The organism is Microbacterium sp. ZOR0019, from assembly GCF_000800925.1.
Lineage (GTDB): Bacteria > Actinomycetota > Actinomycetes > Actinomycetales > Microbacteriaceae > Microbacterium > Microbacterium aurugineum.
Genome location: NZ_JRKC01000100.1, coordinates 1 through 49,797, shown reverse-complemented (window position 1 = coordinate 49,797; position 49,797 = coordinate 1). Strand labels below are relative to the sequence as shown.

The following is a 49,797-nucleotide window of genomic DNA, read 5'->3' as shown; positions in this document are numbered from 1 at the left end:
GCCCCCCCGCCCCCCGCCCGCGCTGTTGCGGGATCGAAAACGCGCCTCAGTGCGGGTCCGGAGGCGCGTTTTCGCACTTCGACGCGGCCCGGAAGCTCACACGCTTGACTTTTGGATCCAGTATCCATTCAATGGAGACAGAGAGGCGAGGAGGCCGACATGCATATCGGATACGCCGCGATGCTCGAGCAGGTCGAGCCGACCGCCGCGATCGAGAACTGCGTCCTCGCCGAGGCGCACGGGTTCCGCGGGATCATGGCGACCGACCACTTCCAGCCCTGGTTGCCTCGCCATCGCAACGCCGCGCACGTGTGGACGATGCTCGGTGCGATCGGCGCCCACACCACCGGCGACCTCGGTCCCGGTGTCACGACCCCCGGTTTCCGCACGCACCCCGCGGTCGTCGCGCAGGCCGCAGCGACCCTTGCCGCGCTCTACCCCGGTCGTGCCTGGATCGGCGTCGGTTCGGGGGAGGCGCTGAACGAGCACATCGTCGGTGGCTACTGGCCGGAGCCCGCCGAGCGGATCGACCGCATGTTCGAGGCCGTCGACCTGATCCGCAAGCTCTTCACCGCCTCCCTCGCCGGGCGGGACGCGCGCCATCGGGGTGAGCACTTCCGGATGGAGACCACTCGGCTGTGGACGATGCCGCCCACCGCGCCGCCGGTCTACATCGCCACCGCGGGGCCCGCCACTGCACGTCGTGCCGGCCGCAATGCCGATGGGCTGATCACGACTTCCGCCGAGGTCGAACGTCTCGACCCCCTGCTCGTGCGGTTCGCAGAGGGTGCACGGGAGGCGGGCCACGATCCCGACGGTCTCCCGAAGGTGCTCCAGCTCCGCCTCTCCTGGGCGCCGACCGAGGAGCAGGCGCTCGCGAACGCGCTGTCGGAGTGGCCGATCGCGGGTCTCCGGATGCGCCGGGGCGACGTGCGCTCGCCGTATGACTTCGAACAGCTGGTGCGCGGGGTGACGGCGGAGGATCTGCGCGCGTCGATGCTGATCTCCGCGGACCCCGACGTGCATCGGGCGCAGATCCAGCGCTATGCCGACCTCGGTTTCACGCGCATCTACCTGCACAACGTCGGCCCCGACCAGAGGTCGTTCCTCGAGGTGTTCGGTCGAGACGTCCTTCCGAAGGTGCACGCATGAGCGCCCCCGCGATCACCGTCTTCGCCCTCACCGACATGGGCGAGGTGCAGCCCGGTGACGACCTCGTGGCCTTGATCCTCGACACCGGCGTCGAGCTCGCGCACGGCGACATCCTCGTGGTCACCTCCAAGATCGTGTCCAAGGCCGAGGGCCGCTACGTGCAGGCCGCCGACCGCGAGGAGGCGATCACCGCCGAGACCGTGCGCCTCGTCGCCTCCCGCACCGCCGACGGCCACACCATGCGCATCGTCGAGAACCGCCTGGGGATGGTCGCCGCGGCTGCCGGTGTCGATGCCAGCAACACTCCCGGCGGATGGGTACTGCTGCTCCCCGAAGACCCCGACCGTTCGGCGCGGACGCTCGCTGCGGGCCTGCGTGCGGCCACGGGGGCGGAGGTGGGGGTGATCCTGAGCGACACCCTCGGGCGTCCCTGGCGAGAGGGACAGACCGACGTCGCGATCGGTGGCGGAGGCGTGCGGATGATCGCTGACCTCCGCGGCACGACCGATCAGGCGGGCAAGGTGCTCAGTGTCACGACCCCGTGCCTCGCCGACGAGCTGGCTGCGGCTTCCGACCTCGTCAAGGGCAAGGCGAGCGGCAACCCGGTCGCCGTGGTGCGCGGACGCCCCGATCTCGTCGGTCCCCTCACCCTGCCCGGTGCGTCGAGCATCGTGCGCCCCTCGGAGCGCGACCTCTTCTGGCTGGGCACCGCCGAAGCACTCGACCAGGGGTACCGCGACGGCTATGCCGCCGCCTTGGCCGCCGTCCACGCACACGAACCGCACGAACACGAACCGCACGAACACGAACAGAAGGATGCGACATGACACTGACTCTCGGATACAAGGCCAGCGCGGAGCAGTTCGACCCCCGTGAACTCGTCGAGATCTCGGTGGCGGCGGAGGCGCACGGCATGCAGTCCGTGTTCGCCAGCGACCACTTCCAGCCCTGGAGACACACCGGCGGGCACGCCCCGTTCTCCCTGACCTGGATGGCGGCGGTCGGCGAGCGCACGTCGAGCATCCGCATCGGCACCTCGGTGCTGACTCCGACCTTCCGCTACAACCCGGCCGTGCTCGCGCAGGCGTTCGCGAGCCTGGGCTGCCTGTACCAGGACCGGATCATCCTCGGGGTCGGCTCCGGTGAGGCGCTGAACGAGATCGCGACGGGCTTCCGCGGCGCGGGGGAGCAGGAGTGGCCCGAGTTCAAGGAGCGCTATGCGCGACTGCGGGAGTCGGTGCGCCTGATGCGGGCGCTCTGGTCCGGGGACCGGGTGAACTTCGACGGCGAGTACTACTCGACGCACGACGCCTCGATCTACGACCGGCCCGAGGGCGGTATCCCGATCTACATCGCCGCGGGCGGGCCGATGGTCGCGCGCTACGCCGGGCGCGCGGGCGACGGCTTCATCTGCACCTCGGGCAAGGGACGCGAGCTCTACGTGGACCAGCTGCTCCCGGCGGTGGCGGAGGGGCTCGAGCAGGCCGAGCGCTCGAGCGACACGTATGACCGGATGATCGAGATCAAGCTGTCCTATGAGGAGACGCGCGACGCGGCACTGGAGAACACCCGCTTCTGGTCGCCGCTGTCGCTCTCGAAGGAGCAGAAGCACGACATCACCGATCCGGTCGAGATGGAGAAGGCCGCCGACGCGCTGCCGTTGGAGACGATCGCGAAGCGCTGGATCGTCGGGAACGACCCGGATGCGGTGGCCGCCGAGATCCAGCAGTACATCGACTGGGGCTTCAACCACCTGGTCTTCCATGCGCCGGGTCATGACCAGCGGCGTTTCCTGCAGCTCTTCGAGCGCGACATCGCGCCCCGACTGCGCGGCTGAGGACGCCGACATGCGCCGCGGTGGTGGTGTCGGGCCCTCGGTGCCGGGGGCACCCGTGCGTGAGTGGGTGGTCGTGATCCCGGTCAAGCGGGCCGAGATCGGGAAGTCGCGCCTGCGACTGCCGGGGGTCGAGCGCGAGCCGCTCGCTCGGGCGATAGCGCTGGACACCGTCGAGGCCGCCGCGGCCTGTGAGCGGGTCGCCGAGGTCATCGTCGTGACGAGCGACGAGATCACGGCGACCGCGCTCCGCGTGCTGCCCCGCGTGCGGGTCGTGCGGGACCGGGGAGAGGGGTTGGGCGCGGCGATCGCGCTCGGTGTGAGCGCGGCACCGGATGCTCGTCCGCGGGCCGTGATGCTCGGTGACCTCCCGGCGCTGCGCCCAGATGAACTGGCCAGGGCACTCGCCTTCGCGTCTTCGCATCCTCGGGCGTTCGTTCCGGATGCGGAGGGGACGGGCACCGTGCTCGCGACCGCACGGGCGGGCTTCGCGCTGCGCCCGTGTTTCGGCGATCGCTCGGCCGTCGCCCATCACGAGGCCGGCTTCGCGGAGGTCGGGTTCCCGGTGCTGAGCGGACTGAGGCGTGACCTCGATCATGCCGAGCACCTCCGTGCGGCGCGCCGCGCCGGTCTCGGGCCGCGGACCGCGGCGCTCGTGGATCGGCCCCTGATGCTGGCGTCATGACAGTCCCCGCGGTACCACGCGTCGTGGTCCTCGCCGGCGGTGTCGGCGGCTCGAAGTTCGTCGTCGGCGTGCGAGAGGCTGCGCGCCGACGCTGGCCCGACGGGGAAGGAGGCACCCGCGCCCGGATCACGGTGATCATCAACACCGGTGACGATCTGTGGCTCAGTGGCCTGCGCCTGCAGCCGGACGTCGACTCGATGATCTATGCCCTCGCCGGGGCGAACGATACCGGGCGGGGGTGGGGCCGAGCCGGAGAGAGCGAGCGAGTGGCGGCGGAACTGGGAGCCTGGGGGGCCGGCTGGCCGTGGTTCACGCTGGGGGATCTCGACCTCGGAGCGCATATCGCGCGCACGGGGTGGCTTCGTGACGGTGCGACGGTCACCGAGGTCGTGGGTCGCCTCGCCGGGCGCTGGCCGCTCGGTGTCCGGTTGCTCCCGATGACGGACTCCGAGGTCGACACGCACGTGACGACCGACCAGGGGCGCATGCACTTCCAGGAGTGGTGGACGCGGCATCGTGCGGGTCTCCCGGCGCAGGGCTTCGACTGGCCGGGCATCGAGCGGTCCGCGCCCGCGCCCGGAGTGCGGGAGGCTCTGGCGGAGGCGGACGCTGTGCTCTTCGCGCCCTCGAACCCCGTGGTCTCGCTCGGCCCGATCCTCGCCGTCCCCGGGATCGCCGAGGCTGTGCGTTCCTCTCCCGGAGCGGTCGTCGGGGTTTCTCCGATCATCGACGGCGCTCCGGTGCGGGGGATGGCCGACGCCTGTCTGGCCGCGGTCGGAATCCCCGCTGCCGCCGATGCGGTCGGGCGCCACTACGGTGCGCGGAGCTCCGGGGGGCTGCTCGATGCGTGGGTGATCGCCGAAGAGGATGCCGCGCTCGCCGGGGCGCTCGAAGCGGAGGGACTTGCCGCCCCGGTTCGTCCGCTCTGGATGCGCGACCGTGACACCGCCGCCGCGCTCGCCGGAACCGTGCTCGATCTGGTCGACGAGGCTTAGACGTTCGGCGAGAGATCTGGACGAAAGTCGCCAATATATCGGCGTAATGAGACGTGCCCTCGACCCGTCTCATCAGTGGGAGCAATGCTCGGCCGATCACGGTGCGAGCTCATCGGGCGGAGGGGCCTCATGAACGGACGAAACGGAGTGACTCAGCTCTTCGAGGAGCTGGAAGTCGAATGCGGCGCAAGTGTGGAGTGCATCACGGACCGGGTGTCGGTCCTGCAGGGGGTGGACATCGAGGTCGAGCTGCTGGGCGAGAGGGAGTGGGCGAGCATCGCGCCGTTCGTGCTCGTGAACGGTGATCGCGCGCGGATCCTCCTCCGGGAATCCGACCCGCGGTGGTACCGGCTGCACGTCGTGGTCCACCAACTGGCGCATCTGCTGTGCGGGCACACGCAGTGCGCGGCGCTGCCCATGTCGTTCGAGGGGTCGCCGGATCCGACGCCGGCCGACCGTCTCACCCACGAGCTCCTGCACCGGCAGGAAGCAGAGGCGGAAGAGATCTCCCGGCGGTTGAGCGCGTTCGTCCTCGCTGCGGACTCCGCGCCGTCGCGCGCCCTGCTCGTCTAGTCCAGGCGATCGTCACCGTCCCAGGACGGGAGCCGGCGCCTCGTCGAACACGATCAGGGGGCGATCGCTGTCCGGTCGGGAGAGGACCACGGCGTCCACGTTCCACACCCGGGCGATGAGCTCGCGGGTGAGGACCGCTTGTGGCGACCCGGCCGCCTGCACATGACCGTTCGCGACGACCACGATCCGATCGGCGAAGGCCGCCGCATGGTTCAGGTCGTGCAGTGCCGCGAAGACGGTCATCCCATCCCCGGCGAGTGAGCGCAGCAGCGTGAGGGCGTCGAGCTGGGCGCGGATGTCGAGATGGTTCGTCGGTTCGTCGCACAGCAGAAGTGCCGGACGCTGCGCCAGGGCCTTGGCGAGGTTCACGCGCTGGCGCTCGCCGCCGGAGAGGGTCGCCGCATCGCGGTCGGCGAACGCGAGGGCACCGGCACGGCGCAGTGCCGTCTCCGTGGCCGCGGCGTCCGTCGCCTCGCTCTCGAACGACAGCCAGCCCCGGTGCGGAAGAAGCCCGAGGCCGACGATGTCGCGTCCCGTCATTCCCTCGGCCGCCGACCACTCCTGCTCCACCAGGGCCACCCGCTGCGCGCGCTCCCGGCGCGTCATCGTCAGGAGCGGGTCGCCGTGCAGGCGGACCGACTCGACCTCGCCGCGCAGCGTGCCGGCGATCAGCCGCAACAGCGTGCTCTTGCCCGAACCGTTCGGGCCGAGCAGAGCGGTCACCGCCCCGCCCGGTGCGGTGAGATGCATCCCGTCGAGGATGAGCCGATCGCCGCGACGGAAGCGGATGCGCCGGGCGTCGAGCCCGTCTCGGTGATCGGTCATGTCCAGTTCCTCCGCATCCGCAGTATCAGCAGCGCGAACACCGGTCCGCCGATGAGCGCGGTCACGATCCCGACCGGGAGCTCGCGCGGTTCGAACACGGTGCGGGCGATGGTGTCGGCCCAGATGAGGAACACCGCCCCGGCGAGGAACGAGACCGGCAGCAGCGCGCGATGCCGGGCGCCGACGACCGCGCGCACCGCGTGCGGGAGGATCAGCCCGACGAATCCGATCGAGCCGCTGACCGCGACCAGCGCACCGGTCAACAGGGCCGTGCAGAGGAAGAGGAGCACCCGCATCCGGGTGACCGGCACGCCCAGGGCTTCGGCGGCGGTGTCCCCGAGCGCGAGGCTGTCGAGCGGACGGGCCGACGCCAGCAGGGGGATGGCGCAGACGAGCACGGCGACACCGGCCAAGGTCGCATCCGCCCAGTCTGCGCCGCCGAGGGAGCCGAGCAGCCAGCTGAGGATCTCGCGGTAGCTGTCGTTCGTCGCACTCCAGAAGATCACCAGGCTGGTCAATGCGGCGAGCACGGCCGACACCGCGAGACCTGCGAGCACGACGGCGGTCGGTCCCGCGGAGCCGGCGGCGCGGGCGAGGCCGAGCGTCAGCACGAGAGCGAGCACCGCGCCGGCGAAGGCCGCGAACGGCAGCGCCACCGCGGCGCCCAGGACGATCACGATCACCGCGCCCGTGGACGCGCCCGACGACAGCCCGAGCAGATACGGATCGGCGAGCGGGTTGCGGGTGAGTGCCTGCATCACGGCACCGCAGAGGGCCAGACCACCGCCGACGGCGGCCGCCGTGAGCACGCGGGGCACGCGTCCCTCCCAGATGATCGCGTCGCGGATCGGGGTGAGGCCGCTGGCCGCCCCGGTCAGGTGCGACCACACGCTCGCCAGGAGCTCCCCGGGGGTGATGTCGGCCGGTCCGATCGCGACGGCCGCGATCACGGTGGCGGCGAGGGCGGGCAGCAGCACGGCGACGGCAGAGACCGCGCGCCGCCGTCTCGGGTGGGCGGTCGATGCCGCCGCGACCGGGACCGCCGCCCGCAACGGGACAGTGACGCTCACTGTTCTCCGAGCTGGGTCGCGATCGACTCCACGGCGTCGACGTTGCGGATACCCGCCTCGGTGGCGGGGAAGTCGACGATCACGAACCGCTGGTTCTGCACGGCGTCGAGCTCGGATGTGACCGGGTTCGACGTGAGCAGCGCGATCTTGGACTCCGCGGTGTTCCACGCGGCATCCACCAGCACGATCACGTCGGGGTCGGCCTCGGCGATCAGCTCCCAGGAGCTCGACGTCCAGGTGTCGTGCACGTCGGCGAACACGTTGTCGAGGCCGGCCGCCGACATGATCATCTGCGGTGCCCCGATGCCCGCACCGACGAAGGGCTGGTCCGTGCCTGAGGAGTACCAGAGCGCCGTGAGTCCGCGGTCGTCCGGGGCGATCGCGTCGAGGGCGGCGCGCTGCTCCGCGATCAGCGCGGACGCGGCATCCTGTTCGCCGAGCAGTTCGCCGGCCTCGGCGAAACCGTCGAAGACGGCGTCGAAGGTGAGCGGGTCGGGCATGTAGCCCGGCGCCTTGCAGGCGGCGGGCGCGACGTAGGTGGTGATGCCGAGCTTCTGCAGGTCGGCGCGCTCGCCGGCACCGTCGACCGAGAAGTTCGACTCCCACCCGGCGAACACCAGGTCGGGCTCGAGCTCGAGCACGGCCTCCTTCGACGGCACCTTGTCGGAGACGACGTCGATGCCCTCCGCGCTCGCTGCGAGATCGTCCGGCAGGGGTCCGTCGGAGAAGGCGGAGCCGATGATGCGGTCGCCGGCACCGAGCGCCAGGGCGAGCTCGAGTGTCGAGGACTTGATGGTGAGGATCCGCTGCGGGGCGGCCTCCACCGACACCTCGGTGCCGCAGTTGTCGAGGACGAGGGGTTTCGGATCGGCGGCAGCGGCGGGGGCTGCGGGAGCGCCATTGCATCCGCTCAATCCGGCGGCGACGAGGAGGGCGAGGAGCGGGGTGGCGGCGAGGGCGCGGGTGGTGGCAGGCATGGTTCTCCGGAAGACGAGGAAGGGAAGGGCGCAAGCGAGAGCACGTTCGCAGTCCAAGTCGGGACCACCGGCGTCGGCCAATCGGGTCGACGCGATGCGGTCATGCTAGCGCGGATTCTGGATCCAAATCAATACTGGATTCTGGATCCAAAATGAGTGATGATGGGAATCGCCCCACCGCAGCGGCGCAGATCGCCGATCGCGACGCCGCGTTCAGCCGAGAGGAACCCATGCAGACCACACCCGTCTCGTACTTCAGCGAGGGTCAGCGCATCTCCGCCGTGTGGCGCACCCCCGATCACGCGGGCCCCTACCGTGCGCTCGTGCAGGGGCCGGGCTGGCTCGGGCTCAAAGATGCCAAGCTCTACGTCCGCTATCACGAAGCCCTCATCCAGGCGGGTTTCGCCGTGCTCGTGATCGACTACCGCGGTTTCGGTGACTCCGAGGGCGACCGCGGCTACCTGTCCCCGGCCTGGCAGCTCGAGGACCTCGTGAACGCCGTGACCTACCTCACCACGCGCGAGGACGTGATCGCCGACGCGATCGGGGTGTTCGGAACGGGCGGGACGGGAGGCGGCAACGCCGTGCTCCTGGCCGACGCCGACCCGCGCATCAAGGCCGCTGTGAGCCAGGTGCCCGTCGCCGACGGTGAGGACTGGCTGCACCGCATGCGCAGCGAGTATGAATGGCTCGACTTCCAGAAGTCCCTCGCCGAAGACCGCCGTCTGCGCGTCACCGAGGGGAAGGGGCGGATCGTGCACCCCCGCGAGGAGATCATGATCCCCACGGCCGAGCGTCGCGCCACGAAGATCAAGGCCGACGTCGACGACCGCATCCCGACCGCCGTCCCGCTTGCGTGCGCCGAGGGCATCCTCGCCTACCGGCCCATCGACGCGGCGTCCCGCCTGACCACGCCGCTGCTCGTGATCGGCGTCGAAGGCGATGCGACCACGCCGACCGACCACGCCGAAGCGCTGTACGAGGCTGCCCGTGGCCCGAAGCAGCTCATCATGCAGCGGCACACCACCCACTACGCCGCCTACGACGCCTACTGGGAGCAGACCACTCCGGTGATCGTCGAGTGGTTCGACCGGTACGTGCGGCCGGCGCATCTCATCCACCGGTCGTCGCCGTCGCCCGCGATCGGCGAATCCATCACCACAGAATCCGTCAGCAAAGAGGAGGTCGCGCGATGAGCGTGGATCTGAAGATCACCGGTGGCACCGTCGTCACCCCCGCAGGGCCGGTGCAGGCCGACCTGCTCGTCGCCGACGGCAAGGTCGCCGGCATCGTCGCGGGAGGCACCGAGATCCCGGCCGCGCGCACGATCGATGCCGCGGGAAAGCTCGTGCTCCCCGGAATGGTCGACGTGCATGTGCACACCCGCGAACCCGGTTACGAGCACAAGGACGACATCTACACGACGAGCCTGCAGGCTGCGGCCGGCGGCGTCACCACGATGTTCGGGATGCCGAACCTCAAGCCGCCGACGACCGACGTCGCGACGCTGACCGACGTGTTCCGCCGGTACGAGGAATCATCGATCGTCGACTGGAACCACAACCCCGCGCCGACGAAGTTCGACGAGATCGCCGGCATGAGCGAGATGGGGATCCGGGCGTACAAGATCTACATGGTCGTCGACACCGGCCGCGACTATCCGCACCCCTCCGGTACCGGCATCCACAACCACGGGCACCTGCTCGAGATCATGGATCACATCGCCCAGACCGGCAAGCGCTTCATCGTGCACCCGCACGACCAGGCGCTCATGGACTACATCGAGGGCGCCTATCTCGCCCGTGGTGAGAACACCCCGGAGGGTTACGCCTCGGCCTACGCGGCTCGCGAGGGCGTGATCTGGGACACCGCGATCGACGTCGTGCTGCGTCTCGCCGAGGCCTCCGGCTGCCCCGTGCACATCGCGCACATCCAGACCCGACGCTCGATCGAGGCCGTGCGCCGTGCCAAGCAGAACGGCATCGACGTCACCTGCGAGGTCAACCACTGGGCACCGTTCCTGTCGACGTGGAATGACGTCGAGACACTCGGACCGTACGCGCTCAGCTACTGGGTGCCCGACGACAACCGCGCCGCCGTCTGGGAGGGCATGCGTGACGGGACGATCGACATCGCCGCGAGCGACCACGCCCCGCACACCCGCGAGGAGAAGGACGTCGGGTGGACCAAGATGTGGAGTTCGCACACCGGCACACCCGGCATCCAGTACTACTACGAGCTCATGCTCGACGCCGTGAACAAGGGTGAGCTCGACCTGCAGCGCGCGATCGACATGGTCGCCCACATCCCCGCCGCCAAGTTCGGCCTGGAAGGGGTCAAGGGCTCTCTCACCATCGGGGCGGACGCCGACATGGTGATCGCCGACCTCTCCGAGGAGTGGACCATCACCAACGACGGCGTGCTGTCGAAGATCGGCTGGACCCCGTATGACGGACGCACCATCAGTGCCCGCATCCAGCGCACCCTCGTGCGCGGCGTCGACGTCTACGTCGGCGACGAGGTCACCGGCGACCGCACATTCGGAAAGCTCGCCGCATCGGCGGAAGACAGGGCGGCGTTCGCCGCGGAAGGGAACTGACATGAAATTCGGACTGCTGCTGCCGCACTTCGGCGAGGAGGCGAGCAAGGAGAAGCTCCTGGAGGGGTCGAAGCTCGCCGAGAGCTACGGATTCGACTCCGTCTGGGTGCGCGACCACCTGGTCTTCGAACCGCACGGGGAGATGGAGAAGCCGAACCGCACGTTCTACGACGCGCTGACCACCCTCACCGCCATCGGTGCCGTCACCGAGAAGATCGAGCTCGGCACCGGATCGCTGATCCCGTTCCGTCACCCGCTGGTCACGGCGCTCATGGCGGGGACGATGACGCAGCTGCTCGGCCCGCGCCTGATCCTCGGCTTCGGCGCCGGAACCTTCGACCACGAGTTCGAGGCGATCGGCTGGGGCGACCTGGACCGCGTCGAGATGGTGCGTTCGAACGCCGAGATCCTGCGCCGGGTGTTCACCGAGAACGACGTCACCTACGACGACGGCATCTTCTCGTTCGAGAACGTCACCATCGAGCCGAAGCCCGTGGGAGGACGCATCCCGTTCTGGTACTGCGGCGCCACCCCGCGCTCGGCCCGTCTCGCGGCGGAGTTCGCCGACGGATGGATGCCCGGACGCACCGGACTCCTCACGATGGAGAAGCGCATCCAGACCATGCGCGAGATGACGGACGAGAACGGCCGACCGATGCCGACCGTCGCCGTCATCCCGCCGACCTCGATCGAGGACACGCGCGAGGAGGCCTTGAAGCACGTGAACATCCCGGGGCTTCTCGCCTGGGCCAACAAGGCCAAGTTCGCGGTGAAGCCGCCGTCCGGCAGCTTCGAAACCGTCGAAGACCTCGAGGGCCAGCTCATCGTGGGTGACCCCGACCAGGCCGTCGAGCAGATCCGGCGGTTCGAGGAGGTCGGCACCGAGCACCTCGTGTTCGACTTCCGGTTCAAGTTCGATCGGTTCTTCGAGCAGATCGAACTCCTCGGCACCGAGGTGCTTCCTAAGCTGCGATAAGCCGCGCACCGACGCGCGGCGATGAGACGAGAGGTCGACGATGACTGACGTGAACCACACCGTACGGGACTCGGCGGATCCGCTGATCTCGGTCACCGGGCTCTCGGTGAGCTATGACGTCGCGCGGACGGGAAAGAAGCTGATCGCCATAGAGAACGTCGACCTCGACGTGTTCGAAGGCGAGTTCATCACCGTGCTCGGCCCGTCGGGGTGCGGCAAGACGACTTTCATGAACGTCATCGCCGGCCTCGTCGCGCCGAGCACCGGATCGGTGCTCGTCGACGGGCAACAGGTCGACGGGCCGGGGCCGGACAGGGCCGTCGTGTTCCAGGACTACGCGCTCCTGCCCTGGCGCTCCGTGTTCGACAACGTGAAGTTCGGGCTCGAGATGCAGAAGGGCCTGCGCACAGCCGACTGGCGGGCGAAGGTGCAGGAGGCCATCGACATGGTCGGGCTCAAGGGGTTCGAGTCCTCGTATCCCCGAGAGCTCTCCGGCGGCATGCAGCAGCGTGTCGGCCTCGCCCGCGCATTCGTCGCCGAGCCGCGCATCCTGCTGATGGATGAGCCGCTCGGCGCCGTCGATGCCCTGACCCGCGAGGTGATGCGCGACGAGATCGAGAAGCTCATCGAGGCGACGGGCAAGACCGTCCTCTTCATCACGCACTCGATCGAGGAGGCGATCCTCCTGGGCGACCGCATCGTCGTCTTCAAGAGCCATCCGGGGGCGATCAAGGAGATCATCACGACCGACATCCCACGCCCGCGGTCGGAGCGCTCGGTGCAGCACGACCCGCGTTTCCTCGAACTCCGCGACCACCTCTGGGAGGCGCTGGAAGGGGAGGCGACGGCGGCGGCGGTGTCGAAATGACCGCGCTCCTGGCCACCGGTCCGAATCTCGGCAGGGGTGGTGCCGCCGCCTGGCTCGCCGGCCTGAGCGCGAGGGGCAAGGCCGCCGTCATCGCGGTCGAGGTCGTGATCCTCCTCGCGCTGTGGCAACTGGTGGTGGGCGTGCTCGGGTGGATCAGCCCGGTCTTCCTCCCTCCGCCCCTGGCCATCGCACAGGGGTTCGGTGAGATCGTGACCAACGGGTCTCTCGCCGCCAACGCCGGTGTCTCGGCACAGGCGTGGCTGACCGGTTTCGCGCTCGCCGTGGTCGTCGGCATCCCGGTCGGACTCCTCATGGGCACCTCGCTCCCGGTCGATCGGGTGATCGGACCGATCGCCTGGACCATCTACGCCACACCGTCGATCGCGTATCAGCCGCTCGCGAAGGCCTGGTTCGGTTTCGGGATCGGCCCGGTGATCTTCCTCGTGACGATCAGTGCGATCTTCCCGATCCTGCTCAACGTCGCCGCCGGCATGCGCACGACGAACCCCTCGATCATCCGCGCCGCACGCGTGTACGGCGCAGGGCGGATGCGGCTGTACCGCTCGGTGTACCTGCCGTCGACGATCCCGTTCCTGTTCGCGGGCCTCCGGCAGGCGGTGGTGCTCGCCACGATCGGCATGGTCGTGGCCGAACTCGCCGGCTCGTCGAGCGGTATGGGCGCGCTCATCATCCGCGCCTCGAACACGTATCAGACCGATCAGGCGTTCGCGGCGATCGCGGTCGTCGTGCTGTGGAGCGTGGGGATGACGCAGGTGGTCACGGCCATCGAACGCGGCGTCGCACCGTGGACGAGGAAGGGCAAGCGATGAGCGTGGTCTCGGCAACCGGTACGGTCCGAATCGTGCGGCCGCGGCGCGTGGTGCGCTCCGGGGAGGGCAGGTGGACGCTGCTCCTGATCGGCGTGATCGCCGCGGTGCTTCTCGTCTGGGAGGCGGTGGTCAGCTGGTTCCAGTGGATACCCGCCGCGTTCCTGCCGGCCCCCAGTGCGATCGCCGTCGCGTTCGGTCAGCTCATGGTCGACCCGGAGTTCTGGTCGGCGTTCGTGTTCAGCGTTACGAACCTCCTGATCGGCCTCGCCATCGCGATCGTCGTCGGCGTGGTCGTGGGGCTCGCGGTCGGCTGGTCGCCGGTGCTGCGCTTCATGGTCGCGCCGTTCCTGTGGGTGCTGTACTCGACCCCCAAGGTCGCGTTGGCCCCGCTGTTCATCCTCGGGCTCGGGCTGGGCAGCGAGTCGAAGATCGCCCTCGTGATCCTGCTCGCTGTCTTCCCGATCCTGCTGAACACGATGGAGGGCGCGGTCACCGTGAACCCATCGCTCGTCAACGCGGCACGGGTGTACGGCGCCAAGGGGATCGGACTCGGCTGGAAGGTGATCTTCCCCGCCACGCTTCCCTACAGCCTCTCCGGGATCCAGCGCGGTGCTGCGCTCGGCTTCACGGGAGAGGTGCTCGGTGAGTTCCTCGGCGGGACCGGCGGTCTCGGTCACCTGCTGGAGTTCGCCGCCTATCAGTTCCGGATGGACGAGGCGATCGCGATGGTCGTGGTGATGGTCATCATCGCGAACCTCACGCTGCTGCTCATCTCGGTTCTCCGCCGTCGTCTCGCTCCCTGGTACGACGAGCGCAAGATCGTCGGCTGATCCGCCACTTCGACTCCCGGTCCCCGTCTCATGCGCGACGGGGACCGGGCCTGTGTGGCGCCGGTAGCTCCCGCCGTCGCGGCGGTGTTCCGGTCGGGTGGCATTTCGATCAGGAGAATATCGGTGCACTCTTCCTCGCCTTGCCGCCGAGTGCCATGCTTGGCGCAGTGAGTCCAGGAGGGTTCGGCGATGACGAGTGTGAAAGCCCGCGTGCGGCGTTGGTGTGCGGTCGTTGCCGCCGTCTCCCTGGCGTGTGGAGCGATCGTCTTCGGTTCGCAAGTCGCCTCTGCGGCTCCGACACCGCAGAGCTGCTCTTACGCGCAACCAGGGTCCGCCACCTACGCGAACACGCTCTGCTGGTTCGACATGTCGGGCTTCAGCGCCGCCGCTGCGACCAGTCCGGCCGGCCAGGAGATGCAGGTGGAGCTTTCGAGTGGCTACGTCCTGACCTACACACTTCGCCTGGCCGGCCGTAGTGTCACGACGGCCGCGATCCCCACCTACTCTGCGGCATCGCTGGGAACCACCGTGTACACGGGCGTCGCGGGACGCCCTGCGCTCTACCAGACTGCGACCTCGCCTTTCGTCACGACACTGACGATGGAGTCCATAAGTCTTTCGGATCCCAACGGCAGTCCGGTCACTGCGTTCTCCATCGTCGGCGCGGACGCCGAATCCACCGACTCCGGCGAACGAATCGTGTGGACCTCCGACCAGCCTCTCGATCTCATCGCACCTGCTGGCAATGCCTGCGACGCCGGGCTCACGGGGGTAGGAACGACGACGGTCAGCTGCGCCAGCTCGACCAATCAGACGCGCACGGGCGGCGTCATCGTCGCGGCAGAAACCCCCGAAACGCTTTCGCAAGAGATGACGACAGACGCCGCAGCGCGCCGCCAAGCCGTCGCCTTCGGCGTGCTGATCTCGAAGGTCGAGCTCACGAAGACCGTCGCGAGTCGCGTCGACGCTACGGACTCGTTTGACTTGTCGATCGCCAACGACGACGACCTCGCCCTGGGCTCCGCGTCCACGGGAACCGGGGTCACCGCAACGACCGGAGAGGTGGAGACGATCGGTGCGCTGAGCACCTCGCCGTTCACGCTCTCGGAGTCATCCTCCCGGAACGCCCTCGGCGACTACACGCAGGCGTGGAGCTGCACGAGAAACGGCACGACCGATCCGTCACTGCCGTCCGGCGCGGCCGGTTCGTCTGCGACCGTCACTCTCGGCATCGGCGATTTCGTTCGTTGCTCGATCACGAACGCGGCACTCCCCAGCGCTCTGACTCTGCAGAAGGTTGCCGGAGCCGTGACCGACGTGAACGGCAACGGTCTCCGTGACGCCGGCGACACCATCCCATTCACTTTCCTCGTCACGAACACTGGTCAGCTCACCCTGGAGAACATCGTCGTCGACGATCCTCTCGTCGGCACGGTGACATGCCCCCAACCCGCCCTTGCCGCTGGTGAGTCACTGACTTGCAGTGCCGACGCGGTGTACACCTTCACAGAGGACGATGAGGCGAATGGGGCGTTCACCAATACCGCGACCGCACAGGGCAGCCCCGTCGATTCGACAACGGTGATCACGTCGAACACCTCCGCCACCACGACCACGCTCACCGTGCCGGCGCCCGCCTTGGCGCTTCTGAAGAGCGCGACGCCGTCCCAGATCTCTGTTCCGGGGGAAACGATCGCGTACAGCTACACCGTGAGCAACACGGGCAACGTCCCGGTCAGTGACCTCGCAATCGTGGAGACAGCGTTCACCGGCGCCGGCACCCCGCCCGTGCCGGTGTGCGCGGTGACGTCGCTCGCGCCCGGCACGAACACCACCTGCACGGCGAGTTACACGGCGACCCAGGCGGACATCGACAACGGAGGCGTCTCCAACACCGCTCAGGCAGACGCTGACGCTGCGGGCGACCCGGTTGCTTCGGCGGAATCGACAGCCGTCGTCACCGCTGACACCAGCCCCGCTCTGAGCGTCGTGAAGTCGGTCACGCCGAGCGACGCCGCCTCCTACGTCGTCGGACAGGAGCTCACCTACACGTTCGTCGCGACGAACACCGGGAATGTGACACTGACCGGTGTCACCGTCGAGGACACCGCGTTCAGCGGCGCGGGCGGACCTCTCGTTCCTCAGTGTCCCGCAAGTGCTCCTGTACCGCCCGGAGGTCAGGTCACCTGTACGGCCACTTACACGCTGCAGCAGGCGGACATCGATGCGGGGCAGATCAGCAACACCGCCACCGCCACCGGCACACCTCCGAGCGGCCCTCCCGTGCCGTCAGAACCTTCGACTGTGATAGTTCCTGCCGACCAGGAACCCGCCATCACCCTGGTGAAGACAGCGGATCCCACGACGATCGCCCTCGCCGGAGACACGATCACCTATTCCTTCCTGGTCACGAACACCGGAAACGTCACCCTGAACGACGTGATCGTCGACGAAACCGCGTTCAGCGGAACAGGGGCGCCCCCCGTGGTGACCTGTGCCGACACGCTCGAGGTGCTCCTACCTGGCGCCTCCGGCACCTGCACCGCGACCTACACGCTGACGCAGGCGGACGCGGACACGACCGAGGTGACGAACACCGCGACCGCGACAGGGACGCCCCCTCCGGCGAGCGGGGATCCGGTGACGAGCGCGCCGTCCACTGCACAGGTCGAGGTCACTCAGAATCCTGCGCTGCGCTTGGTCAAGACCGCTAACCCGCTACAAGTCAGCACTGCGGCAGATACCGTCACCTACTCATTCCAGGTGACGAACGTCGGCGATGTCACCCTGACCGATGTGTCCATCAACGACACCGAGTTCTCCGGAGCAGGGCAAGCTCTCGCCATCGACTGCCCGGCAGCTGCGGCTTCGCTCGCACCGAATGAAACTGTCACCTGCACCGCCTCGTACGACGTCGTCCAAGCCGATGTCGACGCCGGCTCGCTCACCAACACAGCCACCGCAGAAGCGACACCGCCGGGCGGCGGTACGACGACCTCACCGGAGTCGGCGACCACCGTCCCGATCACCCCCGCGCCGGGCGTGAGCCTGATCAAGACCGTGTCTGCTCCGACCATCAGCGTGGCAGGCGAAGTCCTGACCTACTCCTTCGTCGTCACCAACACAGGGAACGTCACGCTCACCGGAACCGACATCATCGAAACTCGGTTCACTGGTTTCGGGGTGATCCTCGATCCCGTCTGCCCGCCGGACGTGACCTCGCTGGCTCCTGGAGAAGCGGTCACCTGCACTGCCACGTACACGGTCACCCAGCAAGACATCGACGCCGGGATCATCGAGAACACAGCGACCGTCACCGCTGCTCCGCCGGACGGTCCGCCCCTCACTTCTCCGCCGTCGACGATCAATGTCACTGCTCCCGCGGCGCCCACTCTCTCGGTGCAGAAGGCCGCCTCTCCGACCACCGTCACAGCAGCCGGGCAGCTCGTGACGTACAGCCACCTGGTCACCAACACCGGCAACGTCACGCTCACCGACATCGGCATCGTTGAATCAAACTTCTCTGGATCGGGGCCGACCCCTGTGGTGACTTGTCCAGGTGAGGCAGCCTCGTTGGCTCCCGCCGAGACCGTCGTCTGCACCGCCAGCTACACGGTCACGCAAGAAGATATCGACACGGGATCAGTGACGAACACCGCAACCGCACACGGCAACCCGCCCGGGGGTGGGACGCCGGTGACGTCACCGCCGTCGTCGTCGAGCTTCGGGGCGATCACCAGCCCGCTGCTCACGATCGTGAAGACTGCGAACCCGGAGACCGTCACTGCGGCCGGGCAGACCATCACCTACAGCTTCGTCGTCACGAACAACGGCAACGTCACCATGACCAACGTCGTCGTCGAAGAGCAGACGTTCACCGGGACCGGCGCACCGCCGCAGATCACCTGCCCCGCAGGCGAGATCGCTCTTGCCCCCACCGACACTCTCACGTGCACGGCCACGTACACGGTCACGCAGGAAGACGTGGATGCGGGAGTCCTGGACAATACGGCGATCGTCCGCGGTGCGACCACCAGCGATCCCGACACGCTCCTCGATTTCGACCCGTCGTCCTCGAACGTGGAGGCGCCGGCGGGGCCGCAACTCGCGCTCGTGAAGTCCGCATCGCCCATCGATCCTGAGGCCTTCGTCGCAGGAGCCGAGATCACATATCGGTTCGTCGTGACCAACACCGGGAACGTCACGCTCGCCGACGTCACGATCAACGAGCTCGATTTCACCGGCACCGGCATCGCTCCTGTGCCGGTATGCCCCGGTGACGCCGCCAGCGTCGCGCCCGCCGCGACGGTCACCTGTACCGCTACCTACGTCGTCACCCAGGAGGATATCGACGCCGGTGGCATCACGAACACGGCAACGAGTTCCGCCACGACCCCCGGTGGTGCCCCGATCGACAGCCCACCGTCCACGGTGCAGCTCCCACAGGAACCCGCACCCGCCATGTCGCTCGTGAAAGCGGCTACTCTCGCCGGCACCACTGTGGACTACACGTTCGCGGTGACCAACACGGGCAACGTCACGCTCCGAGACATCGTCATCACCGAGACGGAATTCACCGGAACGGGCGCGCGCCCCATGCCGGTCTGTCCGCAACCCGCGCTCCTGCCAGGGGAGTCGATGACGTGCTCAGCGAGGTACACCCTCACAGCCGAGGACCGCACGGGAACGACCCTGAAGAACACCGCCGTGGCGACCTCCACCACGCTAGCCGGGACCGTTACCTCGAACCCGTCCACAGCGTCACTGGCTATCGGCGGACTCGCCATCACCGGAGGGGACACCGGACCAGTCTGGCTCGCGGGTGGACTGCTCGTTGCGGGCGTTCTCGTGCTGCTGCTCTCCCGGCGACGTCGGCACCGCGTCCGAGGTGCCACTTCTCGATGAGCTCGAGGGCGTCGCCCTGGCCCATGAAGAGGCCCCACCGCCATGTACAACGGTGGGGCCTCTTCGTATGACGGGCCCAACGCAGCTCCCGTCGCAATATGTCACGCCAAACAGTGAGTTCGGGTGCGCTTTTGCGACGGGAACGGTGTCTCGGTCACGGGTAGGACGGCGTTGCCTCCGCGTTCTCGGGGAACTCGCCGGGCGCGGGCGCGGTCATGAAGTCGGCGCCCCCTTGAGCGTGGCGCGCAGGAACCGGACCAGGGTGTTCGGATTGGCCACGTTGTGTTCGCAAAGTAGGCCCGTCGGTGTACGACAAGGGGGTGGGTGGTCTCCGAAGAGTCCACCCACCCCCTATCGCGGTGAGGGTCGTTACCCGGCCGTGGGCATGCCGCTCCTGCGGCGGCGCACGAACAGGAGGACCGCACCCGCAAGCACCATGCCGGCCGCCAGGGTGATCAGCACAGCGCTGACTGTCTGTCCGGTCTGCGCGAGCGCAACGGCCGGACCATCGACACGGTCGGTGTCGGTGGTCTTGCAATCGCCCTCATCGAAGCAACCCTGGTCGGTGGTGACCGTGGCATTGTTCACGACGGTGTCACCGTCTACCGCGCTGCTCACGACCTTCACGGAAACCTTGACAACCTTCTCGCTGTTTCCGGCGAGGTCACCAATGTTCCACGTGACCGTCCGGGTCGCGCTGTCATACGCTCCCCCGTCAGACGCGGCAAGGAAGGTGGCGTTCGCCGGGAGCATGTCGGCGACGATGACGCCGGTGGCGCCCCACTGGGCAAGGTTGGTGACCGTGACGTCGTAGTCGAGCTGCTCACCCGGGGCGACGACGGTCTTGTGGTCGTCCTTCACGATCTTCACGTTGGGCGTGTGATCGATGTCCGTGGTCTCACAGTCGTTCTCGTCTACGCAACCCTGATCGGTGTCGACCGTTGCCGTGTTGGCGATCGTGTCGCCCGCGGGGGTCTCGGAGTGCACTACGGCAGTGATCTGGACCGTTCGCGAATCGCCCGCGGCGAGTTCACCAATGTTCCACGACACGATGTGCGTCTCTGCGTCGTAGGTGCCACCGCCGCTTGCGCCGACGAAGGTCAGCTGCGCAGGCAACTCGTCCGTCACGACGACGCCGGTGGCATCGGTGACCTCGGAGTGGTTGCGCACCGTCAGGTCGTAGGTGAGTTCCTCACCCAGGCCGACGACGTTCTTGTGGTCGTCCTTCTCGATCGACACCCGCGGCGGGGTGCGGTCGATGTCGGTCGTCTCGCAGTCCTCGTCGCAGGGCCCTGCGACGGTGGCGACGTTGACGATCTCCGTGTCCGGAGCGATGTTGGCGCTCACGGCGGCGGTGACGGTGACGCTGACGGTCTCACCCGCGGGGAGAGTTCCGAGGTCCCAGGTCACTGTCCGCGTGTCGGCATCGTACGATCCACCCGGGGAAGCGGAGATGAACTCCAGCTCTGCAGGCAGCTCATCGGTGACGATCACGTTCTCGGCCGCGGCCCCGCTCGCGTTGTTGCTCACGGTGATCGTGTACGTGCTCTCCTCGCCCGGGCGCACGACGGTCTTGCCGTCGTCCTTCACGATGCTCACCTGAGCGAGCACGAGACCGGCATCGAGATCGAGGTTGACGTTGGCGCCGTCTCCGTTGCGGATCGGATCCGACACGACCACCGTGTGCGTGGGCATGTTGAACGCCGTCGCGTCGGAGTCGGTCTTGTCGTCGCCACTCGCCGACGGGACCGTCAGGTCGTACTTGGCGGGGGCGTCGACGAATGCCACGCTCCATTCGCCGAGCGGAACCGTGAACCGGTACTCACCGTTCTCGTCCGTGACGGTGCGGATCGGCTCGCCGTCGGCATCGAGAACGGGATTGCCGTCCGCGTCGCGAAGTTCGACGGTGATGCCCTCGATACCCTTTTCATCAGCGTCCTGGACGCCGTCGCGGTTGGCGTCGAGCCACACGCGGTCGCCGATCTGACCGGCCGCGCGGCGCACTGACACGGCGGGAGCTTCGGCCGCGGGAAGCGACTGCACGTCTCCGTCCGACGTCGCGCGGTAGGTGTGCCATGCGACGTTGTTGTTGGCGACCGCTGCCGGATCGGTGAATGCGAGGTCTTCCGCGCCGGTGAGACGAGGGGCATGCATCTGGAACTCAACGAATGTCGGGTCCGCCGAGGGGGTGACCTCGGGAATCACGATGCGCAGCGCGGTGACGTCGGCGGGGTCGGACGGGACGCTGCCTGTCCAGTCGTCGTCGCATCCGGCCGGCAGAGGTTGGCCGGACAGCCCGTGGAAGAGTTCCGGACGGCACGGGTTCGTGCTCATAGAGAACTCGACGGACGCTCCGGACGGAAGCGACGTCACCGATGCGAATCGCGGAGCCCATTCGGTGCCACGCGCGGAGCCTGCCAGCGACTCACCGATTGCCGTGTCGCCGAGGTGAGGAAGCACGTCGTAGACAACGAGGTCTCGCAACGGGAGGGTGTTCGGGTTGGTGATCTTCAGCCGGTAATCGACCTGGGAGTCAGCTCCGTCGAAGGTCGCGCCCGTGAGGCCGTCCGTCGTCCAGTCGGCGTCGAAAGCCCCCTTGACCTGCTTCTCGATCGTCGCGCCAGAACTGGGCAGCACGGTCCAGCCGACGGTGGACTGCCCGACGGCTTCGGTGGTGTCACCGTCGCCATCGAGGTCCCATGTGTCGACGGGAGTGTTCGTGCCGGGGGCAACGAGATCCGTGTCGCGGTCGAAGAGTACGGCGAGCTGCGATTCGTTGCCCGTGTGGGAGCCGACGGAAGCGCCGAGCGTCACCTGGGTGCTGAAGGTGACAGTCGGTGCCGGGTCTCCGTTGTTGAGCTCGGTGCCGGCGGGCCACGACCACGTCAGCTTGGTGCGCTCGACACCGTCGATGGTGACGGTGTCGATGTCCAACGTCGGCTCACCGACGAGGTTCACGTTCGCCCACGTGGCCGAATCTTCGACGTACTCGAGACCTGCGGGAAGTACGTCGACGAGCATCGGGCGCATCGGGATGTTGGCGTTCGGCCCGTTCGAGATCGCTACCTGCCAACGGGTCGTGCTGCCCGGCTTCAGCGCGGAGACGGAGTCCAACGCGCGCTTGGTGACCTGCGGGTCAGACTGCGTGCGATAGAAGTTTGCTTGCGCACCGTAGGGGGTGAGCCCGCCGACGGTCGACGGAAGCGCGTCGCCAGGTGCGTACTCTTCACCCGAGTACATCGGCACGTAGGTGTTCGTCATCGTGAGCAGCCCAGATTCCGCGAAGGCCTTCGTGCTGGTTCCTGCGAGGTCGACCCAGTCGCCGACGCCGCCCCCCTGCGGGATGTCTTTCATCGCAACGCGGACGTCAGTGACGATCTCGCCTTCAGGGAGGTCGAACGACTGGTCGAACGGGTTGCCGCCGGTAGGTTTGGCGTACATGTACACGCCCATCGCCCGCGTGGGGTTCCAGCCCGTGGGGGCGTTCCACGTGTGGGTGCGAGCCGTGCTGCCGTCCCACGTCGCGACCTGGACCGACGCGACATGCTTTGCGCGGTCGACGTTCTTCAGCTCGATCTGGGCCGTGCGGAATGCCGGAGTGTGGCACTGATCGGACGGCACGGCAAGGGTGCCGGGGAATCCGGTCACCGGAGTTCCGGCGGGTGACTCTGCAACACCGTCGACGATGCACGGGATGCGGTCACTGGCGACAGCGGTGCGCAGCCGATTGTAGTCGGCGACTCCGCCGACTGCGTTGTCTGCCCAGCCCAGGACCATGTTCCAGCCCCACCGGGTTGTGGTGTTCGTGTTCGCGATCGTGTTGCCGGTCTTGCCCTTGGTCGTGATGAAGACGATGTTCGAGCCTCCCGTCAGAGGCGGCCCGTAGAAGTTGTGGGTCTGTGAGCCGTCCGCTTCGAGGCCCGTGCCGTCGATGGCCGTCGCCGTGGCGTGCACGCGGTTGACGATCTGATTCGCTGCCTGCGGGTCGGCCGCGGCCGGGACGAATGCATCCGCGGGGTAGATCACCGTCGCCTCGAACGTCTCGGTCGGGCCGTTGCAACTGTTGCGGTCGGGTTCCGGCACAGACCAGGTGATGGTCTCTGCTGCAGGGTCATACAGTCCTCCGCCCGTGGCCGACACGAACGTCGCACCCTTGGGCAGCGTGTCGACGATCACGAGATCGTCGTAGTCCAGAGCGCCCATCTGCGGAATCACCGGAGCGCAGGCGTAGATGCGGTATGTCACTTCTTCATCAGCGATGACCTCGGCCTCGTTCCCGGGCGTGATCGTCTGCTTGGTGACCTGGAGCGCAGCTTTTGCGTCGGTGATGATCGGAGCGGGGCTCGCTGCGGACGCGGACTGCTGACCCGCGGCACCGCTTCCATCGGTGTAGTCGACCTCGACGGCGCCGGGGTACTCCGTTCCGGGAAGCGTCGTGTAGTTCGGCACGGTCCAGGAGACGGTGACTTCACCTGTGGTACCAGGCTTCAGGTCGGTGAGCTGAATCGTGAGTGGGTCCGCTCCGCTGTTTCCGACGAGATCGGCGTTGCCGCGAACGCTCGGCTCACCCGTTGCGGGAACGGCGACGCCATTCGGGTCGGTGCCGACCGGCCGGGGCATCCTCAGCACCGGAGCGACGCAGTCCCCGGCGGTGATGTTGGAGCACTCGTAGGTGATCCGGTAGGTCAGTTGCCCTCCGGACTGCACGGACTCGGTAATGGGCGCGATTCCCACGGTCATCTTCGGAGTCGCGGCGGAGGCAGGAGCGGCAGCGGCGCTGATGAGTAGCGCGGCGACGACACCACTCGCTGTCGCAAGCTTCCCCCAACGACGCCGAGTGGCGCCGGGATCTATTGCTATGGTCATTCTTGGCTGACTTTCTAGTCGTTGTTCGGGCGCGCCGAATGGCACGCCGAAGTTGCCCCGTTCCCGGGGTACGCCAGCCGCCGCAGAAGATCTGTCGGGTGAGCGGTGAGCGCGAGAACGGCCCGCGCTGTTCCCCCGATAGTGCACAGGCCGCTTACAAGTAGAAGGCAGCGACTCTCACCCGGGGAGACGATCGTCCGGCATCTCAGTAGCGCAACCGGCGCGATTCGGTGCGGCCCCTCCGGTGCCCCGTAGTGATCGGGCGCGCCCTACGCATGTCCCGAGCTCGGCGGGGCGGGCGAACTTGAGGAAGCCGAACGTGGCCCGATGCTACCGGCCAGAATCCCAGCGGTGGCGACCCTGAGATCGATCGATCAGCGGGTCTCCCCTTTGAACGTAGACCTCGCTCCGGCTCAATGTATGGTTCGCCGGTTCCGGAACGTTGCGATGGCCGCGCGAAGACGACCTGACTCCGTATCGAGGTAGCTCTTCCTGAGAGCTCGGCGAGCACGCATGAACAGCATCGCCTCTGCAGTTGCCGTCATGCCGAGAGCGGTGGCCGACTCGCGGTTCGATCGACCCTCGAGGACTCTCGCCCGCAGCACCTGGCGATATCGTCCAGGGAGCGCGTCGAACGCCGCGGCAAGGTCGGTGTCGATGTCGTGGCCATCGTCGGCGTGATCCGGGATGTGGTCGACCACGACGCGTTCGATGTCGTCGAGCGTGCGCACCCGGGCCCGGTGGCGGAAGAGGGTCATCGCGCCGTTGCGGACGGCGGAGCGAAGGTAGAGCGAGAATGCCTCGGTGGGTCCTCCGCCCTTGCGGATGGCGGCGAATACGCGGGCGAATGCTTCGCTGGCGATTTCTTCTGCGTCGTGAGGATGGCCGGATCGTCGGGCGAGGCGTACTGCCATGGCGAAGTGTCGTTCGTACAGCGTCCCGCCGGCTGACGTGTCACCGGCGCGCAGTCGCTCGACGAGGTCGATGTCGGTGATGCCATCGGCGGCGATGCTCATGTGCACCATGATGATGCTTCCACGCCCGCCGGGCAATGGGCACCTGGCCCACGAAGGGGTCCCACCGCCATGCGCAACGGTGGGACCCCTTCGTGTGACGGGTGCCGAAAGCCGCTCCCGTCGCGATATGTCACGCCAAACAGCGAAGTAGCGTGCGTTTTCGCGACGGGAACAGCCTGTCGGTCACGGGTAGGGCAGTGTCGCCGGTCCTGCGTTGTCGAGGCCGAGGAGTTCCTGGGCCTTGAACAGGTACGCCAGCTGGGCCTCGTCGAAGTCGAGAGGCTCGAGCTTCTGTGTCTCGATGGTGGTGTCCCACGCATCGCCGTCGAAGTACAGGTTCGGGCAGGCGAGGTGTCCGTCGAGGATCCAGACGCTGTCCGACTCACGCAGCTCCGCGACGTCGAAGTCGTTGGCCTCGTAGATGTCCAGCGCCTCCTCCGCGTTCTCGGGGAACTCGCCGGGCGCGGGAGCCGTCATGAAGTCGGTGCCCTTGAGCGTGGCGCGCAGGAACCGGACCAGGGTGTTCGGATTCTCCTGCGCCCACTGGGTGCCGGCGATCTGCACGTCGTTGGCCCAGTTGCGCAGCGACTCGACGACGATGTTCGCACCGTGTTCCTCGAGGGCGGCGCGATCATCGGCGTAGAAGGGCTGCAGCGAGATCTTGTCGTTGACGAAGAACTCCGTCCACGATTCCGATCCGGGGCCGGGGTAGACGACCTCGGTGTTGACGGACGAGACATCCCAGCCCTCCTCCTTGAGCACCTGGGCTCGCTGGAACTCGGCCGGATCGCCGGGGGTGCCCGCCAGCACGATGGAGGTGCCGTCGAGGTCCTCGACGCTCTCGACGTCGGACTGCACCGCGAAGTCGAAGTTCTGCCGGCAGTAGTGCCCGGAGACCAGGTCGATCTCGACGCCGCCGCGGATGGCGTCGATCACGGTGCCGGTGGATTCGACGCCGATGTCGGCACTGCCACTGGCGACGGCGGCGGTGACGTTGTCGGCGGTGATGACCTCGACGGTGAGGCCCTCCTCCTCGTAGTAGCCGAGATCCGTCGCGAGGACGTACATCGAGTACATCGTGACGTCGGGGAAGGGGATCGCCACCGTGATGTCGGTGTCTTCGGCGGCTCCGGGTTCACCGTCGCCGAGCTCGACGGGTTCTTCCGGTGTCGGCGTCGGCGAGGCGCAGGCGGCGAGCAGCATCAGTGCTGCTGTGCCGCCGACCACGGCGAGGCCGAGTCTGTTTCGTGTCGTGCGCATGACTCTCCATTCGGGCAAGTGCGTGCGACTCCTCCGTGGAGTGGGGCGCCTCACGCGGATTTTGGGATACGGTATCCAATTTGGGTTCCGGTGTCCATCGTTTGCGGGATATCGTGCTCGAACAGGGTCTAGACGTCCGAGATGAAAATTGGATACAGTATCCGAAACAGATTCCCGCGATGAAGAGGTGAAGATGCGAGCCGCTGTGCTGAGCCGCCATGATCTGGACGGTCTGACCGTCGCGGAGACGGCTGTGCCGACGCCCGGCACCGGCGAAGTGCTCGTGCGCGTCGACACCGTCGGAGTGAATCAGCTGGACCTCAACGTCATCGCCGGCACCGGGCCGGGCGCGCAGGCGCAGCTGCCCCGCATCCTCGGAATCGATCCTGCCGGCGAGATCGTCGCTGTCGGAGCGGGTGTCGATCCGGAGCGCGTCGGCCAGGCCGTCGTGGTCAAGCCCAACATCGCCTGCGGTGTCTGTGCGCACTGCCAGGCGGGTGACGAGGCCGACTGCCCGCGTCAGACCGTCGTCGGCGTGCATCGCGACGGGGGAGCAGCGGAGTTCGTCGTCACCCCCGCCCGCAACGCGATCGACCGCCGGGGCCTCGACGCCGCGCAGGCGACCGCCGTCGTCCACAGCGCGTCCATCGTGATCAACGCCGTCCGCACCGTCGCACTCACGGCAGGCGAGCGGGTGCTCATCACGGGTGCCGGTGGGACACTCGGCCGCGCGGCGGTCGCGATCGCCCTCGCGCGCGGCGCGGACGTCGTCGCCGCGTCTCGCCGAGCCCTCAGGGCGCTCGGCGAGGAGCAGATCATCCAGGCTCCGGATGCTGCGGCTCTGGCCTCTGCGGTGAGCGGGGGAGAGGGCTTCGACGTCGTCCTCGACGTGTCCGGGCACGCTCCGACGCTGAGCGCCGCGATCTCGGCATTGCGGTGGGGAGGCAGAGCCGTGTTCTGCGCGGCGTCCGTCGACAGTGACCTGCGTATCGACTCCCGCGACTTCTACCTGCGCCGCAAGCGGTTGTTCGGCGTGGCCAGTGCCCGCTACGACGATGCGGCCGAGGCGCTCGCGCTGGCAGCTGCCGGCGCGCTGCCTTCGCTCGTCGGCAGTCGCTACGCGCTCGACGACGTCGCCACGGCGTATCGCGACTTTCCCCGCAAGGGCGAGGGGAAGGTCATCGTCGATGTGCGATGACCGCCCTCGGTATCGAAGAGGAGACCAGAAGTGATGAGCACTGCATTGCCGGGCGCCGGAGCGCTGGCCCGGATCCGCGTGATCGAGCTGGGTCAGTACATCTCGGGTCCGTTCGCCGCGAAGCTGCTGGCCGACCTCGGGGCGGACGTGGTCAAGGTCGAATCCCCCGAGGGCGACCCCATGCGCCGGTGGGAGGGGCGGGCGACGATGAGCCCGCAGTTCGCTGCGTACAACCGCGGCAAGCGCGGGGTCGTGCTCGATCTGAAGAGCGCTGAGGGCCTCGACGCGCTGTTCGCCCTGGTCGATGACGCGGACATCGTGCTCGACAACTTCCGTCCGGGGGTCGCCGCACGGCTCGGATTCGGTCCGGAGGATCTGCACGCTCGCAACCCCCGGATCATCTCGTGCTCCATCACCGGCTTCGGCCCTACCGGGCCCGCTGCGAAGCGTCCCGCCTACGACACCGTGATCTCCGCCACCGGCGGCATGTACAGCCAGGTCGTCCCCGCGTCCACGATCCGCCCGCTCGGCCCGGCGTTCTCCGATCTGCTCTCCGGGATGTCGGCCGTGCAAGCGGTGCTCGCCGCACTGCACGCTCGCGATGTGAGCGGGGTCGGGGAGCACGTCGAGGTCACGATGGTCGGCGCACTGCTGGACTTCCTCACCGAGTCGGCGTCGGCATTCCTCGAGACGGGGCAGGTCTCCTCGCCCGATTCGCGGCCGCGTCGGGCGCAGGCCTACGCGTGCCGTGGCTCAGACGACAAGGCGTTCGTGGTCCACATGTCGGTGCCGGAGAAGTTCTGGACCGGACTGCTCGATGTGCTGGAGCGGCCCGACCTCGCCGAAGACCCGCGCTTCTCGACCCGCGAGGCACGCGTGCGCAACTACGACGAGCTCGACGCGGTGCTCAAGGAGATCGCGGCGACCCGTCCCCGCCAGTACTGGCTCGACCGGCTCGCCGCGCACGACATCCCGCACGGCCCGCTGAACACGATGGGCGATCTGTTCGACGACCCGCAGATCGCGAGCATGGGGCTGGTGGAGGAGATCGACGGACCGGACGGCGTACTGCGCGTGCCGGCCCCCAGCATCCGCTTCGAGCGTTCCGGGCGGCCGGAGCTGCGCTATGCACCCGCACTCGGTGCCGACACCGAGGCGTTGACCGGGCTGCGGTCCGGATCCGCAGCCACCGACTCCGAACCCGCACGAGCGAAGGAAGGGGCTGCCTGATGCCCGGCATCGACGACCTCGTCGCGATCGACGTCCACACCCACCCGCAGACCGAGGAGTTCATCGCGGCGATGGGCCGGAGGCACTCCCAGATGGCCGCCCACTTCGGGCGCGAGCGGCCGGTCGTGTCCTTCGCCGAGCAGGCGGATCAGTATCGCGAACGCAAGATGATGGCCGTCATCGTGAACTCCGACTCGGAGACCACGAGCGGGATCAAGGGTGCGCCGAACGATCTCCTCGGCAAGGCGCAGCAGGACCACCCCGACGTCTTCCTCGCCTTCGCCGGCATCGACCCGTGGAAGGGTGAGGCCGCGGTGGCCGAGATCCGACGGATGCACGACGAGTACGGCATCAAGGGCGTCGGCGAGCTCAATCCGTCCCGCCAGAAGTTCCTCGCCAACGATCGGCGGTTCTTCCCGATCTGGGAGACCTGTGCCGAACTCGGACTCGTGGTGATGTTCCACTCCGGCTTCCCCGGCGCCGGTGCGGGCACCCCGGGCGGTGGCGGCTACCGGCTCGAGAACGCCCGTCCCGTCCCGTACATCGACGACGTGGCGGCCGAGTTCCCCGAACTGAACATCATCAGCGCCCACCCGGCCTGGCCCTGGCACCTCGAGAACCTCGCGATGGTCTGGCACAAGTCGAACGTGTACCTCGATCTGTCCGGCTGGGCGCCGAAGTACCTGCCGCCGGAAGTGGTCCGCTACGCCGACTCGCTGATCTCCGACCGCGTCCTCTTCGGTTCGGACTGGCCCGTGATGACCGCGGATCGGTGGATGACCGAGTTCGACGCGCTCGGACTCAAAGAGGAGTCGCGCCGGAAGATCCTGCTCGACAACGCACGGAAGCTGTTCCGACTGTGAGCACCCGGGAAGGAGCCGATCGTGGCTGAACTCGTGATGGCCGCCGCGACCCCGCACAACCCGTTGTTGTGGCGGGCGATGCGAGAGCCGATGCCGGATGATCTGATCGCGGTCGAGGCGAACTTCCGCCGCATCCGCGAGGCCATCGCCGCTGCCCGAGTCGACACCCTCATCGTGCTCGGCACCGATCACGTGCGCCAGTTCTTCTCCGACAACTCGCCCGCGTTCATCGTCGGCAGGGCTGCGTCGTACCACGGCACCTACGAGAACGAGGTGCGCACTTTCGGCATGGAGTACGCCGAGCTGACCGGCAGCCCGGAGCTGGCGACGCAGATCACCGGCCGCGAGGTGCTGCCCGAGACGATCGACTTCTCGGTGTCGCACGAGTGGCGCCTCGACCACAGCTTCGTGCTCCCGCTGCAGTACGTTCGGCCCGAACTCGACCTGCCGATCGTGCCGATCCATGCGAACTCGATCCTGCCTCCGCTGCCGACCGCCGCGCGCTTCGCCGCTCTCGGGCACCATCTCCGCACCGCGGTGGAGTCGTGGGACAGCGACGCGAGGGTGGGGCTGCTCACCTCGGGGCACATGGCCACAGACGTCGGCGGACCGCGCACGTTCAACGGCTCCCCCGATCCCGAGTTCGATGCCGAGGCCGTCGCCTGGATGCGTGACGGCGACCTCGACGGGGCGATCGCCGGTTGCCGGTTCGACCGGATCATGGCCGCGGGCAACGTCACCTACCAGTACGTGAACATCGTCGCCGCGCTCGCCGCGATGCAGGGTCGACCGGCGGAGCTCGCCGAGGCCACGACCTCGCGCTTCGCTTCCAGTCCGTTCTTCCTGTGGGGGGCCGCGTCGTGAGCCGGTACATGATGAACAAGTTCATCCGCGCCGTCGAGATGAGCACCGCGAACGTGAACGCCTACGTGGCCGACACCGAGGGCTTCGTCGATCGTTGGCTCGCGGGAGGAGCGGGTACGGACGCCGTCGCCGACGACCGGGTGCTGACCCCGGAGGAGCGTGTCGCCTTCGTGAACCGCGACTACGGTGCGCTCTACGGCCTGGGTGCACATCCGTATCTGCTCTGGCACTTCACCGAGGCGGTCTACGAGCACGAGTACACCGAGGGGTTCGGATGGCGTGACCTCGTGGAGCGGTATCGCGCGGCGATCATCCCGTACGGCGAGGTCGACGACATCCCCTGACTCGGTCTTCCCGCGCTGCCTCCTCGCCGGTTGGCGGTGCACCTGTCGGGAGAATCCGTCCGGAGGCGGCGTTCGAGGCTACTTTCTCCTTGCATCTGCCCAGGCTCCCGACAAGTGGACCTCGGATGCTTTGGCCCGCGAGACGAGCGCGCGGGCGCGACGGATGCCCCGTGGTGGAATTTCCACGGGGCATCCGCCCGTTCTGCGCCGGCGTCGGGCGACGGGGAGCTGGGGGCTACGAACCCGTCGCTGGGGGGTTGATGGTGACGCGTCGGCGCACCGGTGGTGCGGGGTCTCCTCCCCCGAGGACGGCCGCACCGCCGGCGTTTCTCCCTACGCTGACGCTCCGCGACGTCGCAGAAGGCCCGCACCTCCGAGGGCGAGCAGGATCATGGCGAGGACGATCAGTCCTGCCGGGGAGGCCCCGCCCGTCATCGCGAGCCCCGTCGACTGGCCGGTCCACGCCGCGCCCGAAGCGGTGGCGGAACCGGTCGAGGTGCCGGGGTCGGTGCTGGGATCGGTACCCGGGTCGGTTCCCGGGTCGGTTCCCGGGTCCGTTCCGGGGTCGGTGCCGGGATCCGTACCCGGATCGGTTCCGGGATCGGTTCCGGGATCGGTTCCGGGATCGGTTCCGGGGTCAGTGCCCGGGTCTGTCACCGTGGCCTCGCCGAGCACCGAGATGGCGTTGCCGCCGAGCGTGATCGGAAGGCTGATCGGCAGTGCCAGTTGGGTGCCGCCGAGGAGGCCGCCGAGACCGCTGGTGGTGATGCCGCCGGTGGTCGGGGTGGCCGGCGCGGAGGCGTTCCCGCCGGTGCCGGTGACGGTCGCGTCATCGAGCAGCGAGATCGCGTTGCCGGTCACGCCCACAGGGGCGGTGACGGGTGCGGTGATCTGGGTGCCGCCGAGGATGCCGCCGGAACCACTGGTGGTGTTCCCGCCGGTGGCCGGAGTGGCCGGTGCTGCGGCTCCTTGCGTGCCGGCGCCGGTGCTGGCGCTGTCGCCGAGCAGGGAGATCGCGTTCCCCGACACCGTGATCGGTGCTGTGACGGGTGCGACGACCTGTGTGCCGCTGCCGATGCCGTCCTCGCCGGAGGTGGCTGCGTCGGTGGGGGTGGCGGGTGCCGGTGCTGCGGCTCCCTGTGTGCCCGTGCCGGTGCTGGCGCTGTCGCCGAGCAGCGACACGGCGTTGCCCGTGACGGTGATCGGTGCGTTGACCGCGAGGAGCGCCTGCGTGCCCGCGAGCACGCCGTCCACGCCGTTCGTGGTCACGAGGGGCGCCTCGGCCGGTGTCGCGGCCTGGGGAGCCGGGCTCTGGGGAGCCGCGGCCGGGGCGCTGGTCGAGGAACTGTCGTCGAGCAGACTCACCGCGTTGTTCGACACGGTGACGGGAAGGTTCACGGTCACCACGGCCTGTGTGCCGGATGCCGTGCCGTCCGACCCGCTGGTGACGGGTGCAGGGGCGGGTGCGGGTGCAGGGGCGGGTGCCGGTGCGGGCGCGGGTGCCGATGCGGGCGCGGGTGCCGGTGCGGAGACGACGGTGTCGCCCAGCACCGAGATCGCGTTGCTGACGACCGTGATGGGCGCGGTGATCGCTGTCTCCGCCTGGGTGCCCGAGAGCAGCCCGTCCTCTCCGGTCGTCTCGGCCGCATTGGCGGCCGTCGCGCCGAGGAGCGTGATGCCCCCGGCGATGAGCGTGCCCCACAGGGCCCGCTTGATGTACGTGCGCATGATCGTTCTCCTGACTGATGGGATCGTCTGATGGGTGCGCGCGATCGACGTGCGCGCGCAGCACGGCATCTGTCGTCCCCGAAGGAACGACGTGACGGTCCGTCAGTCAGGAGAGACGTCGGTATCGGCGACCAGCGACGTCGGAAGAGCGTCGTCGGATGCGCCGGAGGTCCGCTCGCCAGCACGGAGCGGAGAAGGATCCACGTCGCTGAGACGCGCGTGGGCAGCGCCTGCCCCTCCGCCGGAACCGGCGGAGGAAGACGCGGGAACAGGGCCGCCCGGGAGGGTTCCCGGGGGAGAGTTTTCGGGCGCACCGGTGGCGTCGGCGCCGGATCCGACCGCGTGGGAGGAGCCGGCCGAAACGGCCGCGACGGACTCTACGCCCGAGAGTGCTCGGGATGGCGACGCCGAGAGCGGCGCCGGTCCGGGCGCGGCCTCATCTCTGGGCGCGACCGTGGTGGCGCCGGGCGTCGAGGGCTCCACGACCACTCCGGTACCCGGTGCGGGATCGGGTGTCGTCGGGTCCAGGGCGTCGAGCACGGGCGGGACGGTCGAATCCACCACGCCGCCGAGAATGGCCGTGGTGTCGTCGACGACGTCGACCAAGTCGTCGACGGTGGTGATCACGCCGAGATCGGTGACGAGTCCTCCGACGAGCGGAAGGCCGGCGACGGTGTCGAGGAGTGGATCGGTGATCTGCGAGACCGGTGCGTCGGAGAGCACCGCGGTGACGGGGGCGACCACGTCGTGCGCCGTCTCCGTGACCGTCTGCACGACGGGCGCTGTCACGGTGCCGACGACCGGAGTCGCGGCGACCGCCTCCGTGACGGTCTCGACGACCGCCGGTGCGGTGTGCTGCACGGGGGCGACGACCTTGGTGACGACGGGTGCGACGGCCTTGGTGACGACCGGCGCGACCACCTTGGTGACTACCGGAGCGACAACCTCCGTGACGACCGGCTTCACGGGAGCTGTCACGCTCGACACGGTGTCGCCGACGAGCGAGGTGAGTCCGTCGAGTGGGCCATCGTCGCGGTCGTCCGCATGCGCGGACCCGCCTCCGAGGAAGACGGCGAGAGTCGCCCAGGCGAGCACTCCCAGGGCACCCCAGAGGACGGCGGCTGGAACGCCGCGTCGGGTGGCCCGAACGTCCACGTCGACCTCCCCCTCCGAAGGCAACGTCACCTCGGCGCAGATGCGTCGATTGCCGGTGACGATACTCGCGTCCGGACCGTCTGTCTAGGGGGGTATCCGCGGGTTTCCGCCGATGTCGGCCTGTGACGCGCCCGACGAAATCTCGGCTTGACTTTCCCCAGGTTCTACACATCCCGTCCCCGACGGGGCCAACCTTCAACGCCCGATTTAAACTGATTCTCATCCACAGGGTGGGGAAACAGGAAAACGCTGTTCAGGGGGTATAAAAAAGTTTGAAGTCGGAGCACTCCACGGGGTTATCCACACCTGTTGTGCACAGACACTCCGACTTTGTCCGCACGCTTTCCACATGGTTATCCACAGGCCGTGTTGCATGGGGAAAGAGTCGCTCGTAGCGTGAGCGAGCGACCGAATGTCGGAGGCACCTGTTTCGCTGTGCAGGACGGCGTGACGGTCGAGGATCAGACGGCTGAGCCGTCGAGACGCTCATCAGGGCATCGCATCGGAAACGTCGCATCGAAGGGAAGACTGTGTCGATCGCCGACATCTCAGAGGAGCGCATGGGCGCGTCGCGCGGGCCGGAGCGCACGCCTCCTCACGACCTTCTCGCCGAGCAGAGTGCTCTGGGCGGAATGCTCCTGTCGAAGGACGCTGTCGCCGATGTGATCGAGACGCTGAAGGGCGCCGACTTCTACATCCCGAAGCACGAGTTGATCTTCGAGGCCATCCTCTCGTTGTACTCGCACGGCGAGCCCACCGACGTCGTGGCCGTCACCGACGAGCTCATCAAGACGGGCGAGCTCGGTCGCGCCGGCGGTGCCGACTACCTGCACACCCTTACCTCGATCGTCCCCACCGCCGCGAATGCGGGCTACTACGCCGGCATTGTCTCGGAGCGGGCGATCCTGCGCCGACTCGTCGACGCCGGTACCCGCATCGTGCAGCTGGGCTACGCGGGCGAGGGTGACGCGACCGACCTCGTCAACAACGCTCAGGCCGAGATCTACTCGATCACCGGTTCCGAGACTGCAGAAGACTACGTCCCGCTGCAGATCGCCGTCGATGCCGCGCTTGAAGAGATCGAGGCCGCGAGCGGTCGTGACGGTTCGATGACCGGCGTTCCGACCGGGTTCAAGGAACTCGACGAACTCACGAACGGCCTGCACGGCGGTCAGATGATCGTCGTCGCCGCTCGACCCGCAATGGGTAAGTCGACGCTGGCGCTCGACTTCGCGCGCGCGGCCTCCATCGGCCACGACCTTCCCTCCGTGTTCTTCTCCCTCGAGATGGGCAAGAGCGAGATCGCGATGCGTCTGCTCAGCGCCGAGGGCGCGATCCCGTTGCAGAACATGCGCAAGGGAAACCTCGACCCCCGCGACTGGACCACGGTCGCCGCGACCCGCGGACGCATCAACGACGCGCCGCTCTACATCGACGACAGTCCCAACATGACGCTCGTCGAGATCCGTGCCAAGTGCCGTCGCCTCAAGCAGCGCGAGGGCCTGCGCATGGTCATCATCGACTACCTGCAGCTGATGACGTCGGGCAAGCGCGTCGAGTCGCGTCAGCAGGAGGTCTCGGAGTTCTCGCGAAGCCTCAAGCTCATCGCCAAAGAACTCCAGGTTCCGGTCATCGCTCTGTCGCAACTGAACCGTGGTCCCGAGCAGCGCACCGACAAGAAGCCCGCGATCAGCGACCTGCGAGAGTCGGGCTCGATCGAGCAGGACGCCGACATGGTCATCCTGCTGCACCGCGACTCCGTCTACGACAAAGACGTGCGACCCGGTGAAGCCGACCTGATCGTCGCCAAGCACCGCAACGGCCCGACCGCCACGATCACCGTCGCGTTCCAGGGGCACTACTCGCGGTTCATGGACATGGCTCCTGGCGGCGACTTCAACTGACTTGTAGGTTCCGGGAGAAGACTCCGCGCGTCTTTCGATCGGTCTCTGAGCACCGCCCAAGTGGCCACTGAATCGGTCCGCTTTCGTTCCGCACCGCGTTCGAAGTGGAGGAAGCGGCCTTGTGTGGCATCAGCGCCCGAGGTCGGAGCCGATCTCCCACGGCGCGATCGGTGAGTAGGTGAGGATCCACGCCTCGATGTCTTGCATCACACCGGTGGCGATCAGTATGCCGATGACGATGAACAGGATCCCGAGCCCGCGGCGGAACCAGCCGTGGGGGTTGGCTGCCCACCGCATCTTGCTCACGGCGCGCTGTCCAGCCAGTGCTATCGCGAGTAGTACGGCCATGAGGCCGATGGTGTAGACGGTCAAGAGAGCGAGGCCGCGGCCGGGCTCGGCGGGCAACACCGTCACGATCACGTACGCGAACAGTGGGCTGCAGGAGGTGAAGACGGGGCCGAGGGCGGCGCCGGTGAGGATGGCCCCGAGGGTGCCGCCCCGCCGGTGAGCGGCGTCCAAATTCCGAGCCGATGTCCCTGTGAGTCCGCTGCGGTGCGTGATTCGATCCCAGGCACCGGGAAACACGGAGAACAGCCCGAGAGTGATGAGAAGAATGCCGCTGACGAGCTGCCACGCCTGGGTGGGGATGCCGATGAGCGCGGTCGTCGCCCGCAGAAGCAGCGTGAAGGCCATGACGCTTGCACCCAGCGACAGCGTGATGATGATCGCGCGGCGCGTCGCATCCCGATTCGTCGCGCCCTGCAGCGAGCCGCCCACGATGACCGGCAGGAGGGTGAGCGAGCAGGGCGCGAGTGTTGTCAACGCGCCCGCAAGGAGCGCTCCGGCCAGGGCGGTGATCATCCCTGAGTCGCCTGTGCCTTGATGTCCTCGCCGGTCACGGATCCGGTCCACTTCGCAAGTTGGGACCCTGCGCGATCGACCTGGATGAAGGTGTGCTGCTGTGTGACGCCATACTCGCGTTTGAGGTCTGTGGCGGTGTCGTAGTCGATCTTCACGACGGTGAGTCCGGCAGGGACTCCGGCCGTGGTGAGGGACTCGTCGGTGGCGCGGCAGCTCGGGCACCAGTCAGCGTGGAAAAACAGGACGACCGCCGTGTCGGCCCGTTCAGTCACCTGCTTTTCGTAGTCCTCGAGCGAGAGGTAGGCACCCGCCGCCAAAGCCTCGTTGGTCTTGTCGTCAGCCGGCTCGGTCGGGGGCAGACTCTCGGACGTCTCCACATTCGATTGAGTCGGCGCGGGGCTCCCGGCCGTGCCTGTGGATCCCGGTGCGGAGCAGGCAGCAAGACTGAGGCCCGCGATGAGGACCAGTGCGGGTATGCCAGTTGACGAGTGGCGCATGGGAACTCCGGTCCTCGGTGGAGAGATTGTCTGTGGGTCCCAGTCAACGCGATGCTGACCGGCTGACCCAGCCCAGCGGGTCACTCGTCACGGGACCGTAATAGGTCTCGAGCCCCATGATGTCAATGTTCCGTGGAGAAGTGGGGCACGTCTGGCTCTTGGCGCGCACGGTGGCATGCGGATCTGTGCGGGCCCGACGGGACTAGAGCAGGGCGACAAGCTCCTCGATGGCGACGGCGTACCCTCTCACTCCCTGCCCGACGACGCGGACGGCTGCGATGTCCTGGAGGTAGGAGAAGCGGCGGAAAGTCTCTCGATGGTCCAGGTCCGTGACGTGCACCTCCGCGAAGGGGAGCGCCACAGCGGAGAGCGCGTCCCGAAGTGACACGGAACTGTGGGTCAGGCCGCCGGGGTTGATGACGATGCCGGCGACTCGGTTTCGCGCCGCGTGGATCGCGTCGATGAGGACGCCTTCGTGATTGCTCTGGACGGTCTCGAGGTCGTAGCCGAGTGCTCGTGCTGTGGCTGCGGCGATGTGCGCGACGTCGTCGAGGGTCTCGGTTCCATACATCTCTGGTTCCCTGAGGCCCAGCTGGTTCAGGTTCGGGCCGTTCAACAGGAGCAGGCGTCGGCCGGGGGGAGGGAGAGGATTCATGGTCGACACCGGCGACTACTCGGTCGGCGCGGTCGCCCACGACACGACCACGTCGCCGATCATCTGGCGGAGGTGGTCGCGACGGCCGGGCGAGTGCAGGTCGGTGTCGAAGAGATACTCGAAAGTGTGCTGATTCGCGATCTGGAACACACAGTAGGAGCTGATCAGCAGATGCACGTCGAGCGCATCGATGTCACGGCGGAAGAGGGCGCGTTCATGCCCGCGTTTGAGGATGTCGTCGAGCAGTTCGAGGGCCGGTGCGTTGAGTTCACGGAGGGAATCCACCTGCTTGACGAAACGTCCGTAGTGGATGTTCTCCACGGCGACGAGTCGGACGAAGTCTCGGTGCTCCAGGTGGTGATCGTAGGTCAGCTCCGCGATCTGGCGGAGGGCGGCGACCGGCTCGAGTCCATCGACGTGCAGTCGCTGTTCGGCTTCACGGATCTCGCGGTAGGAGTTCTCCAGGACGGCGAGGTACAGCTGCTCCTTGCTCCCGAAGTAGTAGTAGATCATCCGCTTGGTGGTGCTGCTCCGCTGCGCGATGTCATCGACTGTCGTTCCGGAATATCCCGTTTGTGCGAATGCCGATGTCGCCTCGGCGAGGAGTTCGGCCCGCGTCCGCTCGGCGTCGCGATGCCGCACCACTCGTTCGCTCACATGGCTATCCTGCCCTGCGGTCTTCTTGAGCCACAAGCCGGACCGGAGTGCTGGCCGCGCCGTATCCGTCGTAAGCGCCGCGCCGTTCGACGAGCTCGAAGAAGACCTTGCCGACGGTCGGGGTGTAGAAGTGCAGAAAGGAGCCATTCGTATCACGGTCATAGAGAAGGTTGAGTTCGCGCAGGAGGTGGAGGAATTCGTCGTCGAGGCCGAAGCGTGCGTGGAGGTCGTCGTAGTAGTTGTCGGGAATCGGAAGCGAGGGCAAGCCCGAGTGCCGCGCACGTTCGGCGGCGGCGACCACGTCATCGACCCGTATCGCGATGTGGCGAGGCTGAAGCGGCGCGGTGGGAGGGGCGAGATTCATGGCGAGCCGGACCGAACCGTCAGGCGTGCGCATCACTTGACTGCGCACGAGGCCGTAGGGGCCGGCGAGATCAGCAGACGTCCCTGAGTCGAGCGCGAGCACGCCGATGTTGAACAGGACCGCCTCGTCGAACTCATGCCACGGGAGAGCGACGTTGACGTGATCGATGACGCCTTGGAGAGAGTCGACGTCGGACCGGCCGCCTTCGAACTCGGCCACCCACGACTCCGCGGTGGACGCGGAACTCCAGTAGATCCCGGTGCCGTCCGGAGCGGAGACGGTCGGTAACTGGGCGTCACCGGCGCGGGTGCGACGAAACCTCGGTGTCGCGCCGATCGATACGGCGTGCCGTTTCGCCGCCTGCGCATCCGCCACCGTGAAGCCGATCCCCTCGATGTGCGGTTCGCCGGAGCGAGGCTCCTCCGACAGCACGATGCTCGCTTCGCCCGCGCGCCAGAGGCGTACGGCTTTCGTGCGGTGTCCGCCCCCGAAGCCGAACCCGAGCTGGTCGAGGATCTGCTCGACCGACGACAGATCGGAGCCGGAGATCTCGACGAAGTCGACCGCGTGCGGGGGCTGTGGCGGTTCGACCTGCACGTCCGGCTGTCCGTTCGCGCGAACGGTGCTGTTGTAGAGCCAACGCAGTGAGCGATGCGCATGCGCGGCCGTTCGGGTCACGTCGGTCTGTCGGAAGGTGTCGTTGAACACCTCGAGCGACAGCGGACCGGTGTAGCCGGCGCGCAGGACGTGCGAGAGGAAGGTCGTCAGATCGAACTGTCCCTCGCCGGGGAAGAGGCGGTGGTGGCGGCTCCACGACAAGACGTCCATGTCGAGTGACGGTGCATCGGCCAGCTGCAGGAAGAACAACTTCGCGGGATCGATGTCCGCGATTCCGGCAGGGTCGTGGCCCCGCGACAGAACGTGGAAGCTGTCGAGACAGACGCCCAGGTTCGCGCGGTCGGCACGCTCGACGATGTTCCACGCATCCCGGTAGTCATCGACGAACCGCCCCCACGCCAACGCTTCGTATGCGATCGAGATGCCGTACTCCGCCGCCGCGTCCGCAAGGTGCCCCAGCTGCCGCGCGGCTACCTCGGGGTCGGCGATCGTGGCCGTTCCGACATTGCTGCACACGAGCACCATCGAAGCCCCCAGTCGGCGCATCACCTCGAACTTCGCGCGAGCACGGCGTAGGTTGTCCGCGAACGTCGCGTCATCGACGCCTTCACAGTCACGCAACGGCTGGAACAGGTCGATCGTCAGCCCCAGACGCGCACATAGCGCGCGGATCTCCTCCGGCGACTCCACGGCCGCGACCAGGTCGGCATCCATGATCTCGACGCCGTCGAAGCCTGCGGCGGCGCAGGCGTGGAGCTTGTCGACGAGGCCCCCGGAGAGGCAGACGGTCGCTATCGAAGTGCGCATGGCGCTCAATGTACCAGAAGGTTAATTAGACACGGTTGACATGCCGGCCAGCGGGCGTCAAAGTGTACTAACCAGTTAGTCCATTATGAACGGATGCTCCATGATCAGATCCCTCGGCCTCGCGACCGAGCCGGTCCACGCATCGACCGGGGTCCTCATGGGGCTGGTGGGTGAGGGAGTGCTCCCCTCCTTGACGCCCCTGCTGCAGATGCAGGAGGGCAGAGCCCAGGGCCTGAATCTCGTCGATCGAGCAATCGACTTCGATATGTCGGGGTTCGGCGCTGAGAAGCTTCCCGATGTGCTCGACTGGGCCGAACGTCTGGGATTCAGCGCGCTGAACATCACCTATCCCTGCAAACAGGCGGTCATTCCCTTCCTTCATCGCCTGGACCCCGTTGCCGCTGCCGTCGGCGCGGTGAACACGGTGCTGTTCACCGCGGACGGACGGGTCGGCCTCAACACGGACACCACCGGGTTCGAGCGGGCCATTCGCGAGGAACTGGACGATGTCCGGATAGGGCGAGTCGTTCAGCTCGCTGCCGGCGGCGCGGGGGCGGCCGTAGCCGACGCGCTGATGCGGTTGGGCGCCGAGGAACTGGTCATCGTGGACCTGGACTCGGATCGCGCCCGGAGCCTTGCGAAGTCCGTCACCGAGAGGCACGGTCGTGAGGCGATCCCGGCGAGCCCGGATCAGCTTGCCGATCTGCTTCCGACAGCCGATGGCATCGTGAACTGCTCGCCGATCGGGATGCACAATCATCCCGGAGCGCCCTTCGACCTGACCCTCCTTCACGCGCGGCACTGGGTTGCCGACATCGTGTATCGACCGCTCCATACGGAGCTCCTCCGCGCCGCCGCGGCTGCCGGCTGTCGCACGATGCACGGCGGGCACATGGCGGTCGGTCAGGCGGCCGACACCTTCCACCTGGTCACCGGCCGAGCCCCGGACCTTCCGCGCATGCGCCGGCACTTCGAAGAACTCATCGCCGACCAGTAATTGATCATCACCATGACAAAGGAGTCAACAACGTGTCGCATCCACCCAGCGCAGCGCCCTCTGATGCCCCCGACCTGCCCGTCGCCTCGGAAACGGGTCACAAGACCCCCGTCAAGGCGGCTGTTGCGAGCTTCATGGGCAGCGCCGTCGAATACTACGATTTCTTCATCTTCGGCACCGCCGCGGCGCTGATCTTCCCGCACATCTTCTTTCCCGACGGGGACAATGCTGCTCTGGTCATGTCGCTCGCGACGTTCGGGTTCGCCTACATCGCACGTCCGATCGGCGCGGTCATCCTCGGCCACCTGGGGGACAGGCTGGGACGCCAGCGGATCCTGATGTTCACGCTCGTGCTGATGGGCATCTCGACCTTCGTCATCGGATGCCTCCCGACGTTCGCGCAGATCGGTTGGCTCGCGCCGGTCCTGCTCGTTCTCTGTCGTCTGATGCAGGGGCTTTCCGCCGCAGGCGAGCAGGCGGGCGCGTCGTCGATGACCCTGGAACATGCGCCCGACGATCGGCGTTCGTTCTTCACCTCCTGGACGCTGTCGGGAACACAGGGCGGGCAGATCCTCGCAGCACTCATCTTCCTCCCGGTGACGCTGATCCCCGACGAAGATCCGTTCAAATACGAGTGGGCATGGCGGATACCGTTCTGGCTGAGCGCGGTCGTCGTCGTCGTCACGTTCTACATTCGCCGCACCCTGCAGGAGCCGCCGGCATTCGAACAAGCGAAGGCCCACGGGGACATCGCGAAGGTCCCGCTGTTCGACCTCATGCGATATCACTGGCGGGACGTGTTGCGAGTGATCCTGTGCGCGTTCATCGCCGCGGTCTCCACGGTGTTCGGAAACTTGGCGCTCGCCTATGGCAAGGAGGTCGGGCTCGCTGAGAGCCTCACCCTGTGGCTCGTCGTGGTGGCGAACGTCTTCGCTCTCGGAACGCAACCCCTGTTCGCCACACTCGCCGATCGGATCGGGCGAAAGCCGGTCTTCATCTACGGGGCGATATCTTCCGCCGTCTTCATGCCGTTCTACATGCTGTCGATGAGTGGGGACAACATGGTCGTCACCTTCGCTCTGGCCGTGCTCACGTTCTCTTGCGGCTACGCGGCTGCGAACGCGGTGTGGCCCTCGTTCTACGGTGAGATGTTCTCAGCCCGTGTCCGGTTCTCCGGGCTGGCGATCGGCACTCAGGTCGGTTTCCTGCTCGCCGGATTCGCTCCTTCCATCGTCGCCGGACTCGGAGGCGTTCAGCAGGGTGGATGGGTCGTCATCTCGATCTTCACCGGAGTGGTGTGCCTCATCGTGACGCTCGCGGCACTCACGGCTCGTGAGACCAAGGATGTGCCGACCGCCACGCTCGGGATCAAAGTGATCGCCGGCTGATCGTTCCCCCTGTCCCTATCAACGACTCGCGGCCGCTGCGACCTTCTCCACCCCGACGAACTTCATCATCTGCTGGCCGTAGAGGCAGGTCTGCAGAGTGAGTTCGCCCTGAATGCCGAGGAGGTCCTCGGATGTCGCGACGCGCTTGGGCAGCATCCGAATGTCCACCACGGCATAGGTCGTTCCGTCGATGGAGAGCTGCTGACCCACCTCCCAGGGGAGGATCGCGTCACCGCCGCAGTTGTTGTGGGCGGCCCAAGTGGGCGTGGCGCCCGCGCCTTGATATCGGAGCATCTCGGTGAAAGTTCCGTCGCACCGGTCCAGCTCTTTCTCGTCGCCCGAGACCCCGAGCGTGATGTGAGGGAGTGTGCGGCTGGCCTGGGTCTGAATCGTGGTGATCGCGATCTTCGTCTCACCATAGACACGCTCGACTTCCGAGGGGGCGAAGATCGTGGCTATGAGCACCGCGAGGCCCAGGGCAGTGATCGCCGCAGCGAGCAGGGTGCGCGCGCGAACCGTTCGGCGTGACCTTGAGGGTCGCGTGAGTGGGCGAGGGGGACGATGCGGCATGGTCGTGGCTCCGGAAGAGAAGGGCAGCTGGTCAGTATCGCCGTGAGACGGGCGACGGTTGCTGTGACGCAGCACTGCTCACGTGTCCTCGTGCCCGTACTTCAGTGATGCGATGCAGCCGACTCCGTGGACAGGGCGGGGGACTCCGTGGCAACATCCGCCGTACTGAGAGCTACGACAGGACCTCGATGTGCTGCGCCAGCGCCTTCCGGTTCGCGACATCGAGCTTGCGCATGATGCGATGCATGTGGCTCTCGACCGTACGCACGCTGAGCACCAAGCGAGTCGCGATCTCTTGATTCGAGAGACCCATCGCGGCGAAGCGGCCGACTTCACGCTCGCGCTCCGTAAGCGTGACGGCTGCGGCCCCGAACCTGGCCGTGTCGAAGGCGCGATCTCCGTGTGCCGAGCGGATCGTCTGCGCAGCGATGTCCGCTGCCCGGCGCGTAGCGTCGTCACCGCGCTCGAGCGCGGTCGTGCGCGCGATCTGACAGGCCGAGAGGGCGAGACCGATGAGTCCCGTCTGCTCCAGGGGGGCCACACAGGCGAGCATCGCGACCGGATCGCCCTTCGAGAGCACTGATACGTAGTCGCCATGGGCCCGGAGCAGGCGGGCGTCGGGGAGTTCGTCGAGCGCGCGACGCGCGACCTCGAGGCGATCCGGGTCGGGGGCGAGCTCGAGCGAAGACAGCATTCCCAGTACCGCGGCGAACCGTGCGCCACGACTCCATAGCGACTGCGACGACGCCCACATGTCATCGGCGGCCGCCTGTACCTTTCCATCGAAGGCCAACAGCTGGGCGCGCGGCCAAACGCGGGTCTGACCGGGCAGGGGGCCGTCGAGGATGGAGGAGCCGTTGATCTCCGCGGCGATCTTCTCGCCCAGGCTCAGCTGCCCTCGCCGGATGGCGACGACGGACGCGATCGTGAGAAGGGACAACTGCACGCCGGGAGGCAAAGGCGACGGCTCACCGGCCGCGAAGACCGTTTCCATGACCTCATCCACCGCGGCGTAGTCGCCGGCGAGGAGATGGGCGAGGATCACCGCGGCTCCGAACGCCCGGAGCGCATCGATGTCGAGGTACCCGTGGGCCTCGTCGAACCCCTGCTGGAGGGATTCGAGCGCCGCTTGGTGTGAACCCATCCCCAAGAGGGCGAGACCGTTGAGGACCCGGATCATGTACGCGTCTCGACGGCGCTCCAGCGTCTCGGTGGCGGCGAACACCCGACGCGCATCGCTGAACCGTCCCGTCGAGACGAGCACGAGCATCTGGGTCTCCCACAGCTGCAGTTTCACGTCGTCGGGGAGGTCGTCGGTGACCTCGAGCCGTGCGCCGAAGTCGTCCGGGATGCAGGTGAGGTTGGCCTGGAGGCGAACGTCGACGGCATCGAGTGATCGCGCATGCGCGCCCAACAAGGCGGCAGCCCGCTGCAGTCCCTCGCGGGCGCCGTCCAGATCCTGCTCGACGTAGGCGGTCCACTCCGCTCTCAGGCTCTCGAGGTCGGCACGACTGGCAGGGTCTCCGTTGCTCGCATCCGTGGTGTGGAGAACGTGCCTTACCGTCTCGGCGACGGTCGGGGTGTGCGTGTGCATCAAGGCGCGCAGGTAGCGCACGGCGCTACTCGCCGACGGGTTCGCCTCCCATTCGGAGGCGGTGACGATCCGCCGTGCCCTGGCGCGCTCCTGGAGCAGGCGGACGAAGAGCGCCTCCTGCTCTCCGTAGGTCGAAGGTCGGTTCTCACGTTCGGCGAGGATCGCCGACGCGGACCCCGCCGTGCCGAGGCGCTCGACGATCAGAGCAGTGAGCCGGGTGCGTCGGGCCGTCAACGGCTCGTGGCGGAAGAATTCCACGATCAGGGGCGGGACGACCGTCACCAGTTGCCGGGTGCCACTGGAGATGAACGTGATCATGCGACGCTCCTCAAGCAGCTCGAGCGTGCCCCAGTCGATCAGCTTTCGAACGGTCTCGATGTCGGCGACGCCGACGATCGCGATGATCTCCAGCGCGTCGCGAGCGGGGTCATCCAGATTCTCCAGGTGCGCTTCGAGAACGGCGCGGAGGCCGGAGCTCCAGAGGTCACGTGTGGCGACCCACTCCGTTCCGTCGCGGAGGGCGATCCGCTGCTCACGGATGCAGGCATCGACGAGGCTCAAGGCGAGTCCGATGTTCCCGCCGGACTTCGCGAATATGCGACTCATGGTCGTCGCCTCGATGGAACCCTTCAGGTAGTGTTCCAGCGCCTTCTCCATCTCCTCGAAGCGCAGAGGAGACATGTCGATCACGTACGAGGGCTCAAGAGTCGATGCGGCGAGCCCCGTCGGGGTGTGCCGCGCGCGGAGCCCTTGCAGTCGGGAGAGGACGATGGGGATCCCGTTCGTGCGGCGCACGGCCTCCGCAACCCCCCAGGAGGATTCATCCAGATCGTCCCAGTCGTCCAGGAACAGCACGGAACGAGGCAGGCGCAGCGCGTGTCGAAGGCCCTCCGCTGTCTCGTGGAGTCCGCTGGTCGAGCGCTGCGAGCCGTTCGCGGGGATGCCGGCGAGGTGCAGTGCGGCGAGCGGGTGCTGGCGGAGCGAAGCCACGCCTCGCACCTGGATGACGGTCCATTCTCCCTCCTCCAGGCGGGAACGAAGCGCTTTGAGGAATGCGCTGCGACCACTACCGCGTCCCCCGACCACGTCGACGCTGACGCCTGCATGCACCAGATCCACCGCAGCGGCGAGGCTCTGCTCCCGACCGATGACCATGCGACCCCGCTTCCTCACGCGGATACTCCTAACCGAAAACTAGACCTGATCTCCGCGCAGCGGAAGTGCGGGTTTTCACGCCGTGTTCCGCCGCGCGGGCGTCACTGACGCGCGGATCAGGATGAGATGACAGCGGCGCTACCGAGTCGATTTCTGTTTCCATGCGAGTGGCGATCGTCATCGAGCGATCACGCACGGGGGGAGCTGGCCCACGGACACACTTCAGCACGCGCGGGACGGGTCGGTGTGCGTACCCCGACCGTGCGCGTTCAAGGACCGGGTTTTGCGTATCCGGTCGACGGGTTACGTGCGCTTTTCGTGCGTACTCGGTACCCCGATCCCGACGACGCGGAAAGGCGCGTCCGCGAGCTGCCTTCGGGAGAACTACGGTCTCCTCGCCGCGGTGTACGCAACCTGTGCGCGCGGCTACGGCACTCCTGCTGTGAGGCCCGGCAGAGGTGCGGTCTGCGCGTACGTTGTAGATGCCCAACACGGTTGGATCGCCACGGCGCTCGCCGAGGTGATGTGGCACGGGCGGTCTTCCGCGGCCATTCCTGACGGTTCCCCGCCCGTGTCATGCTCTCCCTCATACGAAGCCCGTCCCGCACGTCGTTCCGCCGGGTGAGACGACGATCGTCATCCCCCCGTAGAGCACGTTTCCGGCCGAGTCGATGATGCGGACATCCAGGGTCCCCTGTGTTTCGAAGACCGAGACGGGGAACGTGGAGCTGTTGACGCCCCAGGACTGTTCCCGGTACGCATCGCTCCAGTCCCCTTCGCCGAGCTTGTACTCGGTCGTGTAGTAGCGGTTGGTCGAGGGCGCCTTGTAGTCGAGTGTCATCTCGGTACCGCTGACGGAGCAGCCCAACGGCTCGCGGCTGAGCGTGAACTGCTGAGACGTCGCCCCATTGCACGCGCGCAGTTGATTCTGCGCGTTCGTGCCGGCCTGGAGGCAGAGCCCGCTATCGCTGTGGACGATTTGATAGGTGGCCGCCGTGATCCTCTCGACTCGCCAGTCGGTCGCCGATGTGCCGGTCGTCGCCTGGACCGTGACCCCGTTGCTCTGGCCGACGTACTGCTCCGCGGCGGTCTTCGGGCGCAAGGCGGACTTGCCGTTCTGCGTCGGGAGTATCTCGAAACGCTGGTTGGACGCGCCTCCGCAGGCCCAGACCCCGATGGTGTTGCCGACGTTCGTGCCTCGGTTGAAGCTGTCGAGGCACTGCGTGGGATCGGACACCGGCTTGATGACGTACCAATTGTTGATGCCGCTCGTTGCATAGCCGGTGGCGAGCGGGTAGATGAACTGGGTCTTCAGCGTTGCGGTCGCAGGAGAGGAGGGAGCCTCCCATCCTCCGACGATCAAGGTGGCGGAGGCGTCCGCTGTGAGCATCCGGGTCCCGGAGGGCTCCGAGAGGAGATCGGGGTCGGCCGCCCAGGAGCGCACGCAGACCGCGGTGGAGGCTCCCTCGGCCAGTGTCCCCAGGTCGAGGGAGGGAAACGCCGCCCATGTTCCCTGAGCCACGGTCGGGGGCATCGGGTCCTGACACGACGCGACGGAGGTCGTCTGCCAGACGAAAGTATGCGTGTCGTCCGCCAGGGTTCCTGTGGCGGTGACGTGAAGGGTCGGTCTTCCGGCCGTATTGCCGGTGTTCGTGATGGTGAACCCACCACGCTGATCGGGCGTGCTGTGGAGGAAGGTCGTCCCCAGCGTGTCGAAGCCGGAGTGGGTGATCGACACAGCAGGGGTCGTCGCCGACGAAGACACCGTGGCGTTCGTCGTCCATTCCCCGATAGCCGGCGTGCTGCCCACGGTGACCACGAAACCCACGATCGCCGCGACCGCGGCGGCGATCTTCGTGCCGCGGCCGATGCGCGTGACGCGAGAAGTGAGAGGTGCGTTCACAGGAGTGCTCCTTCAGTCGTGAAATCTCAACGAGACGTTCAGTGAAGGGACGGGCGAGGGGCACGTTCATAACGGTGTCTCTCGAACAGATCGAAACACCCGAGTCGAGTCGTCTGCACACACGTAGCAGACGACTCGGCTACTCAGAATCAGTCCGTGATCACTTAACACTTGACAGGAGGGCACCGAAGCGAGGATAGTCACGACACCGAATACCGACGCCCTCTCTAGGCTTTCACCCAACTGCGCCCAGTTCGTCGAAGCCCTTATTCCCGATGGGTCTCTGTTCACGCCGCGGTTGACCCTGCTGTAGCTGACACCAGCCAGCTCAATCTCTCGAAAGGCGCTCGGATGACGAGGCACATCTCCCAACAGAAAAGGCGACGCTTCGGCGCCGCCCTGCTCGTCACTTCGCTGACATTCTTCGGACTCAGCGCAGCGATGGTCCCGTCCGCTGCTTTCGCGGCAGATGGGACTCTGCTGCTCGATGAGACGTTCACGGGTGCGGAGGTGTCCGACTCGCGTGCCATCGGACTCAACGATGCATGTCTGACGGGCGCGGCGCTCGGTTCCACACCGCCCGCGGGAGCGTCGAACCTCAGCGACTGCGAAGGTCACACTGATGGCGCCCCCACTCCCGGAGTCGTTCCCGGGTGGCTGCAACTGACCGATTCGGCGTTCAACCGCACCGGTGGCATGGTCTTCAACCGCGCGCTGCCGTCGAGTGCGGGCCTGCAAGTCGAGTTCGACCAGGCTCAGTACGGCGGCTCCAGCGCCGATGGCATCGGGTTCTTTCTCACCGACGGCTCCCGCGAACTCACCCAGACCGGCGCAGTCGGTGGATCGCTCGGCTATGGCCAAGGGGAGGGCGGAACGATTCCAGGCGTCAGCGGCGGCTACATCGGGGTCGGTCTGGACTCGTTCGGCAACTTCATCGGCGACTTTGGCGGCCTCGGTGACGGATGTGCCGTGCCCTCGCCTTTCACCTCGCGTGTGCCGAACACCGTCACTCTTCGTGGCCCCGGCGACGGCAACCAGGGATACTGCTTCTTGACCACGACTGCCACCGCGCCGACCGGTCCCTCGACGCTTCCGGATTCGTTGCGCGTCGGATCGCCCGCGACCCCCGATGACGCGGTCCGCAACGTCCGTGTCACGATCAGCCCCGGCGATTTCCCGCTGGTCACCGTCGAGATCGACTTCACGGGTACGAAGGCGAACTATCAGACGGTGTTGTCCTATGTGATGACCGACCAGGCGCCGGCCACCTACAAGTTCGGCTTCTCCGGCTCGACGGGTCAGCTGCGTGACGTGCACTTGGTTCGCAACGTGGTTGTCTACAGTGTGGATTCGTTGGGGGAGATCTCCCTCATCAAACAGGTGGACAACGCCACCCCTCAGCCTGCTGCCTATGGCGTCGGTGACACCGTCCCCTACCAGTTCGTGGTGACGAACACCGGAGACGAAGCGATCACCGATGTTGCGGTCACCGACCCGCTCATCTCCGACATCATCTGTCCCGAGACCACTCTCGGCGCGGCCGGAGGGCCGGACGCATCGATGGTCTGCACCGGATCGCTGGTCGTGACCGGCCTGCAGGCACAGAACGACACCCTTCTGAACACCGCAACCGTCACGGCGCTGGACTCGACGGCATCTCCGCTGACCGACAGTTCCGAGGTCACCGTTCCGTTGCTGGCGCCGGTGCCGGCGATGAGCATCGACAAGGTCGCGTCGTTGAATGACACCGATGACAATGGTCTCGCGGATGCGGGAGAGACGATCGATTACTCGTTCGTGGTCCTGAACACCGGCAATGTCACGCTCACGGATGTGTCCGTCGATGACCCGAAGGCTGGCGCCGTCACGTGTGATCCGACGACTCTTGCGCCGGCCGAGTCGGTGACGTGTACCGCTGATGCGCCGTATACGGTCACGGAGCAGGACATCATCGATGGTGGTGTGGTGAACACGGCGACCGGTCACGCGACGACTCCGCCGGATGTGGGCCCGATCACCCCGCCGACCGACACGGAGACCACCCCTACGCCGGCCGTTGCGGGAGGCCTCGCGATCGACAAGGTCGCGTCGTTGAACGACACCAACGACAACGGCCTCGCAGATGAGGGCGAGACGATCGATTATTCGTTCGTGGTCCTGAACACCGGCAACATCACGCTCACG

General features: G+C 67.3%; 38 protein-coding genes. 22 read left to right on the top strand and 16 right to left on the bottom strand.

Features of this window, described 5'->3' with window-relative positions:
• The first annotated feature begins 159 nt into the window (after positions 1–159).
• The 6 genes from L978_RS17700 (at position 160) to L978_RS17675 (ending at position 5,239) form a co-directional block, all read left to right on the top strand.
• On the top strand, positions 160–1,152 hold the full coding sequence (locus L978_RS17700) for a TIGR03557 family F420-dependent LLM class oxidoreductase (protein WP_047524724.1): 993 nt from the start codon (positions 160–162) through the stop codon (positions 1,150–1,152).
• The gene (gene cofE / locus L978_RS17695; protein WP_052193848.1) at positions 1,149–1,979 is read left to right on the top strand and encodes a coenzyme F420-0:L-glutamate ligase; all 831 of its coding nucleotides are present in this window, start codon (positions 1,149–1,151) and stop codon (positions 1,977–1,979) included. Before L978_RS17700 ends, cofE begins: the two co-directional genes overlap by 4 nt.
• A complete protein-coding gene (gene fgd / locus L978_RS17690) occupies positions 1,976–2,989 on the top strand; it encodes a glucose-6-phosphate dehydrogenase (coenzyme-F420) (protein ID WP_047524719.1) in 1,014 nt (337 codons plus the stop codon). Before cofE ends, fgd begins: the two co-directional genes overlap by 4 nt.
• 10 nt (positions 2,990–2,999) lie before the next feature.
• The gene (gene cofC, locus L978_RS17685; protein ID WP_052193847.1) at positions 3,000–3,671 is read left to right on the top strand and encodes a 2-phospho-L-lactate guanylyltransferase; all 672 of its coding nucleotides are present in this window, start codon (positions 3,000–3,002) and stop codon (positions 3,669–3,671) included.
• The gene (gene cofD / locus L978_RS17680; protein WP_047524718.1) at positions 3,668–4,666 is read left to right on the top strand and encodes a 2-phospho-L-lactate transferase; all 999 of its coding nucleotides are present in this window, start codon (positions 3,668–3,670) and stop codon (positions 4,664–4,666) included. Before cofC ends, cofD begins: the two co-directional genes overlap by 4 nt.
• A gap of 129 nt (positions 4,667–4,795) precedes the next feature.
• On the top strand, positions 4,796–5,239 hold the full coding sequence (locus L978_RS17675; protein ID WP_047524716.1) for a hypothetical protein: 444 nt from the start codon (positions 4,796–4,798) through the stop codon (positions 5,237–5,239).
• A 12-nt stretch (positions 5,240–5,251) separates the two neighbouring features.
• Here L978_RS17675 and L978_RS17670 read toward each other — a convergent pair whose 3' ends face one another.
• Genes L978_RS17670 through L978_RS17660 form a run of 3 tightly spaced genes read right to left on the bottom strand, consistent with a single transcriptional unit; the run spans position 5,252 to position 8,111 of the window.
• The gene (locus tag L978_RS17670) at positions 5,252–6,064 is read right to left on the bottom strand and encodes an ABC transporter ATP-binding protein (RefSeq protein ID WP_047524715.1); all 813 of its coding nucleotides are present in this window, start codon (positions 6,062–6,064) and stop codon (positions 5,252–5,254) included.
• Positions 6,061–7,134 (bottom strand): putative F420-0 ABC transporter permease subunit, encoded by a 1,074-nt coding sequence (locus tag L978_RS17665; protein ID WP_442921873.1) that lies wholly within the window; start codon positions 7,132–7,134, stop codon positions 6,061–6,063. The genes L978_RS17670 and L978_RS17665 overlap by 4 nt, the downstream gene beginning before the upstream one ends.
• Entirely contained in the window at positions 7,131–8,111 is a 981-nt protein-coding gene (locus L978_RS17660; protein ID WP_047524713.1) for a putative F420-0 ABC transporter substrate-binding protein, read from the bottom strand. Before L978_RS17660 ends, L978_RS17665 begins: the two co-directional genes overlap by 4 nt.
• Positions 8,112–8,263: 152 nt before the next feature.
• Here L978_RS17660 and L978_RS17655 point away from each other — a divergent pair, with 152 nt between their 5' ends.
• The 7 genes from L978_RS17655 (at position 8,264) to L978_RS17625 (ending at position 19,119) form a co-directional block, all read left to right on the top strand.
• Positions 8,264–9,307 (top strand): alpha/beta hydrolase, encoded by a 1,044-nt coding sequence (locus tag L978_RS17655; protein WP_197055687.1) that lies wholly within the window; start codon positions 8,264–8,266, stop codon positions 9,305–9,307.
• Positions 9,304–10,710: a dihydroorotase gene (locus L978_RS17650; RefSeq protein WP_047524712.1), complete on the top strand. Its 1,407-nt coding sequence runs from the start codon at positions 9,304–9,306 to the stop codon at positions 10,708–10,710. Before L978_RS17655 ends, L978_RS17650 begins: the two co-directional genes overlap by 4 nt.
• Before the next feature lies 1 nt (position 10,711).
• Positions 10,712–11,686: an LLM class flavin-dependent oxidoreductase gene (locus tag L978_RS17645; RefSeq protein WP_047524711.1), complete on the top strand. Its 975-nt coding sequence runs from the start codon at positions 10,712–10,714 to the stop codon at positions 11,684–11,686.
• Between the two features lie 40 nt (positions 11,687–11,726).
• Positions 11,727–12,554, top strand: a complete 828-nt coding sequence (locus L978_RS17640) for an ABC transporter ATP-binding protein (protein WP_052193846.1) — start codon at positions 11,727–11,729, stop codon at positions 12,552–12,554.
• A complete protein-coding gene (locus tag L978_RS17635; RefSeq protein WP_047524709.1) occupies positions 12,551–13,384 on the top strand; it encodes an ABC transporter permease in 834 nt (277 codons plus the stop codon). The genes L978_RS17640 and L978_RS17635 overlap by 4 nt, the downstream gene beginning before the upstream one ends.
• 32 nt (positions 13,385–13,416) lie before the next feature.
• A complete protein-coding gene (locus L978_RS17630) occupies positions 13,417–14,214 on the top strand; it encodes an ABC transporter permease (RefSeq protein ID WP_197055686.1) in 798 nt (265 codons plus the stop codon).
• 189 nt (positions 14,215–14,403) lie between these two features.
• On the top strand, positions 14,404–19,119 hold the full coding sequence (locus L978_RS17625) for a DUF7507 domain-containing protein (protein WP_081997115.1): 4,716 nt from the start codon (positions 14,404–14,406) through the stop codon (positions 19,117–19,119).
• A 369-nt stretch (positions 19,120–19,488) separates the two neighbouring features.
• On the opposite strand, the gene L978_RS17620 is transcribed toward L978_RS17625, so the two are convergent.
• The 3 genes from L978_RS17620 to L978_RS17610 form a co-directional block, all read right to left on the bottom strand.
• Complete coding sequence (locus L978_RS17620) at positions 19,489–23,859, bottom strand: isopeptide-forming domain-containing fimbrial protein (protein ID WP_047524705.1); 4,371 nt, start codon at positions 23,857–23,859, stop codon at positions 19,489–19,491.
• A 539-nt stretch (positions 23,860–24,398) separates the two neighbouring features.
• On the bottom strand, positions 24,399–25,001 hold the full coding sequence (locus L978_RS17615) for an RNA polymerase sigma factor (RefSeq protein WP_197055685.1): 603 nt from the start codon (positions 24,999–25,001) through the stop codon (positions 24,399–24,401).
• A 183-nt stretch (positions 25,002–25,184) separates the two neighbouring features.
• The gene (locus L978_RS17610) at positions 25,185–26,261 is read right to left on the bottom strand and encodes an ABC transporter substrate-binding protein (protein WP_047524703.1); all 1,077 of its coding nucleotides are present in this window, start codon (positions 26,259–26,261) and stop codon (positions 25,185–25,187) included.
• A 193-nt stretch (positions 26,262–26,454) separates the two neighbouring features.
• On the opposite strand from L978_RS17610, the gene L978_RS18460 reads away from it, so the two are divergent.
• From L978_RS18460 to L978_RS17585, 5 genes are read left to right on the top strand one after another with little or no spacing between them, the layout of a single operon-like run.
• A complete protein-coding gene (locus L978_RS18460) occupies positions 26,455–27,459 on the top strand; it encodes an alcohol dehydrogenase catalytic domain-containing protein (RefSeq protein ID WP_156118326.1) in 1,005 nt (334 codons plus the stop codon).
• 33 nt (positions 27,460–27,492) lie between these two features.
• Positions 27,493–28,689 carry a CaiB/BaiF CoA transferase family protein gene (locus L978_RS17600; protein ID WP_047524702.1) on the top strand — a complete coding sequence of 399 codons (1,197 nt, stop codon included), beginning with the start codon at positions 27,493–27,495 and terminating at the stop codon, positions 28,687–28,689.
• Positions 28,689–29,552: an amidohydrolase family protein gene (locus L978_RS17595; RefSeq protein WP_047524697.1), complete on the top strand. Its 864-nt coding sequence runs from the start codon at positions 28,689–28,691 to the stop codon at positions 29,550–29,552. The genes L978_RS17600 and L978_RS17595 overlap by 1 nt, the downstream gene beginning before the upstream one ends.
• A 21-nt stretch (positions 29,553–29,573) precedes the next feature.
• Positions 29,574–30,416, top strand: a complete 843-nt coding sequence (locus L978_RS17590) for a hypothetical protein (RefSeq protein WP_052193842.1) — start codon at positions 29,574–29,576, stop codon at positions 30,414–30,416.
• An 8-nt stretch (positions 30,417–30,424) separates the two neighbouring features.
• Positions 30,425–30,760, top strand: coding sequence for a hypothetical protein (locus tag L978_RS17585; protein WP_156118325.1), 336 nt, complete (start codon positions 30,425–30,427; stop codon positions 30,758–30,760).
• Between the two features lie 333 nt (positions 30,761–31,093).
• Here L978_RS17585 and L978_RS19255 read toward each other — a convergent pair whose 3' ends face one another.
• Both L978_RS19255 and L978_RS17575 read right to left on the bottom strand, forming a co-directional pair.
• Positions 31,094–32,488 carry a hypothetical protein gene (locus L978_RS19255; RefSeq protein WP_047524692.1) on the bottom strand — a complete coding sequence of 465 codons (1,395 nt, stop codon included), beginning with the start codon at positions 32,486–32,488 and terminating at the stop codon, positions 31,094–31,096.
• A 102-nt stretch (positions 32,489–32,590) separates the two neighbouring features.
• Positions 32,591–33,643 (bottom strand): hypothetical protein, encoded by a 1,053-nt coding sequence (locus L978_RS17575; RefSeq protein WP_231555098.1) that lies wholly within the window; start codon positions 33,641–33,643, stop codon positions 32,591–32,593.
• A gap of 530 nt (positions 33,644–34,173) precedes the next feature.
• Between L978_RS17575 and dnaB the strand changes: the two genes are divergently transcribed.
• Positions 34,174–35,547, top strand: a complete 1,374-nt coding sequence (gene dnaB / locus L978_RS17570; protein WP_047524691.1) for a replicative DNA helicase — start codon at positions 34,174–34,176, stop codon at positions 35,545–35,547.
• Positions 35,548–35,676: 129 nt separating this feature from the next.
• Here dnaB and L978_RS17565 read toward each other — a convergent pair whose 3' ends face one another.
• The 5 genes from L978_RS17565 to L978_RS17545 form a co-directional block, all read right to left on the bottom strand.
• Positions 35,677–36,408, bottom strand: coding sequence for a cytochrome c biogenesis CcdA family protein (locus L978_RS17565; protein WP_047524689.1), 732 nt, complete (start codon positions 36,406–36,408; stop codon positions 35,677–35,679).
• Complete coding sequence (locus L978_RS18455) at positions 36,405–36,785, bottom strand: thioredoxin family protein (RefSeq protein ID WP_052193841.1); 381 nt, start codon at positions 36,783–36,785, stop codon at positions 36,405–36,407. The genes L978_RS17565 and L978_RS18455 overlap by 4 nt, the downstream gene beginning before the upstream one ends.
• Before the next feature lie 322 nt (positions 36,786–37,107).
• Entirely contained in the window at positions 37,108–37,560 is a 453-nt protein-coding gene (locus tag L978_RS17555; protein ID WP_047524736.1) for a type II 3-dehydroquinate dehydratase, read from the bottom strand.
• A 15-nt stretch (positions 37,561–37,575) separates the two neighbouring features.
• A complete protein-coding gene (locus L978_RS17550) occupies positions 37,576–38,217 on the bottom strand; it encodes a TetR/AcrR family transcriptional regulator (RefSeq protein ID WP_047524688.1) in 642 nt (213 codons plus the stop codon).
• Positions 38,218–38,221: 4 nt separating this feature from the next.
• On the bottom strand, positions 38,222–40,006 hold the full coding sequence (locus L978_RS17545) for a bifunctional sugar phosphate isomerase/epimerase/4-hydroxyphenylpyruvate dioxygenase family protein (RefSeq protein ID WP_047524686.1): 1,785 nt from the start codon (positions 40,004–40,006) through the stop codon (positions 38,222–38,224).
• 100 nt (positions 40,007–40,106) lie between these two features.
• On the opposite strand from L978_RS17545, the gene L978_RS17540 reads away from it, so the two are divergent.
• Both L978_RS17540 and L978_RS17535 read left to right on the top strand, forming a co-directional pair.
• Positions 40,107–41,003 carry a shikimate dehydrogenase gene (locus L978_RS17540; protein WP_052193840.1) on the top strand — a complete coding sequence of 299 codons (897 nt, stop codon included), beginning with the start codon at positions 40,107–40,109 and terminating at the stop codon, positions 41,001–41,003.
• Between the two features lie 134 nt (positions 41,004–41,137).
• A complete protein-coding gene (locus L978_RS17535; protein ID WP_081997109.1) occupies positions 41,138–42,391 on the top strand; it encodes an MFS transporter in 1,254 nt (417 codons plus the stop codon).
• Between the two features lie 18 nt (positions 42,392–42,409).
• On the opposite strand, the gene L978_RS17530 is transcribed toward L978_RS17535, so the two are convergent.
• From L978_RS17530 to L978_RS17520, 3 genes are all read right to left on the bottom strand, one after another.
• Complete coding sequence (locus L978_RS17530) at positions 42,410–42,856, bottom strand: hypothetical protein (RefSeq protein WP_047524683.1); 447 nt, start codon at positions 42,854–42,856, stop codon at positions 42,410–42,412.
• Positions 42,857–43,133: 277 nt separating this feature from the next.
• Positions 43,134–45,728 carry a helix-turn-helix transcriptional regulator gene (locus tag L978_RS17525; RefSeq protein WP_156118324.1) on the bottom strand — a complete coding sequence of 865 codons (2,595 nt, stop codon included), beginning with the start codon at positions 45,726–45,728 and terminating at the stop codon, positions 43,134–43,136.
• Between the two features lie 568 nt (positions 45,729–46,296).
• A complete protein-coding gene (locus L978_RS17520) occupies positions 46,297–47,613 on the bottom strand; it encodes an RICIN domain-containing protein (protein WP_047524679.1) in 1,317 nt (438 codons plus the stop codon).
• Between the two features lie 351 nt (positions 47,614–47,964).
• Between L978_RS17520 and L978_RS17515 the strand changes: the two genes are divergently transcribed.
• The coding region (locus L978_RS17515; RefSeq protein WP_442921871.1) for a DUF7507 domain-containing protein at positions 47,965–49,797 on the top strand (1,833 nt) is incomplete at its 3' end.

What these genes read in the sequence shown, in the direction of transcription:
- L978_RS17700 (WP_047524724.1), top strand. Translation starts at nt 160, where the DNA reads ATGCATATCGGATACGCCGCGATGCTCGAGCAGGTCGAGCCGACCGCC.
- L978_RS17585 (WP_156118325.1), top strand. Translation starts at nt 30,425, where the DNA reads ATGATGAACAAGTTCATCCGCGCCGTCGAGATGAGCACCGCGAACGTG.
- L978_RS17675 (WP_047524716.1), top strand. Translation starts at nt 4,796, where the DNA reads ATGAACGGACGAAACGGAGTGACTCAGCTCTTCGAGGAGCTGGAAGTC.
- L978_RS17610 (WP_047524703.1), bottom strand. Translation starts at nt 26,261, where the DNA reads ATGCGCACGACACGAAACAGACTCGGCCTCGCCGTGGTCGGCGGCACA.
- L978_RS17595 (WP_047524697.1), top strand. Translation starts at nt 28,689, where the DNA reads ATGCCCGGCATCGACGACCTCGTCGCGATCGACGTCCACACCCACCCG.
- L978_RS17635 (WP_047524709.1), top strand. Translation starts at nt 12,551, where the DNA reads ATGACCGCGCTCCTGGCCACCGGTCCGAATCTCGGCAGGGGTGGTGCC.
- L978_RS17640 (WP_052193846.1), top strand. Translation starts at nt 11,727, where the DNA reads ATGACTGACGTGAACCACACCGTACGGGACTCGGCGGATCCGCTGATC.
- fgd (WP_047524719.1), top strand. Translation starts at nt 1,976, where the DNA reads ATGACACTGACTCTCGGATACAAGGCCAGCGCGGAGCAGTTCGACCCC.
- L978_RS18460 (WP_156118326.1), top strand. Translation starts at nt 26,455, where the DNA reads ATGCGAGCCGCTGTGCTGAGCCGCCATGATCTGGACGGTCTGACCGTC.
- L978_RS17565 (WP_047524689.1), bottom strand. Translation starts at nt 36,408, where the DNA reads ATGATCACCGCCCTGGCCGGAGCGCTCCTTGCGGGCGCGTTGACAACA.
- L978_RS17620 (WP_047524705.1), bottom strand. Translation starts at nt 23,859, where the DNA reads ATGACCGTGGGAATCGCGCCCATTACCGAGTCCGTGCAGTCCGGAGGG.
- L978_RS19255 (WP_047524692.1), bottom strand. Translation starts at nt 32,488, where the DNA reads ATGCGCACGTACATCAAGCGGGCCCTGTGGGGCACGCTCATCGCCGGG.
- L978_RS17625 (WP_081997115.1), top strand. Translation starts at nt 14,404, where the DNA reads ATGACGAGTGTGAAAGCCCGCGTGCGGCGTTGGTGTGCGGTCGTTGCC.
- L978_RS17645 (WP_047524711.1), top strand. Translation starts at nt 10,712, where the DNA reads ATGAAATTCGGACTGCTGCTGCCGCACTTCGGCGAGGAGGCGAGCAAG.
- L978_RS17600 (WP_047524702.1), top strand. Translation starts at nt 27,493, where the DNA reads ATGAGCACTGCATTGCCGGGCGCCGGAGCGCTGGCCCGGATCCGCGTG.
- L978_RS17535 (WP_081997109.1), top strand. Translation starts at nt 41,138, where the DNA reads ATGGGCAGCGCCGTCGAATACTACGATTTCTTCATCTTCGGCACCGCC.
- L978_RS17655 (WP_197055687.1), top strand. Translation starts at nt 8,264, where the DNA reads ATGAGTGATGATGGGAATCGCCCCACCGCAGCGGCGCAGATCGCCGAT.
- cofD (WP_047524718.1), top strand. Translation starts at nt 3,668, where the DNA reads ATGACAGTCCCCGCGGTACCACGCGTCGTGGTCCTCGCCGGCGGTGTC.
- cofE (WP_052193848.1), top strand. Translation starts at nt 1,149, where the DNA reads ATGAGCGCCCCCGCGATCACCGTCTTCGCCCTCACCGACATGGGCGAG.
- cofC (WP_052193847.1), top strand. Translation starts at nt 3,000, where the DNA reads ATGCGCCGCGGTGGTGGTGTCGGGCCCTCGGTGCCGGGGGCACCCGTG.
- L978_RS17615 (WP_197055685.1), bottom strand. Translation starts at nt 25,001, where the DNA reads ATGAGCATCGCCGCCGATGGCATCACCGACATCGACCTCGTCGAGCGA.
- L978_RS17660 (WP_047524713.1), bottom strand. Translation starts at nt 8,111, where the DNA reads ATGCCTGCCACCACCCGCGCCCTCGCCGCCACCCCGCTCCTCGCCCTC.
- L978_RS17650 (WP_047524712.1), top strand. Translation starts at nt 9,304, where the DNA reads ATGAGCGTGGATCTGAAGATCACCGGTGGCACCGTCGTCACCCCCGCA.
- L978_RS17555 (WP_047524736.1), bottom strand. Translation starts at nt 37,560, where the DNA reads ATGAATCCTCTCCCTCCCCCCGGCCGACGCCTGCTCCTGTTGAACGGC.
- L978_RS17540 (WP_052193840.1), top strand. Translation starts at nt 40,107, where the DNA reads ATGATCAGATCCCTCGGCCTCGCGACCGAGCCGGTCCACGCATCGACC.
- L978_RS17670 (WP_047524715.1), bottom strand. Translation starts at nt 6,064, where the DNA reads ATGACCGATCACCGAGACGGGCTCGACGCCCGGCGCATCCGCTTCCGT.
- L978_RS17545 (WP_047524686.1), bottom strand. Translation starts at nt 40,006, where the DNA reads ATGCGCACTTCGATAGCGACCGTCTGCCTCTCCGGGGGCCTCGTCGAC.